Source organism: Pseudomonas sp. Irchel s3a12 (assembly GCF_900187485.1).
In the GTDB taxonomy this organism is placed as follows: Bacteria; Pseudomonadota; Gammaproteobacteria; order Pseudomonadales; family Pseudomonadaceae; genus Aquipseudomonas; species Aquipseudomonas neuropathica.
In genome coordinates this window covers 170,581-228,251 of record NZ_FYDN01000005.1, presented here as the reverse complement: position 1 = coordinate 228,251, position 57,671 = coordinate 170,581, and the positions used below count along the sequence as shown (strand labels likewise).

Sequence of the window (57,671 nt, the reverse complement as noted above, 5' to 3'; positions counted from 1 at the left end):
CCAGCAGATATTCGATAGCGAGTATCTGTGTACAGTTTTCCAGGGCGCGGTGCAGCTTCAGCGCGGCGTTGGTGCCCATGCTCAAGTGGTCTTCCTGCAGGCCCGAGGTAATGTAGTTATCGAGCACCGCCGGTTGCGCCAATTGACGGTTTTCCGCACACAGTGACGCGGCGACGTATTGCACGATCATCATCCCGGAATTAACCCCAGGATTGGCCACCAGAAATGCCGGCAAACCGCTAACGTGCGGGTTCACCAGACGATCGAGGCGACGCTCGGCAATCGAGCCGATTTCGGCCATGGCAATCGCCAGCAAATCCGCCGCCATCGCCACCGATTGCCCGTGTGGGTTGGCTTGCGACATCACCCGGAAATTGTCCGGCGTGCCCAGCAGGAGCGGGTTATCAGTGCAGCCGTTGAGTTCGGCTTCGACCTGTCTGATCGCATGTTCCAATTGATCGCGTGCAGCGCCGTGCACCTGCGGGATCGAACGGATACTCAGCGCATCTTGAGTACGGATGCCCTTGCTCGACGCAATTACTTCACTGCCATCGAGCAACGCACGCAGATTGATGCCGACCTGCTGCATGCCCGGGTGCGGTTTCAGCGCGATGATCTCAGCGTCGAACGCATCGATCTGGCCGCGCTGGGCTTCGAAACTCATTGCGCCGATGACGTCGGCCCATTGCACCAACCGCGTTGCGTCGGCAATCGCCAGACAGCTGAGGCCGGTCATGCACGGCGTGCCGTTGACCAGGCACAAACCGTCCTTCGCACCCAGTTGCACCGGCTTCAAGCCTTCTTCAGCCAATGCCTGTTGCGCCGAGGTGATCTGGCCGCGATAGCTGACATTACCGACGCCGAGCAACGCGATGCCGATGTGCGCCATGTGCGTCAGATAACCCACCGAACCTTGCGACGGCACTTGCGGAGTGATGCCGCGATTGAGCAGCGTCAGCAGGCCTTCGACGACCCGGCGATGGATGCCGGATTTGCCGTGGCTGTAGTTGTGAATCGCCGCGCAGATGATCGCGCGAGTCTGCTCATCGGGCAGCACCGGGCCGACGCCGCAGGCATGGCTAAGCAAGGTGTTGCGCGAGAGCTGGCTGAGTTGCTCGTCTTTGAGCGAGACGTTGGACAAACCGCCCAGACCGGTGTTGACGCCATAGGCGCGCTCGCCGCTGGCGACGATGCGCTGAACGATGCCTTGGGCGTTTTCGATGCGCGCCCAGGTGTCGCTGGACAGTTCCAGAGGCGCGCCGTGACGGGCGACGGCGACCACGTCCTGCCAACGCAGGGGGCTGCCGGTGATAACGATTTTTTCAGCCTGGGACATCTAAAAAACCTCTTGAACAAGATCGTTCCCACGCTCTGCGTGGGAATGCCGCCTGGGACGCTCCGCGTCCCGACTTCTGCTCTGTGCAGGGTGACGCGGAGCGTCACGGGATGCATTCCCACGCAGAGCGTGGGAACGAGCGTCAGACCACCGCCGCCCGCCGCTGCACAAACCGGTCAACGTACTCATCCGCCGGCGAATGCAGAATCTCGCGTGGCGTGCCGACCTGAATCAGCCGGCCATCCTTGAGAATCGCGATGCGGTTGCCGATACGCACCGCCTCATCGAGGTCATGGGTGATGAAGACGATGGTCTTGTGCAGGGTCTTTTGCAGCTCCAGCAACTGGTCCTGCATCTCCGCGCGAATAAGTGGATCCAGCGCACTGAACGCTTCGTCCATCAGGATGATGTCGGTGTCCGCCGCCAAGGCGCGGGCCAGGCCGACACGCTGACGCATGCCGCCGGAGAGCTGGTGCGGGTATTTGTTTTCGTAGCCTTTGAGGCCCACGGTGTTGATCCAGTGCAGCGCGCGTTCCGAGCACATCTGCTTGCTCTCGCCACGCACTTTCAGGCCGTAGGCGACGTTGTCGAGCACGCTCTTGTGCGGCAGCAGGCCGAAGCTCTGGAACACCATGCTGATCTTGTGCCGGCGAAATTCGCGCAGGGCGTCCATGTCGTATTGCAGGATGTCCACACCGTCGACGAGGATCGCGCCGCTGGTCGGGTCGATCAGGCGGTTGAAGTGACGCACCAGCGTCGACTTGCCCGAGCCGGACAGGCCCATGATCACGAAGATCTCGCCGGTGCCGATGCTCAGCGACAGGTCGTTAACGCCGACTACGCAACCGGTTTCGTTCAGCACCTGATCCTTGGTCTTGCCCTGGCCGACCATGGCCAGCGCTTCTTTGGCGCGGTTGCCGAAAATCTTGAAGACGTTTTTGACTTCGATCTTGCTCACGGTTGCGTTGCTCATTTGCTCACCTCATGCCGTGGCCGACCGTACGCCTGAGTAATGCGGTCGATGACCACTGCGAGAATCACGATCGCCAGACCGGCTTCGAGGCCGCGTCCAACGTTGAGAGTCTGAATCCCCACCAGCACATCTTCACCCAGACCTCGGGCACCGATCATCGAAGCGATCACTACCATCGACAGGGCCATCATGGTGGTCTGGTTGATCCCGGCCATGATGCTTGGCAGGGCCAGCGGCAATTGCACGCCGAACAGTTGCTGCCAGCGGTTGGCGCCGAACGCGTTGATCGCTTCCATCACTTCGCCGTCGACCTGGCGAATACCCAGATCAGTCAGGCGAATCAGCGGCGGCGCGGCGTAGATCACCGTGGCGAAAATCGCCGGGACCTTGCCCAGACCGAACAGCATCAGCACCGGGATCAGATACACGAAGCTGGGCATGGTCTGCATGATGTCGAGCAGCGGCATCAGCACCGAACGCAGGCGATTGCTGCGCGCCGAGAGAATCCCCAGCGGGATGCCGATCAGCACCGAAATGATCGTCGCGACCATCATCAGCGCCAGCGTCTGCATGAGCTTGTCCCACAGGCCAACGGCGCCGACGAGGAACAGCAGACCGACGATGACCGCCGTGGTCACCACTTTGCGCGTGGCGTGCCAGGCGACGACACCGACGATCGCCAGCATCAACCACCACGGCGCCGCACGCAGCAGGCCTTCGAGGTTGACGATGGCCCAGAGCAGGGTGTCGGAGATGTGGCGGAACACATCACCGTAGTTGGTGACCAGTGAATCGACCCAACCGTTGACCCAGTCGGCGATGGAAAAGGTAAAGCTTTCGGGAAACATAAGCGGCTCTCAATCAGAAATCTCAATCAAGCGATTACGGCATATCTCCCGGCCAGCCTCACGGTTGACCGGGAGGTATCGACCTACAGCGCCGCGTCGATTTTCTTGGCTGCGTCTGCACTGACCCACGCATGCCAGACCTCAGGATGTTCCTTGAGGAAGATTTTCGCCAGTTTTGGCGACTCGATACGTTCCTTGGCCATGCGGCCCAGGTTCTGGTTCAGAAGGTCGATCGGCAGGTTGACCTTTTCCAGCACGGCGACCAGTTCCGGGGCCTCGTCGTGGAAGGTTTTCGACAGGCCGACCTTGATGCTTACGGTCTTGTCGACGCCCGGTTTTTCTTCCAGTTTCACCGCGTCGATCTGGCCCATCAGCGGGGTTGGCGACCAGTAGTAGAACAGGATCGGCTCGCCGCGCTTGTAGCTCGACAGCACCGCCGCATCCAGCGCCGGGCCTGTGCCCGGGCGGAAGTTGGTGTAGCTGCTTTCGAGGCCATAGCTTTTCAACATTTCGCTGTTATCGAGTTCGCAGGTCCAACCCGCCGGGCAGTTGTAGAAGCGACCCTTGGACGGCTCTTCGGCGTCCTTGAACACGGCAGCGTATTTGCCCAGATCGGCAATGTTTTTCAGGTCCGGGGCTTTCGGCTCAAGCTTGCGCTTGGCGTCGCCTTCAATCACGTAGCGCGGCACGTACCAGCCTTCGACAGCGCCGACAATCGGTGCACCGACACCGACGACCTTGCCGGCCTTCTCGGCCTTGTTCCAGACTTCGCTGCGGCCGACCCACTCTTCGGCGAACACTTGAATATCGTTGCTGCTCAGGGCGTTCTCCATGGTGATGGAGTTGCCCGGGAGGCTGTCGGTCTTGCAGTCGTAACCTTTCTCCAGCACCACTTGCAGCACGTCGGTCAGCAGCATGCCGCTTTCCCAGTTCAGGCCGGCGAATTTCACCGGTTTACCCGATTCGCACCAGCCAGCGGCTTGGGTCGCACCGGCACTGGCCAGCAGGCCCATGGACAGCAGTGTGGTGAGCAGGGTCTTGTTCGATTTCATTGTTTCGACGCTCCTAATCATGAATTGGCTTACGGCAGTCAAGAGGCATCCAGCCCTGTCCACGTCCAATCAGGCCTGCGCCGCAGCGCGACCGGCCCCACTTTTTTCAGGTGGTACAACGCTGTTCTGCTCGACCGGCAGAATCAGTTGATCAGGTACCGCGCTGTGCCATTTTTTTGCGCACACGTAGTAGACGGCAGCCGGCAGCACCAGACCGATGATCCAGGAAATGTCCACATCACCGAGGGCCGCCACCAGCGGGCCGGTGTAGAACTTGGTGGAGATGAACGGCAACTGCACCAGCACACCGAACACATAGACGCTGATGCCGAGCAGGTTCCAGCGGCCATAGCGACCGTTCGGATTGGCCAGCGCCGGCACGTCATAGCGCTCGCGGGTGATGCAGTAGTAATCCACCAGGTTGATCGCGCTCCACGGGGTGAAAAACGCGAGCAGGAACAGGATGAAAGACTTGAACGCACCGAGGAACGAGTGCTGACCAAGCAGTGCAATCAGGGTCGCTGCGCCGACAATCACCAGCACAAACACCAGACGCTGCATGCGCGTAACGGTCAGGTGACCTTTGAAACCACTGATGATGGTCGCGATGCACATGAAGCTGCCGTAGGAGTTCAGCGTCGAGATGGTCACCTTGCCGAACGCGATGCTGAAGTACAGCAGCGCAGCGGTGGCACCGGTGCCGCCCAGACCGACGATGTAAGCCACCTCATGACCGGCGAACTGGCCGTTGGCCGAAGCCGCAGCGAACACACCGAGGATCATCGCCACTTGCGCGCCAACCACTGAACCGGCACCGGCGGCGAAGAAGGTTTTCACCGCCGAGGTGTTGCTCGGCAAGTAACGGGAATAGTCAGCCACGTAGGGGCCGAAAGCGATCTGCCAGGAGGCCGCGAGCGACACCGCGAGCAGGAAGCTGCTCCAGCTGAAATGACGGATTTGCAGGAGTGCGCCGACGTCGGTTTGGCTCATCAAACGCCAGAACAGGAAGACGAAAGCGATCACGCCAATCACGCTGGCAACACGGCCGATCCAGTGGATCACCCGATAACCGAGCACCGTCACCAGCACGATGACGCTGGCAAAAATCAGGATGCCGACGCTGTCACTGACGTTAAACAACTGACCCAACGCTTGACCGGAAAGCACGGTACCCGTCGCGGTGAAACCCAGGTACATCAGGCACACCAGCACGATCGGGATTGCCGCGCCGTAAACGCCAAACTGCACGCGACTGGAGATCATCTGCGGCAGACCCAGTTTCGGCCCTTGCGCAGCGTGCAACGCCATCACCCCGCCGCCGAGCAGTTGGCCGATCAACAGACCGATCAACGACCAGAACACATCACCGCCCAGCACCACGGCCAAGGCCCCGGTGACAATCGCGGTGATTTGCAGATTCGCCCCCATCCACAGGGTGAACTGGCTAAACAGACGACCGTGTCTTTCCGCTTCCGGGATGTAGTCGATCGAACGCTTTTCGATCAACGGTTTGTTGCCTGCACGATCGGTGTTAACAGCCATGATTCAACCTCTGTGGATTGTTCCGGGTTTTGTTCTTTTTTGGCTTTTGCTTTTGTAGGAGTGAGCCTGCTCGCGATTGCGATGGGTCAGTCAGCACATTTGCCGACTGTGCCGGCCTCATCGCGAGCAGGCTCACTCCTACAGGGGTTGTGCGTTTATTTACCGGTAATCATCGGCAGGTTCAGGCCCTGTTCCTTGGCGCAGTCGATGGCGATCTGGTAACCGGCATCGGCGTGACGCATGACACCGGTGGCCGGGTCGTTGTGCAGTACGCGCGCAATACGCTCGGCCGCTTCGTCCGTACCGTCGCAAACAATCACCATGCCCGAGTGTTGCGAGAAGCCCATGCCGACACCGCCGCCGTGGTGCAGGGAAACCCAGGTCGCCCCGCTTGCAGTGTTGAGCAATGCGTTGAGCAGAGGCCAGTCGGACACGGCGTCGGAACCGTCTTGCATCGATTCGGTTTCACGATTCGGGCTTGCGACCGAGCCGGAGTCGAGGTGGTCGCGACCGATCACGATCGGCGCCGACAGCTCACCGCTGCGGACCATTTCGTTGAAGGCCAGACCGAGCTTGGCGCGCAGGCCCAAACCAACCCAGCAGATACGTGCCGGCAGCCCCTGGAAGCTGATGCGCTCGCGGGCCATGTCCAGCCAGTTGTGCAGATGGGCGTCGTCCGGGATCAGCTCTTTGACCTTGGCGTCGGTTTTGTAGATGTCTTGCGGATCACCCGACAGCGCCGCCCAACGGAACGGACCGATGCCACGGCAGAACAGCGGACGGATGTAGGCCGGTACGAAACCCGGGAAATCGAAGGCGTTTTCGACGCCTTCTTCCTGCGCCATCTGACGGATATTGTTGCCGTAGTCGAAGGTCGGGATGCCTTGCTTCTGGAATTCCAGCATGGCTTTGACGTGCACCGCCATCGACTGCTTGGCGGCTTTGATTACGGCGGCCGGTTCGGTCTTGGCGCGAGCGCGGTATTCGTCCCAGGTCCAGCCCGCCGGCAGGTAGCCGTTGAGCGGGTCGTGGGCGCTGGTCTGGTCGGTGACCATGTCCGGGCGTACGCCGCGCTTGACCAGTTCCGGGAGAATTTCTGCGGCGTTACCCAGCAGGGCGATGGAAATCGCTTTACCTTCTTTGGTGTATTTGTCGATGCGCGCCAGGGCGTCGTCGAGGTCTTTGGCCTGCTCGTCGACGTAACGGCTTTTCAGGCGGAAATCGATGCTGACTTGTTGGCATTCGATGTTCAGCGAGCAAGCGCCGGCGAGGGTTGCCGCCAGCGGTTGCGCACCACCCATGCCGCCCAGACCGGCGGTGAGGACCCACTTGCCGGTGAGGTTGTCGTTGTAGTGCTGGCGACCGGCTTCAACGAAGGTTTCGTAGGTGCCTTGAACGATGCCCTGGCTGCCGATGTAGATCCAGCTGCCGGCGGTCATCTGGCCGTACATGGCCAAGCCTTTGGCGTCGAGTTCGTTGAAGTGCTCCCAGCTCGCCCAGTGTGGCACCAGGTTGGAGTTGGCGATCAGGACGCGCGGGGCATTGCTATGAGTCTTGAATACGCCGACCGGCTTGCCGGACTGCACCAGCAGGGTCTCGTCGTCGTTCAGGTTGGTCAGGCTCTCGACGATCTTGTCGTAGCACTCCCAGTTACGCGCGGCGCGACCGATACCACCGTAAACCACTAGCTCTTTGGGGTTCTCGGCGACTTCCGGGTCGAGATTGTTCATCAGCATGCGCAGCGGCGCTTCGGTCAGCCAGCTCTTGGCGGTCAGCTTGTTGCCGCGGGCGGCGCGGATCTCAACGTTGCGAAACTTTGTAGGCTTATTGTCAGTCACGAAAAAGACTCCTCAGCGATCAATTCAAACCAACCCTGGCAGTGGGCAAGCAGCCTGTGCGCTTCGATGCGCGACAAGCGAATCAGTGGACGCTGCGGAGAGTCTCGAGCGACTCATACGCATACGTCTTTACTTGTACATACAAGCATATGCAATCAAGCGGCCAACTTGTTGGAGGAGTGTTCAAGAAAAATCGCGGGCACGGCTGGAGGGCTTCTGAATCAAGGGTTCGGGCGTGGATGAAATTTTTCATGGGGATGATTTAGGGCGACGGGACTTTGTTACGTGAGCGTGGTTTTGCGCCACGCTGGGGCGTTCGGTAACAAGTTGGTGCGTGGGTTGGGAACACCCCAAAAGCAAAAGATCGCAGCCTTCGGCAGCTCCTGGATTGGGATTGATGTAGACCCTGTAGGAGCTGCCGAAGGCTGCGATCTTTTAAGATTTTTGAATCAGCGCGCAGTCAACTCGATCACGCAGCATGCGGCGTTGGTGGAGACTTCGGCCAGCCCACTGTTACCGTCCAGTTGCAGACAATCATGTCGCCCCAACTGCGACGTGCTGTCGCCAACCGCCACTTCCAGCAAATCGCTGACACTGAACACCAGCAACGTTCCCGCCGAACTGAAGAGCCGCTGCTCACCGTCCAGCCACTGCAACCGCGCGCTGTAACGCTGCGGCGCATAGATCAGGTTGAAATCGCGAATCGCACCGCCTAGCAGCGTGCACGACACCTGGCTCTCACCACTGAAAGCAAACGGGTCGAGCGGTAACAGCGGCCGCGTATCGTCGCCGTCAACGCACAAGGTCATGCCGTCACCCTGCAACACGGTGATCACCCGCTGGTAACCGGCGAACGTCGAAAAACCACCCGACTCAGCGATGTCGGCAATCGACAGGCGCCAGCCAAAACCGTCCAGGCCGGCCCCCGCGTCACGGGTGATTTCTTCAGTGCTGCCGCCACCGTTTTTCCACGGCATGCGCGGGTAGCCTTCGGCGCGTAAAACCTTCACTTGAGTCATTTATGAAAGCGTCCTTCCAGACGATGACGGGAACCTGGGTGAATCAGTCGAGCAGCGGTAACCGGCTGGCGCCCCGACCATGTGCGGCGACGAATCAGCAAACACGGCTCACCTTTTTCAATCTGCAGCAACTTGCACTCGGAGGGCTCGGCCAGAATCGCTTCAACCACGTGCTCGCCCTCAGTCAGCGGCGCCACCTGATTGAGATACGCGTAAGGCGTCTGCAGAGTGAAATCCTGCTTGAGGTATTCCGGCGCGACCAGTGCGTTGACGAAACGGTCTTCGATTTGCACCGGAATATCATTTTCGTAATGCACGATCAGCGAGTGGAACACCTTCTGCCCTTCACGCATGTCCAGCGCCAGCGCGCGCTCGGAACCGGCAGCCTCTTCTTCAAGAGTGATGACCTGGCAGGTGTGGCGATGGCCACGGGAGGCGATTTCGTCGGCGATGTTGTGCACTTCGAACAGCGCAGACTGGCTCTTCGGTTCGGCGACAAAGGTGCCGACGCCTTGCATGCGCACCAACAGACCGTCAGCGGTCATCTCGCGTAGCGCGCGGTTGATGGTCATGCGGCTGAAACCGAGTTGATTGACCAGCTCGCTTTCGGACGGCACGCGGTAGTGCGGCGGCCAGTTTCCGCTGTCGATCTGCTGGGTGATCATCTGTTTGACGCGGGCGTACAAGGGCGCCGGACTGTCGCCCATGTTCGCGGCCAACGGGGAGACTGGAGGCGGAGTCGGCACGGTTGATCCCTGTTCATTGGTGAAAGTGGCTAGCTTGCCGGAGTTTACCGGGCAGGCAAACGTCTGTATATGTATATACAAATAACACACGATGGGGTGCTGAACCATGTCCGCCTTCTTTGCCGAACGCGCGCTGCTGCCTAACGGATGGGCCAACAATGTACGTCTTGAGGTCAGCGCCGATGGCCTGCTGACCCAGATTCAGGCCGATTCCACCGCAGACGGCGCCGAACGGCTGAGCGGCCCGCTGTTGCCGGGCATGCCGAATTTGCACTCCCACGCCTTCCAGCGGGCGATGGCGGGTCTGGCTGAAGTGGCCGGCAATCCGAACGACAGTTTCTGGACGTGGCGCGACTTGATGTATCGGCTCGTCGGAAAAATCAGCCCGGATCAGCTCGGCGTGATTGCCCGTCAGCTGTACATCGAAATGCTCAAGGCCGGTTATACCTCCGTCGCTGAATTTCATTACGTGCACCACGACAGCAATGGTCAGCCTTACGCCGATCCGGCTGAACTGGCCTTGCGCATCAGCCAGGCTGCGAGTGAAAGCGGCATCGGTCTGACGCTGTTGCCGGTGCTCTACAGCCACTCTGGTTTCGGCGGCCAGACGCCGAATGACGGCCAACGTCGCTTTATCAACAGCAGCGAAAATTACCTGAACCTGCAATCGCGTTTGCAGCCGTTACTGGCGCAGCAAAAGGCGCAATCGCTGGGCCTTTGCTTTCACTCGTTGCGCGCAGTGACGCCGCAACAGATCAGTGAAGTTTTGGCGGCCAGCGACAAGCAATGCCCGGTGCACATCCACATCGCCGAGCAGCAAAAAGAAGTCGAAGATTGCCTGAGCTGGAGCGGTCGGCGGCCGCTGCAATGGCTGTACGAAAATACCGAAGTCGATCAGCGCTGGTGCCTGGTGCACGCCACTCACGCCAACCCGGAAGAAGTCACGCTGATGGCCAAGAGTCGCGCCATCGCCGGGCTGTGCCTGACCACGGAGGCTAATCTGGGCGACGGGATTTTCCCGGCGGTGGACTTCCTCGCCCAGGGCGGGCGCATGGGCATAGGTTCCGACAGTCATGTGTCGCTTAGCGTGGTGGAAGAATTGCGTTGGCTGGAATACGGCCAGCGTCTGCGCGATCAGCGGCGCAATCGCTTGTATGGCGCGGATCAACCGATGGTCGGGCGCACGCTGTATGACGCGGCGCTGGATGGCGGTGCGCAAGCGTTGGGGCAGCCGATTGGCGCGCTGGAGGTTGGCAAGCGTGCGGACTGGATTGTGCTCGACGGCAGCGATCCGTATCTGGCGACGGCCAATGGCGACGGGATTTTGAATCGCTGGTTGTTTGCCGGCGGCGACCGTCAGGTGCGCGATGTGCTGGTCAATGGTCAGTGGGTAGTGCGTGATGGTCGACATGCTGGCGAAGAAGACAGTGCTAGCGCCTTCACCCAGGTCCTGCGTGACCTCCTCGGCTGACAGCTGATCGTTCCCACGCTCTGCGTGGGAATGCAGCCCGGGACGCTCTGCGTCCCACAAGCGGACGCAGAGCGTCCATTGAGACACTCCCACGCGAAGCGTGGGAGCGATCAGGATGGGTGATTAATTTGAGGTCTTGGCCATCTGCCGATCCGACGCGCGCCAGATCAATCGCGTGGTGTCATAGCCTTGCTGACGTGCCTTGCTCAGCAGCTCTTCACGGACCACCCCGTTGACGGTCGGTGTGCGCGACAGCAACCACATGTACTTGCGACTCGGGTCACCGACGATGGCGGTCTTGTAGTCATCGCTGACGTACAGCACCCAGTATTCGCCTTTCGCCACACCCGGAATCAGACGTGAGAACCAGGTATCGAATTCGACCCAGAGCTTGTCGGTCTTGCCCGGCACCTGTGGATAAGCCGTGCCCTTGGCTTCTTCCCACTGCCAGTCCGGAGTCAGGCAGCGATTGAGCACCGCGACATTGCCGTCAGGCTTGAGGGTGTAATGGGCTTCGGACTGCGCGCAATTGCGCTGGAAATACATCGGCAAGCGCGCCAGTTCATACCAGGTGCCCTGATAACGCTTGAGATTGACGCTGTTGACGGTTTTCGGCGCCAACGGGTCGACGCCGGAAGTGGCGCAGCCGGCCAGTACCAGGCCGGCAAAAAGGATCAGCAATAACCGCTTCATTTTTCTTCTCCGTGGGCGCGAAGCCCCGGTTTACTTCAGGCCTTGGCCGGAAAACATCAGCACTTTGTCACCGGCGTACTGCACGCTGATAAAGCTGTTCTTGTCGCCCCAAGTGCAACTGGACATGCCGAGCGCGCCCGAGCAATCGGTGGGCTTGCCGAGCAGAGTCTCGACTTCGGCCTTGGCCATACCGGCCGAGAGCTTCGAATAGTTTTCCTGATTGACCTTGCTGCATGCGGCCAACAGCACGCAAAACGTCAGAAGGGCGATAGATCGCAGCGACATGGTGTAACTCCTGGAACGAGGGGGGGATGGCATGGTGCCAACCAGAAGCTTAGAAGAGAAAACCCTCATCTGGTTCCGTGGGGGAATGGCTATTTATTAGCCCGCCCGTCTGGCATTTGCCGATAAATCAGCCACTTTGTAACGCTATTGAGCATTTCGTCGCCTTTCGCCAAAGACGCCTAATCTTTGGCGCACCGCGGTCGACATAAAAGCAGCGCAAAGCCCCCGAGTGTGGCAAATTGCCGCCCTTTCTTGACCAGTCCCTTCGCGGTAGTTCATTCGATGACCAGAAACATGAAATTCAGCCACAAGATCTTGTTGGCTGCCGCCCTCGTGGTGGCCATTGCGTTCGCCTGTTTCATTTTCTTCAACGACTATCGACAGCGCGAAGCCTTGAACAGCAGCACCGAAGCCTCGATGCAGGAGCTGGGCAGCCTGACCACCAGCAACATCCAGACCTGGCTGGAAAGCCGCATTCAATTGCTGCAATCGCTGTCGCAGCAAGTCGCCGTCGACGGCAACGCCCCCGCCAACCTGAAACGCATCATCGACCTGCCCGCCTACACCGGCAATTTCCAGCTCAGCTACTTCGGCGGCGCTGACGGCGTGATGTTCTCGGTGCCGGCCGGCAACCGCGCACCGGATTACGATCCACGCGCCCGGGGCTGGTACAAAGCGGCAAACAGCGCGCAACAGACCATCGTCACCGAACCGTACATCGCCGCGTCCTCGGGCAAACTGGTAATCACCGTTGCCACGCCGGTACAGCGCCAAGGGCAGATGCTCGGCGTCGCCGGTGCCGACATCGACCTGACCAGTGTCAGCGCAATCATCAACTCGCTGAACTTCGGTGGCCACGGCCACGCGTTCATCGTCAGTGCTGACGGCAAGATCCTGATCCACCCGGACAGCAAACTGGTGCTCAAAACCCTCTCCGAGGCCTATCCGAATGGTGCGCCGAAAGTCAGCCCGGGCCTGAAAGAAGTCGAGCTCGACGGCAAAACCCAACTGATCTCCTTCACCCACATCAACGGCGTGCCGTCGGCCGACTGGTACGTGGCGCTGGTACTCGATAAAGACACCGCGTTTGCAATGCTCAGCGAATTCCGCACCTCGGCGCTGATCGCCATGGTTATTGCCGTGGTGATCATCATCGCCCTGCTCGGCATGCTCATTCGCGTGCTGATGCAACCGTTGCTGACCATGGGCCGCGCGATGCACGACATCGCCGAAGGTGAAGGCGACCTGACTAAACGTCTGGTAATCCACGGCAACGACGAGTTCGGCGCGCTAGGCACCTCGTTCAACCGTTTCGTCGAGCGCATTCACACCTCGATCCGTGAAGTGTCTTCGGCCACCGGCCAGGTCAACGAAGTCGCCCTGCGCGTAGTCGCGGCGTCGAACTCGTCGATGTACAACTCCGATCAGCAGTCCAGCCGTACCAACAGCGTCGCCGCCGCGATCAACCAACTCGGCGCCGCCGCGCAGGAAATCGCCCAGAACGCCGCCCTCGCCTCGCAGCACTCCAGCGATGCCCGCAGCCTCGCGGTCGACGGTCAGCAGGTTGTGGATAAAACCATCCAGGCCATGCAGCAGTTGTCGGCGAAGATCAGCGATTCGTGCGGCAACATCGAAACCCTGAACAGCAACACGGTGAACATCGGCCAGATTCTCGAAGTGATCACCAGCATTTCCCAGCAGACCAACCTGCTCGCGCTCAACGCCGCGATTGAAGCGGCGCGTGCCGGTGAAGCGGGTCGTGGTTTTGCCGTGGTGGCGGATGAAGTGCGCAACCTCGCGCACCGTACCCAGGATTCGGCGCAGCAAGTGCAAAAGATGATCGAAGAGCTGCAAGTCGGCGCGCGTCAGGCGGTCAGCATCATGACCGAGAGCCAGCGTGAGAGTGAAAGCAGTGTCGGCATCGCCAACCAGGCCGGTGAGCGATTGGGTAGCGTGACTCAGCGTATTGGAGAGATCGACGGGATGAACCAGTCGGTGGCTACCGCGACTGAAGAGCAGACGGCGGTGGTTGAGTCGATCAATGTCGATATCAACGAGATCAACACGCTGAATCAGGAAGGTGTGGAGAACTTGCAGGCGACGTTGCGGGCGTGCTCGGATCTTGAGCAGCAGGCGGCGCGGTTGAAGCAATTGGTGGGTAGTTTCAGGATCTGAAGATCAAGGGCTTTACCCCCTCACCCCAGCCCTCTCCCCCAAGGGGGCGAGGGGGAAAGGGAGCCAATCTTCATGTTGTTCAAACTTGAGTTCGACTCGATATCTCAGGTCGATGTATCAAGCCCAGACACCTCGGTCAGTCCCCTCTCCCTCAGGGAGAGGGCTAGGGTGAGGGTAAGCTCTTAAAATCTAGAGCCAGGCTCAGAAAGAAACACCAACTCCTCAGCCGTAGACTCTCGCCCCAACACCGCATTGCGATGAGGAAACCGGCCAAACCGTGCAATCACCTTTTGATGCCGCTCGGCATAATCCAGATTGTCGGCAAACACCGATCGCTCCCCTTCCGGCTGTTCAGCCACCAACTCAATAAATCTGGAAACCGCTTCGTTCTGCACCGCAAGATTCTCGCAGTGCTCAAACACCAGATAAATGAATACGCGCTGAATCGGTTTCAACTGCCGATCGAAATCCGCAGCAATGCCTTGCGCAACGAGCTTCTGCGCACGCAGATCGCCGGAGAAAGCTTTGGGAGAGTCGCGAAAGATCATTCGCGGCAGTTGGTCGAGCAGTAACACCACCGCCAGCCAACCTTCGGGACGTTGCGTCCACTCGGTCAATTCGCCAGCCAGGGCCTGATCGACAAAGACCCCGAAACGCTCACGCGCTTCGAGGTCTTGGCTGTCTCGCTTACCGAACCACAACTTGCCCTTGTCAGCCGCTATCTCGTCGGGGGATTCGGCATGTCCGAACCACCAATCGAGCAACGGCTGCCAGGGCGCGGTCATGGTTTATTCCTTGTGGTAGGCCGTAGCGCGGGCGACTTCTTCTTTCGAACCGAGGAACACCGCTACGCGCTGGTGCAGGCCTTCCGGCTGAATGTCGAGGATGCGCTGGTGACCGTCAGTGGACGCGCCGCCCGCTTGTTCCACCAGGAACGACATCGGGTTGGCTTCGTACATCAGACGCAGTTTGCCTGGCTTGGATGGCTCGCGGCTGTCGCGCGGGTACATGAACAGACCGCCACGAGTCAGGATGCGGTGTACGTCGGCAACCATCGCCGCGACCCAGCGCATGTTGTAGTTCTTTTTCAGCGGACCTTCTTCACCGGCCAGCAACTCGCCAACGTAACGTTGTACCGGGGCTTCCCAGTGACGCTGGTTGGACATGTTGATCGCAAATTCCTGGGTCGACTCAGGAATGGTGATGTCTTCGTGGGTCAGCACGAAGCTGCCCATTTCGCGGTCGAGGGTGAAACCTTTGACGCCGTCGCCCAAGGTCAGTACCAGCATGGTTTGCGGGCCGTAGATCGCGTAACCGGCGGCAACCTGCTGGGTGCCTGGCTGCAGGAAGGCTTTTTCGTTCAGCGGCTCGTTCTGGCTCAGGTATTCGTTCGGGCAACGCAGTACCGAGAAGATGGTGCCGACCGGGGCGTTGATGTCGATGTTCGACGAGCCGTCCAGTGGGTCGAATACCAGCAGGTACGCGCCTTTCGGGTATTTGCCCGGGATCTGGTAGGCGTTGTCCATTTCTTCGGACGCCATGCCGGCCAGGTGACCGCCCCATTCGTTGGCTTCGAGCAGGATCTCGTTGGAGATCACATCGAGTTTCTTCTGCACTTCGCCTTGGACGTTTTCAGTGCCCATGCTGCCCAGAACACCACCCAGGGCGCCTTTGGACACGGCGTGGCTGATTTCTTTGCAAGCACGCGCGACCACTTCGATCAGGAAACGCAGATCGGCAGGAGTGTTATTGCTGCGGGTCTGCTCAATCAAATAGCGACTCAGGGTAACGCGGGACATGGACGGCTCCGGTGGAATGGGGGGCTAAAAACCCGCGCAGTTTACAGGGAGTCTGAAAACGTAGCGAGCGAAGACGCCCGGTAACGTGCGTTGGGGTGTATTTGCCTGTATGAGACGTGATTGTCGGAGGAGAGTTCAGGTAGCGGGTTTAGCGTAGACGGGTTCGGGACGGGTGGTGGCTAAGTGGAGCGGCAGTTTGAGTATTTTTATTGGCTGGTAGGCCGCTATCGCGAGCAGGCTCACTCCTACAGTTGATCGCATTCCATCTGGAGAAATGCAATCAACTGTAGGAGTGAGCCTGCTCGCGATCGGGTGCGCAGCACCCGCCTTTTCAGGATTTGGCAGGAGGCTTGCGCAATAAACTAAACGCCATTGCCCCCAAAAACACCACACTCAACAACAACACCGCCCACAAGCCGATCTTCTTCCAATTGGTCTCAGCCACCGCCGCCGTAGTCGCCGTTGAAGTCTGCGTCACAACCACCTCACCCTGAACCACAGCCTTACCCAACCCCGCCAACTTCTCCGGTTTGAAATCCGGAATCAGCGTCGCCAGCGGCAAGTTCGCCGTCTTCACCGTCGCATTGCCCACCGCCAAACTAAACGGCCCCTCGCCCCGCGCGAGGAAAACCACCTGCGTCGCCCGCACCGCATATTTCAGACTCGGCGCCTGCTCGCCCAAACCACCGCCGCGCTCATCCACGCTCAGTTTCAACTGCTGCACGGTCTGCCCGTAGAGCGGCAATTCGTTCTGCACCACATCCTGGCCATTCTGGGTCAGGCGGTACAGCAAGCCACTGCTCAGCGTTTGCCACGGCAAGCTGCTTTCACGACGGCCGGCCAGCGTCACCGGCGCCAGGCTGTTCGGCTGTTTCAATTCAACCTGCACGCGCTCAATGTTCAACCCCATCGGCAACTGCCAGGCGTACTCCCCGGCCTTGGAGCTGCTGCCGGCCAATGCCGGCGACCAGACCAATGGCAGCGGCAAATCGCGCGGATCACTGCTTTTCAATTGTGCCGCCGTCAGGATCGGCGCCGAATTCGGCGACTCCCACAGCAACCGCACATAGCGCGCCGATTGCCCCGGCAACGTCACTTCGTGCTGCTCGATGCGCTCATCGGAAAAGGTCAGCCGCGCGACCTGCCCCTCGCCCCACGCTTGCCAGTGTTGCAGATCGTCGCTGGCTTCAATGCTGAAGCGCTGGAAGCCGTCGCGCTCGCTGGTCCAGTCGAGGATCAACTGCTGCAACGGCGCCTTGATCGCGCTGGCATCCAGCAGCCAGCCACGTAGCACCTCTTCACCCACCTCCAACTGACTGGACGGCTGCACCTCGACCAGCGTGCCGTTGGTGGTCGATTGCACACGCACATTCGGCGCGCGTTCGCTGGCGTCGGCGGCGTTGTACAGCGGGAACCATTTCACCTCATGCAACCGGCCGTCGTCGCGGGTCTGCGCTGATTCGCGCGCCAAGGCGTAGGCCTGCGCTTCGCCGGCAGCGTTGAACACCCGCAAGTCACTGAGATCAGTCTGGCGCGCCTGCAATTGCACGCTCAACGGCAATTCGAGGCGATACCACGGGCCGTTGCCGCTCACCGCCAGCGGCACCTGCGTGGCGAAGTCCGCCGGTTTTTCCTGAGCGCCGGCCGCCATCACCACGCCCAACGCCAACCAACCCAGATTTCGCATGCGACTCAAGATGAAACTCCTTCGGTGTCCGGGGCCGGTTTGTCCGCCGCCGGTTCAGCGTCGACGCGCTTGGGCGGCAGTGGCGCGAAATAGCCGACCACCAGCAGCAACACGCCGACACCGATAAACGAGACGATCCGGGCGAGACCGCCACGGTTGCTCAATTCGACAAAAATCAGTTTGGCCACCACCAACGCAATCAGCGCCGCGCCAATCAGCCACACTTCGCGACGATGGCGCAGATGGCCGCCGATCATCAGGCCCAGCGCCATCAACGTCCAGACGATGGACAATCCGGCCTGCACCAGCATTGAGGCGAGCAACGTATCCAGCTCGAACGGGATGCCGGCCCAATGGTGCGCCGCGCGGGTGACCAACGCGGTGCAGAAGGCGAACAGCGAAACCCCGGCGACCAGTTGCGTCGCGTAATCGGCGTAGTCCTGGCGAATCGACAACTGCGAAACCGCGCTGCGCGACCAGACGTAAACACCGAACAATGCGAACAACAAACCCAGCTCCAATGGATTGAGCAGCGGCACGTATGGCAGCGGCTCGGCGTTGCCATCGCTGACACCATTCGCCAGCCAGAACCACGCCAGCATCAACACTGCCAACGGCGCGGCGGCATACAAGCGATATTCGCTAGGGAATGCCGCCACGGGCCACGGCCAACTGCGCGGTGCCGCCGCCAGCAGCAGATACAGGCTCGGAAGAATCGCCCAGCCCAGCCAACGCCAAGCGTTGTATTGCTCGGACAACAGCAGCAGACCGTAGCGCAACTCCAGCGCCAGAACACCAATCAGCAGCCAGCAGCCGAGCACATGCGCCGCGCTCAAGGCGCGCGCCGGCAACATCGGCGCCAAACGTCGCAAGCTGAAGAAATGCACGGCGAACACTGCTGCCCACGCCAGCCAACCGAAATCGGCCGCCGGGTGATAACGCGAATGCCAGGCAGCGAGCAACACCAGACCCGCCGCCGGAATCAGCAAGGTGCAGAGCAAGCCCAGCGCCGGCCATTTCAACCGCAGCGCCAGCACCGCCCACAGCGCCACACTGATCGCCACGACCAATAGCAACAACGTGCCTTGCAGATTCGGCGGAGCAAACCGCAGTACTTCACTGACCCACGCCAGCGTCCACCAACCAGCGCCCCACACCAGCAGCACTTCGGACAAACGCTGCAGACTCAGCGCATCGAATGCTGAAGCGTGATTGCCCAGTTGCAGGCGCCAGGCACCGATCATCGCAGCCAAGCCTAGTACCAGCGGTGTCCAGAATCCGCCATGGGCCAACGGTTTCAGGCCTTCGCTGGACAGTGGCCCAAGCAACTCGGGGCCGGCCAGCAAAAACGCCGCGCCACCAATCAACTGCAACAGCAGACCAAAGACAAAACTTACGCGCTGCTTGAGGTACAGGCTCAGCCAGATGATCAGCAAACCACTCGCGGCCCACACCGCACTCGCCGTTTGCCATGGCAGCACGAACAGCACCGCCAGATTGATCAGCACCAAACCGGCCAGCAGCACCACCGACAGCCCCCGCAACAGACGCACATCGCCACGCACCATTTCATCGCGAGCCGCCAACAGCATGCCGGCGATCAACGCCAGCCCGATCAACGACGCGCTGAGCAACCCGCTCCAGCCGGCGCTGAACACCGCCGCCGAATCCTCGCCCGCGCCTTGCAGACGCAACAGGAACAACGCACCGCCAAGCAACTGCACGGCAAACGCGCTGAACAGGAACGTGCGCGATTGAATGCGCAGACCGACCAACAGAGTTGCCAACCCGGCCAGCGCCCAACTAATCGCCGTGGCTTGAACGAAGAAGAACAGCGGCGCCAGCAGATAGAGGAAGGTCAGGCCCAGACACGCCAACACCGGCAAGCCTTGACGCTCCCAAGGTGATGCCTGTTCCGGCGAGGCCTTGCGCAATTGATAGAAACTGAACAGCAACGCAATGCCGAGCATCAGCGCACCCAGCGGAGCACCGTCAAGCAGACTGCTCTCGCCGACGCGCAACTGACTGAGAAACGCCAACGCCGACCCCAGTTGCAGCAGCAAGGCAAACGCCCGAGCGAACGGTCGATGCTGACGCAGACCGAGCCAGAAAATCCCCGCGCCTTCCACTGCCCATGCCGCCGAGGTCCAGCGCGCATCCAGCCCCAGCGGAATGGCCAGACTGGCGAAAATCACCCCGAGCGCCAGACAGGTTTCACCCAGCAGCACCGCGCGCCCGCCCAGCAACACCTTGGCCAGTGTCATGTAGATCATGCCCAGCGCCAGTGCACTGAATGCTGCTGCAAATTCCAGATGCTGCACCAGCGCAAACTGCAAACCAAAGCCAATGATCGGCGGTCCGAACAGCATCGTGCCGTCGACGTAATCGCCCTTGCGCGCCGACCAGTGCAGCAACGCTTCGCGATCGCCATCCGTAGGTGCATCGGGCATGTCGAGCAATTTGCGGCGGGCGAACAGCAGGCCGATGGCGAGGTACATCAGGAAGAACAGGATCAGGAACGGCTCGGTGCTCCACAACAGTTCCGGCGCATACGAACGAAGGCCCCAGGCGAAGCCGATGCCAAAGGTGCCGACGAAACCAATCAGGTTGAGCAGACGCCAGGCTTTGAACCAGGCGATGGCAAGAATGCCGGCGTTGAGTAGTGCGAAATAGCTGAACAGCGCGACGTGGTTGCCGGCGCCGGTCGAGGTCAGGATCGGCGCCGCGAAACCGCCCAATGCCGCCGCTGCGGCTAGCCCTAAAGCATCTTGAGTGATGGCGAGAATCGCCGAGAAAACGGTGACCGCCACCAGCAGGCCGAGCGCGGCCGATGGATCAAGCAACGGATGCAGACGCATCGCCGCAAACACCGTCAAATACAGCACCGCGATCCCGGTGCCTTGCAGCATCAACGCGTAATTGCTGTTGCGCCGCCGCAGCCACCAGCCCAGCGCGAGCAGGCCCAACGCGGCCGCCGCAACACCGGCGTAACGCAACTCGATCGGCACGACCATGCCTTCGGTGGCGTAGCGCAGCAGGAATGCGAGACCGAAGAACAGCAACACCACACCGACCCGCAGCACGGTGTTGCCGCCAAACAACCAATTGCGCGCGGCGCTGATACCGCGCTCGACAAGGTTCGGGCCACGGGGTTCGGCAGGCTCTTGCGGTTCGGACGTAACGGCGTCGAGGCGCCAGACATCAGCGGGCAGCGGTTGACTGATTTCGCTGGCGACGGCGGACAGCGGTTCCAGTTCGGGCGGCAGCTCCCAGACCAGTTCAGGTGCTGGAGCTGCTTCTACGACTGTGACTGGTTCAGCAACAGGTTCGGGACCCGGTGGCGGCGCGGCACGAACCGGGGCACCTTCGAGCAGAAACAGGCGCTGTTCGACGCCCTGCAAAGCGATCTTCGCCAGCTCAAGTTGACGCTGCTGCTCCATAGCCTGCGAGCCTAGCCGCGCGATGCGGATCGTCTGCCCGATCACCAGCCCCAGCAACGCGCCCAATAGCGCATCACTGAACGACTCGTCGAGCAGCCAGCCGAGCACCAGCCCGATCAACATGAACATCCATTGCATGGTCGATATCCCTAAGCGCGAAGGCTAATCCGGGAAGATTAGCGCAGCCTGACCCAAAAAGATCGCAGCCTGCGGAAGCTCCTACAGGGTTATGTGAACACCTCTGTAGGAGCTGCCGCAGGCTGCGATCTTTTCCGGCGCGCGATTATATCGAGCCGAGTGGAAAGTTACTCCAACGCTTTCCAGATATCCGTGGCGTACTCGCGAATCGTCCGGTCAGACGAGAACCAGCCCATCCGCGCCGTGTTGAGCACTGCTGAGCGCCACCAGTTGTTGGAGTCGTGCCAGTGCGCCTCAACGCGTTTCTGCGCTTCCCAGTAGGAGTCGAAGTCGGCGCAGACCAGGAAGCGGTCGTAATCCACCAGCGAATCGATCAGCCCGGTATAGCGCGAGGTGTCGTCCGGCGAGAACACCCCGCTGCGAATCGCTTGCAGCACATCGTTCAAACGATGGGATGCAGCGATGTCTGGCACTGCGCTGAACTCATGATTCTGTTTACGCGCTTCCACCTGCTGCGCGCTGAGACCGAAGATAAACATGTGCTCGGCCCCGATGCGTTCGCACATTTCCACGTTGGCGCCGTCCAGTGTGCCAATGGTCAGCGCGCCGTTGAGGCCGAACTTCATGTTACTGGTGCCTGATGCTTCGAAGCCGGCAGTGGAAATCTGCTCGGACAAGTCCGCCGCCGGAATGATGCTTTCCGCCAGGCTGACGTTGTAGTTGGGCAGGAACACCACTTTCAGCAGGCCGCGCACGGTCGGGTCGTTGTTCACCACCCGCGCGATGTCGTTGGTCAGCTTGATGATCAGTTTGGCCTGGTGATAACTCGCCGCCGCTTTACCGGCGAAGATTTTCACCCGTGGCACCCAATCGACTTCCGGTTCGGCGCGGATCGCCTGATACAGCGCCACGGTGTGCATCAGGTTGAGCAACTGACGTTTATATTCGTGGATGCGTTTGACCTGTACATCGAACATCGCCGCCGGGTTGACCGCGATACCCAGCCGTTCGTGAATCAGATAGGCCAGCGCTTTTTTGCTGTGCAGCCGTTGTTCGGCAAAAGCTTTGCGGAACGCGGTTTTTTCGGCGAACGGCTCGAGATCGAGCAGACGCTCTTCGGGGTTATCCAATAGATCCGGGCCGAGCGCGTCGACCAGCATCGAAGTCAGTTCGGAGTTGGCCTGATACAACCAGCGGCGGAAGGTAATGCCGTTGGTTTTGTTGTTGATCCGCTCCGGATAGAGCTTGTGCAGTTCGGCAAACACGGTTTTGCGCATCAGTTGCGTATGCAGTCCGGACACGCCGTTGACGCTGTGCGAACCGAGGAACGCGAGGTTACCCATGCGCACACGGCGACCGTTGTCTTCTTCGATCAGCGACACCGCGCGCAGCACGTCGAAATCGTGAATGCCTTTGGCGCGCAGCGAGTCGATATGCTGGGCATTGATCAGATAAATGATCTGCATATGTCGCGGCAGCATGCGTTCCATCAAGCCCACCGGCCAGGTTTCCAGCGCTTCCGGCAGCAACGTGTGGTTGGTATACGACAGCGTGTCGACGGTGACTTGCCACGCCGCATCCCAAGCCACGTCGTAGACGTCGACCAGTTGGCGCATCAGTTCGGCGACGGCAATCGAAGGGTGTGTATCGTTGAGCTGGATCGCCGCGTGATCGCCAAGGGTCAGCACCGAGGTGTGCATGTTGCGATGGCGGCGCAGCAGATCCTGCAAGGAAGCAGCGACGAAGAAGTATTCCTGACGCAAGCGCAGCTCCTGCCCCGCTTCGGTGCTGTCCGCCGGGTAGAGCACGCGGGAGATACTTTCGGCCCGGGCCACTTCGGCGACGGCGCCCAAGTGGTCACCGGCGTTGAAGCGCTCCAGGTGCAAATCTTCCATGGCGCGCGCACGCCACAGGCGCAGTGTATTGACGCTCGCCCCGCGCCAGCCAACGACCGGCGTGTCATAAGCGATCGCGCGGACAGTTTCTGCCGGCGACCAGACTTGTTTGGACTTGCCGGAGATGTCGGTGACGGTTTCGACGCTGCCGCCGAAGCCGATGGAGTAGACGACCTCTGGCCGCTCGAACTCCCACGGGTTGCCGAAATCCAGCCAGTGCTCGGTCTGTTCCTGCTGCCAGCCGTCGACGATGGCCTGGCGGAACAAGCCGTGTTCATATCGAATGCCATAACCGTGGCCGGCGATGCCGAGGGTCGACATGCTTTCCATGAAGCACGCGGCCAGACGACCGAGGCCGCCGTTACCGAGCGCTGCATCAGGTTCCAGCAAACGGATACGCTCCAGGTCGACACCGAGTTCAGTCAGCGCTTCACGGGCGACGTCGAGCAAGCCAAGGTTGCTCAGACTGTCGTAGAGCAAGCGGCCGATGAGGAACTCCAGCGAGAGGTAATACACCCGTTTCTGACCTTTGCGGTAGATCTGCCGGGTGTGGTCCATCCAGTGCTCGACCATGTGATCACGCGCAGCCAAAGCGATGGCTTCGAACCAGTCATGGTCGAAGGCGTGGTCGGGGTCTTTGCCCACCGCGTAGGTGAGCTTGGTCAGGACGGCGTCGCGGAATGCGGCCACCTCTGCTTCGCGAACTAGTGGTTCTTGAGTCATCAATAGGACCTCGAGCGAGCGGGAATTGTCTGAGCCTAGACGGTCTGACCGACGGTCGCGGCGCTGGTTCGGCAGTTTTTCCTGAGACGGTGCGATGGCCCGGCATTACCCTGGCGGATGGGCTAATGAATGCAGGGGCCGTGCCGAATTTTCCGGCAAAGTGCCTGCATGGAGAAAAAATCTGGCGAAAGGTTGTTCAAAAATCCACCAGTCCCGGTATGATCGCGCGCCCTGATGCACACACGCCTGGTAACTCCCGATGATGAAGCCCAACCTGATTGCCGCCGCCGAGATCGATCGTCTCGATACGTGGGCGAAATATTCGGCCCCGATGTGCGGCTCCTGCATGTCCAGCTGCTGCACGCTGCCGGTCGAAGTAAAGATCAAGGATCTGGTGCGCATCGGCGTAGTTGATGAGTTCGAACTGGGCGATCCGCCGAAGAACATCGCCAAGCGTTTGCAAAAGGAAGGCCTGGTCGAGCGCTTCAATCAGAAGTCGGGGATCTTCACCCTGCAGCGCATGAGCAACAACGATTGCTACTACCTGGATCGTAAGAGCCGCTTGTGCACCATTTATGACAAGCGCCCGGACACGTGCCGCAATCACCCGAAGATCGGACCGCGTCCTGGGTATTGCGCTTATAAGCCGAAGGAAGTTGAGCGCGTGCAGAATTTCCGCGCGATCGAGCGCTTCTGAACGACGCTGAGTTCTTCGGTAGCCGTTAAACCCCAGCCCCTCACCCCAGCCCTCTCCCGAGGGAGAGGGAGCCGATCTCTGTCGCTTCCAAACCTGAGGTCGACTCGATTACTCAGGTCGATGCAAAGCCAAAGAACAACTCGGTCAGTCCCCTCTCCCTCTGGGAGAGGGCTAGGGTGAGGGGCTCTTGATCTTCAAGACCCAACCTGCGTTTCCCCCAGACAAACAAAAACGCCCCCGGTCTCGCGACCGGGGGCGTTTTTTTAAGCTCGGGCTAAATTACGCCTTGGCTTTCTTGGCAGCGCGGGTACGCTCGCTTTCGTCCAGGATCTTCTTGCGAAGACGGATGGACTTAGGAGTAACTTCGCACAGCTCGTCTTCCTGGATGTATTCCAGAGCCTGTTCCAGAGTGAAGCGAACAGGTGGTACCAGAGCGATGGTTTCGTCTTTACCCGAAGCACGCATGTTGTCGAGCTTCTTGCCTTTGGTCGGGTTTACACCCAGGTCGTTGTCGCGGCTGTTCTGACCAACGATTTGACCGTTGTAGATCTCCTGGCCGTGTTCTACGAACAGCTTGCCACGAGCCTGCAGGGTTTCCAGCGAGTAGGTCAGTGCCTTGCCGGTTTCAACCGAAACCAGAACGCCGTTCTGACGGCCGGACATGTGGCCCGACTTGACGGTGTCGTAGCGATCGAAGATCGAGGTCAGGATGCCAGCACCGTTGGTCAGGGTCAGGAACTGGTTACGGAAACCGATCAGACCGCGAGCAGGGATGTTGTATTCCAGACGAACACGGCCCTTGCCATCAGGAACCATGTTGCTCAGGTCGCCTTTACGCAGACCCATCTCTTCCATGACCTTGCCCTGAGCTTCTTCAGGGATGTCGATGGTCACGTTTTCGAACGGTTCTTGTTTAACGCCGTTCACTTCACGAATGATTACTTCAGGACGGCCCAGGGCCAGTTCGAAGCCTTCGCGACGCATGGTTTCGATCAGTACCGAGAGGTGCAGCTCACCACGGCCGGAAACCTTGAACTTGTCAGCGGTATCGCCTTCTTCAACGCGCAGTGCAACGTTGTACAGCAGCTCTTTGTCCAGACGGTCCTTGATGTTGCGGGACGTCACGAACTTGCCTTCTTTACCGCAGAATGGCGAGTCGTTTACCTGGAAGGTCATCGAAACGGTTGGCTCGTCAACGGTCAGAGGCTTCATCGCCTCGACAGTGTCCGGGTGGCACAGGGTGTCGGAGATGAACAGCGAGTCCATGCCGCTGATGCAAACGATATCGCCTGCTGCAGCTTCTTCAACGTCAACGCGGTGCAGACCGTGGTGACCCATCAGTTTCAGGATACGGCCGTTGCGACGCTTGCCGTCGGCACCGATCGCCACAACCGGAGTGTTCGGCTTGACGCGGCCACGAGCGATACGGCCAACGCCGATAACACCCAGGAAGCTGTTGTAGTCCAGAGCGGAGATCTGCATCTGGAACGCGCCGTCACGGTCAACAGCCGGAGGCGGAACGTGGTCGACTACCGCTTGGTACAGCGGGGTCATGTCTTCCGCCATGGCGGTGTGATCCAGACCGGCAATGCCGTTCAGGGCCGAAGCGTAAACAACCTGGAAGTCCAGTTGTTCTTCGGTCGCACCGAGGTTGTCGAACAGGTCGAAGATCTGGTCCAGAACCCAGTCCGGACGTGCGCCTGGACGGTCAACCTTGTTGATCACCACGATTGGACGCAGGCCGGCTTCGAAAGCCTTCTTGGTCACGAAACGGGTTTGCGGCATAGGGCCGTCTTGAGCGTCAACCAGCAGCAGAACGGAGTCAACCATCGACATTACACGTTCAACTTCACCGCCGAAGTCGGCGTGGCCCGGGGTGTCCACGATGTTGATGTGGTAGCCGTTCCAGTTGATGGCGGTGTTTTTCGCCAGAATGGTAATACCGCGCTCTTTTTCCTGGTCGTTGGAGTCCATCACGCGCTCGTCGTTGAGCTCGTTGCGCTCCAGGGTGCCGGATTGACGCAGGAGTTTGTCTACCAGGGTGGTTTTACCATGGTCAACGTGGGCAATGATGGCGATGTTGCGTAGATTTTCGATCACTTGTGTATCTCGATCAGAGGATTCGGTTTGCTGACAAGTCTTGGCAGCGATTAGCAGTAGTGTCCGGCATGGCCGTTACAGCTTGACGGCGGTGTCGGGGGGCCGGTGACGCAGGCCACAGGCAAACAGCCCCGGGCACTTAGCTCGGTCGATAAACGCGCACATTGGCATGCCCCTCACTGAGCAAATGGTGAGCATGCAGGCGACTCATCACGCCTTTGTCGCAATACAGCAGGTACTGGCGAGTCGGATCCAGCTCCTTGAAACGAGCGTTCACTGCGTAGAACGGCATCGTCTGTACTTCTACGCCAGCGAGTTCCAGCGGCTCATCCTCGGCGGCATCCGGGTGACGGATGTCGATCACGATCTGACCGGCCAGTGCTTCGCTGACTTCTTCAATCTGTACGTCCTGGCCCAATTCGTCGATCACCCGATCGATCGGCACCAGTTTGGCGTTTTCGAGCGCACGCTCGAGCACCGCCATGTCGAATTCTTTCTCTTCGTGCTCAACGCGACCGCGTTTGGCGGCCGTCTTCGGATTGACCGAAATGACCCCACAGTACTCCGGCATGTGCCGGGCGAAATCGGCGGTGCCAATCTCGTTGGCCGTGTCGATGATGTCCTGTTTGTGCGCCACGATCAGCGGACGCAGGACCAGTTTGTCGGTCACGCAGTCGATCACCGACAGATTCGGCAGGGTCTGGCTCGACACCTGGGAGATCGCCTCGCCGGTAACCAGCGCTTCGATGTGCAGGCGATCGGCGATGTTGGAAGCCGCGCGCAACATCATACGCTTCAATACGACGCCCATATGACTGTTATCGACTTTGCCGAGAATTTCGCCCAACACTTCTTCGAACGGAACACTGACAAATAGCACGCGTTGCGAGCTGCCGTACTTCTTCCAGATGAAATGCGCGACTTCCATCACGCCCAATTCATGGGCACGACCGCCCAGATTGAAGAAGCAGAAGTGCGTCATCAGGCCGCGACGAATGATCTGGTACGCCGCAACGGTTGAGTCAAAGCCGCCGGACATCAATACCAGCGTCTGCTCCAACGCACCGAGCGGGTAACCGCCGATGCCGTTGTGCTGGCTGTGGATAACAAATAACCGTTTGTCGCGAACTTCGATGCGGACTTCGATTTCCGGCGCTTTCAGGTCAATACCGGCAGCACCACACTCACGGCGCAGCTTGCTGCCGACGTATTTTTCGACGTCCATCGAGCTGAAGGTGTGCTTGCCCGCGCGCTTGCAGCGCACCGAAAAAATCTTCCCGGCCAGTGCATCGCCATAGTGCTGTTTGCACTTCTCGGTGATGTCGTCGAAGTCGCCCAGCGGGTACTCGTCGATCTGCAGAAAGTGCGCGATGCCCGGCATGCAGGTCAGGCGCTCACCCATCTCTTTCAAGGCTTTGGGGTCGGTAACGCGGGTTTCCAACTCGAGATTGTCCCACACACCGTTCACCACCACGGCCGGGTCCAGGTCACGGAGCACGGTGCGGATGTTCTTGGCCAACTGGCGGATGAACTTCGTCCGGACAGGTCGGCTTTTGATGGTGATCTCGGGGAAGACTTTTACGATTAGTTTCATGAAAACAGCGCGCGAACGGCCAGCCGAAAAAGGGGGGCGCGGATTATAGCGGAAATTGCTCAAGGTTTAACCAGTTAATGTGCAGAAGGTTTTGCACGCACCAAAACAGGTCATTTCTGACTTAAGACGCTACATTAGAGGGCGAGATTTTCCGCAATCAGGTGCTTTGCACCTTTATAAGCGTGAATTTGGGGCAAAAAACCCATGCTGGGGCACTGGCATGCAATTTGCTCCCTTGTGAGGCAGGTTGCCTTGGCAGAGTATTCGCGCCGGCATCACCCAAATTCAAGGGCATCCACTACCAAGCCCGAAGCCACCCGGAGGACATATGTCGAAGACGGTTCAACTCATCAAAGATCATGACGTCAAGTGGATTGATCTGCGCTTCACGGACACCAAAGGCACTCAGCACCACGTGACCATGCCGGCTCGCGATGCGCTGGATGAAGACTTCTTCGAAGTCGGCAAGATGTTCGACGGTTCCTCCATTGCTGGCTGGAAAGGCATCGAAGCCTCCGACATGATCCTGATGCCGGTTGACGAAACTGCCGTTCTCGACCCGTTCACCGAAGACGCCACCCTGATCCTGGTGTGCGACATCATCGAACCTTCGAGCATGCAAGGCTACGACCGCGACCCACGTGCGATCGCCAAGCGTGCCGAAGAACACCTGAAAGCCACCGGTATCGGTGACACCGTGTTCGCTGGTCCAGAGCCAGAATTCTTCATCTTTGACTCGGTGAAATTCAAGTCGGACATCTCCGGCTCGATGTTCAAGATCTACTCCGAGCAAGGTTCGTGGATGTCCGACCAGGACATCGAAGGTGGCAACAAAGGTCACCGTCCAGGCGTCAAAGGCGGCTACTTCCCGGTTCCGCCGTTCGACCACGACCACGAAATCCGTACCTCCATGTGCAACGCACTGGAAGAAATGGGCCTGACCGTCGAAGTTCACCACCACGAAGTGGCAACTGCCGGCCAGAACGAAATCGGCGTCAAGTTCAACACCCTGGTGAAGAAAGCCGACGAAACCCAAACCCTGAAGTACGTTGTGCACAACGTTGCTGATGCATACGGCCGCACCGCGACCTTCATGCCGAAGCCACTGTACGGCGACAACGGTTCGGGCATGCACGTACACATGTCGATCTGGAAAGACGGCAAGAACACCTTCGCCGGTGAAGGCTATGCCGGCCTGTCCGATACCGCTCTGTACTTCATCGGCGGCATTATCAAACACGGTAAGGCCCTGAACGGCTTCACCAACCCGGCGACCAACTCCTACAAGCGTCTGGTACCAGGCTTCGAAGCTCCGGTAATGCTGGCCTACTCGGCTCGCAACCGTTCCGCTTCGATCCGTATTCCTTACGTGTCGAGCCCGAAAGCCCGCCGTATCGAAGCACGCTTCCCGGATCCGGCTGCCAACCCGTACCTGGCCTTCGCAGCTCTGCTGATGGCCGGTCTGGACGGTATCCAGAACAAGATCCACCCAGGCGACGCAGCTGACAAAAACCTGTACGACCTGCCGCCTGAAGAGGCGAAAGAGATTCCACAAGTTTGCGGCAGCCTGAAAGAAGCCCTGGAAGAGCTGGACAAGGGCCGCGCGTTCCTGACCAAGGGCGGCGTGTTCTCCGACGACTTCATCGACGCTTACATCGCGCTGAAATCGGAAGAAGAAATCAAGGTTCGCACCTTCGTACACCCACTGGAATATGAGCTGTACTACAGCTGCTGATCCGGTAGCGCTGCGTTACGTGGCGTGAGTGAAAGAGGCCTCCTTCGGGAGGCCTTTTTTATTGCCCGCGATTTATGGCGTCACGCAGGTCCCTGCTCGCGAAAGCGTCGTATCCGTCACCATCACTGTCAATGACGCACCGCATTCGCGAGCAGGCTCGCTCCCACAAGGGATTTGTGGTGTCTGAATGATCTCTGGATGTTTGCCGGGTTGGGCCAACCGCCGCGTCTGGCCTATGCTGCACCCCATCGCTTTCAATCCCGGTCGATTTCATGGGTCGCACCTTTCTCTACATTCTGCTGCTGATCGCCCTGCCCGCCGCCGCGCAGATCTACAAGTACACCGACGCCAACGGCAACACGGTCTACAGCGATCACTCGCCCGATGGTGTGCAGGCGCAGCCGGTGGAGTTGCCGCCGCTTAACAGGGTCGAGCCGCAAACACCGAGCACACCGCCTGCATCCAGCACCGAAACCCGTGAGCCTGCGCGCAACGCCTACGACATTCTTGAACTCGCTGGTCTACCCACCGAAGAGGCCCTGCGCGCCAATAACGGTACGTTCACCGTCCAAGTGCTGATCAAGCCGCGTCTGCAACCGCCGCATCAGTTAAGGCTGGTATTGGACGATGAGCCTTACGGCCAGCCGAGCAACGTGCCGATCCTACAATTGGTGAACGTTGATCGCGGCGAACATCGTCTAGCGGTGCAGGTGATTGACGGGCAGACGGTCATCCAGCAGAGCGCGCCAGTCCCTCTCAGCGTACAGCGGGTGCACAAGCCATGATTCGTGCGTGGCTGATCGCGGTGCTGGCGCTGCTCACGCTACAAGCATCGGCTGAGGTGTTCACTTATATCGATGCCCAAGGTAATCGCATCTACACCGACCAGCCGCGTGGCAATGCCAAGCGCGTACCGATCGCGACCAGCAATCGCATGTCCGCAAACCCCACCGTCGCCGTGCCGATCACGACTGCAAAAAAAACCCCAGAGCAACCGCCCTTCCACTACGACATGCTGCGCATTCTGGTACCTGAACCCGATGCAACGATTCGCAGCAGCGCCGGCGAAATCATCGTCAGCGTCACCAGCGAACCGGGCCTGCAAAAAGGTCATCGTTATCGACTGCTGCTGGATGGCCAAGCCACCGGCGAACCGGGGCTGAGCCCGGTCTTCCCGCTAAACAACATCGATCGTGGCAGCCACAATCTTTCGGTGGAAATCCTCGATGCCGAAGGGCGCACGGTGGAACGCACTGCCAACCAGCCCTTCCACATGCTACGCATATCCCTCGCACAGAAACGCCAGGTCAAGCCGTGCACCACCGACGATTACGGCATCCGTCCGGAATGCCCCTTGAAAGACAAACCGCCCGAGCCGAAAAACCCCTTTCTGCGTTTCTTCTAACGCCATTCACCTTTGCGCACTATATTGGTGCGCAAGACTGCACCGTACCCATATCTCAACCCATTTTGGTTCGAAAGTACCCGCGAGTGCTGGCCGACTGCCACGCAAAAGAGCGTCAAACGCCTGTTTCATGGGTTGAACGCTTCTTTTCGGAGCCTTGGTTTGGTTTTTGCATTTTCCCGATACCGACGCTTGTTACTTGCGCACGCTCCGCCCCCAAAAGAGGCTCTGATGACTATTAGCGACGCAATCCACCGTTTGCTGCTCGACAACCTGACCACCGCCACCATCCTGCTCGACGCCGAATTGCGCCTTGAGTACATGAACCCGGCGGCGGAGATGCTCCTCGCCATCAGCGGGCAGCGCAGCCATGGACAGTTCATCAGCGAGCTGTTCACCGAATCCACCGAGGCGCTCAATTCCCTGCGCCAGGCAGTGGAGCAGGCGCATCCGTTCACCAAGCGCGAGGCGATGCTTACCGCCCTCACTGGCCAGACGTTGACCGTGGATTACGCGGTGACGCCAATCCTCAGCAATGGCGCGACCATGCTCCTGCTGGAGGTCCATCCGCGTGACCGCTTGCTGCGGATCACCAAGGAGGAGGCGCAGCTGTCCAAGCAGGAAACCAGCAAGATGTTGGTACGCGGCCTCGCTCACGAGATCAAGAATCCGCTCGGTGGCATCCGCGGCGCCGCGCAATTGCTGGCCCGCGAACTGCCGGAAGAAAGTCTGCGCGATTACACCAACGTGATCATTGAAGAAGCCGACCGCCTGCGCAATCTGGTCGACCGCATGCTCGGCTCGAACAAACTGCCATCGCTGGCGATGTGCAACGTTCATGAAGTGCTGGAGCGCGTCTGCCAACTGGTCGAAGCGGAAAGCCAGGGCTGCATCACCTTGGTGCGTGATTACGACCCAAGCATCCCCGACGTGCTGATCGACCGCGAACAAATGATTCAGGCGGTGTTGAACATCGTACGCAACGCGATGCAAGCGATCAGCAGCCAGAACGAATTGCGCCTTGGCCGCATCAGCCTGCGTACCCGGACCATGCGCCAGTTCACCATCGGCCACGTCCGCCATCGTCTGGTGACCAAGATCGAAATCATCGACAACGGCCCGGGGATCCCGGCGGAACTTCAGGAAACCATTTTCTTTCCCATGGTCAGCGGACGCCCGGACGGTACCGGACTCGGCCTGGCCATTACCCAGAACATCATCAGCCAGCACCAGGGCCTGATCGAGTGTGACAGCCATCCAGGCCACACCACCTTCTCGATCTTTTTGCCACTGGAACAAGGAGCCACATCGACATGAGCCGTAGTGAAACTGTGTGGATCGTCGATGACGACCGTTCTATCCGTTGGGTTCTGGAAAAGGCCTTGCAGCAGGAAGGCATGACCACCCAGAGTTTCGACAGCGCCGATGGCGTGATGAGTCGCCTGGCCCGTCAGCAGCCAGACGTGATCATTTCCGACATTCGCATGCCCGGTGCCAGCGGTCTGGATTTGTTGGCGCGGATTCGCGAGCAGCACCCACGGTTGCCGGTCATTATCATGACCGCTCACTCCGATCTGGACAGCGCTGTCGCCTCGTATCAGGGCGGCGCGTTCGAGTACCTGCCGAAGCCGTTCGACGTCGATGAGGCGGTCTCGCTGGTCAAACGTGCAAACCAGCACGCACAAGAACAGCAAGGCCTGGAAGTGGTGCCGGCACTGACGCGCACCCCGGAAATCATCGGCGAAGCGCCGGCGATGCAGGAAGTGTTTCGCGCCATCGGCCGCTTGAGCCACTCCAACATCACCGTGTTGATCAACGGCGAATCCGGTACCGGTAAAGAACTGGTGGCCCACGCCCTGCACCGCCACAGTCCGCGCGCGGCCTCGCCATTCATTGCGCTGAACATGGCGGCGATCCCCAAGGATCTGATGGAATCCGAGCTGTTCGGCCATGAGAAAGGTGCGTTCACCGGCGCGGCAAACCTGCGTCGCGGCCGCTTTGAACAGGCTGACGGCGGCACGCTGTTCCTCGATGAAATCGGTGATATGCCGGCCGACACCCAAACCCGTTTGCTACGGGTTCTGGCCGATGGCGAGTTCTATCGTGTGGGCGGCCACGTGCCAGTCAAAGTCGATGTGCGCATCATCGCCGCGACGCACCAGAATCTGGAAACCCTGGTGCACGCCGGCAAGTTCCGCGAGGACTTGTTCCACCGCCTCAACGTAATCCGTATCCACATCCCGCGCCTCTCCGATCGTCGTGAGGACATCCCGACCCTGGCCAAGCACTTCCTCAGCCGCGCGGCGCAAGAGCTGGCGGTGGAACCGAAGCTGCTGAAGAGCGAGACCGAGGAATACCTGAAGAACCTGCCGTGGGGCGGCAACGTACGTCAGCTGGAGAATACGTGCCGCTGGATCACGGTGATGGCGTCCGGGCGCGAAGTGCACATCAGCGACCTGCCGCCAGAACTGCTGAACCTGCCGCAGGACTCGGCGCCAGTGACCAATTGGGAGCAAGCACTGCGTCAGTGGGCCGATCAGGCCTTGGCGCGTGGCCAGTCGAGCCTGCTCGACAGCGCGGTACCGGCGTTCGAGCGGATCATGATCGAGACGGCTTTGAAGCACACCGCCGGGCGTCGTCGCGATGCCGCCGTTTTGCTGGGTTGGGGGCGCAATACCCTGACGCGCAAGATCAAGGAATTGGGGATGAAGGTCGATGGCGGGGATGATGATGAGGGGGATGAGGGTTAACGCTTGAGAATTGTTGTGTGCTCAGGATCCATCCCCCTCACCCCAGCCCTCTCCCCCAAGGGGTAGAGGGGGAAGGGAGCCGATTTATGTGATGTTCAAAATCTGAGTTCGGCTCGGTATTTCAGGTCGGTTTATTTTGACCGGGCAACTCGCTAAGTCCCCTCTCCCTCTGGGAGAGGGCTAGGGTGAGGGGCAGCCGTGCACCGCATCAATGCACAATGACCCGCGATCGCGCACAGCCGCATCTGCATCCTTCATTCTGAAAACACCGACAAAACCATTATCCAAGTACACAAAAGCCCCGAGTTCCGGGGCTTTCGTATTTCTGATCAGCTTTTTTGTTTCAGCAAATGAAAACCTGGCACGCCCCCTGCATTACCTCTTACAGGTGATTCGATTCACCACCCGTTTCGGGGACCTTGGTACAGGCAGGCCGGGGATTCCCCTCTTTACACCGGGCTCATACCGCAACGCGACGAGCCCACCCTTTTGGGATCCTTGGTACAGGCAGGCCGGGGGTTCCCTCTTTACACCGGACCGACGCTAGCAGCGAAGTCCATCCTTTTGGGACCCCTGATACAGGCAGGTCAGGGATTCCCGCTTTTATTACTCGCGGAGATGGATTTCCAGCCGCCAGCGGTCATCGACCTCACTGCCGACCCAATCGCCCTGCAGCGGCCGCGCCGCCAGCACCGTTAGCAACAACCCTCCGTCACTCGCTCGCGTCCGCCAGTTCACATCTTTGCCATTGAGCTTGAGCTGGCCCTTCTGCGCCGGGCCCTCAGCCTGAAACAGCAGCGCCACCGTGCCATCGATGATTTCGCCGTGCAGCTTGGGCTCGTTGTTGAACCACACCACCAACCCTTGATCCGTCACCTCGACCTGCTGCAACACCGTCGGATCCGGCGTGGTCAGGCGGCCGATCATCAAGCCGATCATCAAGCCGACAATTGCCAGCGAACCGATGACTCGCGGCAATAGTTTCGAACGGTTGTCCACAGGCGGCGTAGAATGCCGCTCATCTTTACCTTCGGAGCCGTGCATGTTTCACGTCATCCTTTTTCAACCAGAAATTCCGCCGAATACCGGCAACGTTATCAGGCTGTGCGCCAACAGCGGCTGCCACCTGCATTTGATCGAACCGCTGGGCTTCGAGATGGACGACAAGCGCCTGCGCCGTGCCGGTCTCGATTACCACGAATATGCCACGCTGCAACGTCACGCGGACCTGGCCAGTTGCCTGGAAAGCCTGGGCAACCCAAGACTGTTTGCGTTCACCACCAAGGGTTCGCGACCGTTTCATGATGCCGCGTTTGTTCCTGGCGATGCGTTCATCTTCGGCCCGGAAAGCCGTGGCCTGCCGCCGGAAGTGCTCGACGCGCTGCCGCCGGAACAGCGCCTGCGCCTGCCGATGCGCGAAGGCTGCCGCAGCCTGAACCTGTCCAACACCGTGGCGGTGGCCGTGTACGAAGCCTGGCGCCAGAACGACTTCAAGTAACACCACACCTGATCGTTCCCACGCTCTGCGTGGGAATGCAGCCCGTGACGCTCCGCGTCACTGGACGCGGAGCGTCCCCAGAGGCATTCCCACGCGGAGCGTAGGAACGATCAGCCAAGAAAAAAGCGCCTGTTACGGCGCTTTTTTCTTTGTAGCCCAGACCGTCTTACTGAACGGTTGGCGTCTCGCCGCTTTCCTGCATGCGCTGCAGCTCTTGCGCGTACAGAGCATCGAAGTTCACCGGGGCCAGCATCAGGGCCGGGAACGAACCACGGGTCACCAGGCTGTCCAAGGTTTCGCGCGCGTACGGGAACAGGATGTTCGGGCAGAACGCACCCAGGGTGTGGCTCATCGAAGCCGCGTCCAGGTTCTTGATCAGGAAGATACCGGCCTGTTGCACTTCAGCGATGAAGGCGACTTCTTCACCGTTTTTCACGGTGACGGACAGGGTCAGCACGACTTCGTAAAAATCACCTTCCAGCGCTTTCTGACGAGTGTTCAGATCCAGAGCGACCGCCGGATCCCACTGCTGGCGGAAGATCGCCGGGCTTTTCGGGGCTTCGAAGGACAGGTCGCGTACGTAGATGCGCTGCAAGGAGAATTGCGGTGCGGTTTCTTCTTCGCTGGCTGCAGTGTTCTGTTGGTCAGTCATCTCAGATCCTTATCGATCTTGGGTCTTTTAGGGAGTGCTGTACGTGGGTGCAGCCGTTCAGGCCTTGAGCAGCGCGTCGAGCTTGCCGGCGCGCTCCAGGGCATACAAATCGTCACAACCGCCGATGTGCTTGCTGCCGATCCAGATCTGCGGCACGGACGTACGTCCGGCTTTCTGGGTCATTTCAGCGCGCACTTGCGGCTTGCCATCGACCTTGATCTCTTTGAAGGCCACGCCTTTGTTCTCGAGCAGGTATTTGGCTCGCGAGCAATAAGGGCAGTAATCGCTGGAGTAGACGATGACTTCGCTCATATCACTTCACCAACGGCAGGTTGTCGCCTTTCCAGCTGGAAATACCGCCGGACAGCTTGGCGGCGGTGAAGCCGGATTTCATCAGCTCGCGGGCGTGGGTGCCAGCGGTCTGGCCCAGCGCGTCGACCAGAATGATGGTCTTGGCCTTGTGTTTTTCCAGCTCGCCGATACGCGCAGCCAGTTTGTCCTGGGGAATGTTCACCGCGCCAACGATGTGGCCGGAAGCAAAATCCTTGGCCGGACGGATGTCCACCACCACGCCTGCGTCTTTGTTGACCAACGCGGTCAGTTCGCCGGTGCTCAGGCTTTTACCGCCGCCCTGCATCGTGTGCGCCAGCAGCAGAGCCAGCAGTACGACGAAGATACCGACAAGAATGTAGTGGTTAGTGGCAAATTCAATCAGGTGAGCAACCATCGAAGGAGGTTCCAGGGCGTTAAAATGTCGGCCAGTATACACAGCCACTATGGTCGGCCAAACCCCGTCCGGCGGTGACGCGGTCGGAACTTAGCTTTAAACTCCAACTCCCTTTTCCATCGCCCTCTTCTTTATTAGCCACGAGTGGATTCCATGACTACCACGCCTAAACCTTTGGTCCTGATGATTCTCGACGGCTTCGGTCACAGCGACAGCCCCGAATCCAACGCCGTTTTTGCGGCGAAGAAGCCTGTTCTGGATCGCCTGTGGGCCACCGTGCCCAACGGCTTGATTTCGGGCAGCGGCATGGACGTCGGCCTGCCGGACGGCCAGATGGGCAACTCCGAAGTCGGCCACATGAACCTTGGCGCCGGCCGCGTGGTGTATCAGGACTTTACCCGCGTGACCAAAGCGATCCGCGACGGCGAGTTCTTCGAGAACCCGACCATCTGCGCCGCTGTGGACAAAGCCGTGGCCGCCGGCAAAGCCGTGCACTTCATGGGCCTGCTCTCCGATGGCGGCGTGCACAGCCACCAGGATCACCTGATCGCCATGGCCGAACTGGCCTTCAAGCGCGGCGCCGAAAAAATCTACCTGCACGCTTTCCTTGACGGCCGCGACACCCCACCGAAAAGCGCTGCGTCGTCCATCGAACTACTCGATGCGACCTTCCAGGCACTGGGCAAGGGCCGTATCGCCAGCATCATCGGCCGCTACTTCGCCATGGACCGTGACAACCGCTGGGACCGTGTGGCTCAGGCCTACAACCTGATCGTCGACGGCAACAGCGAATTCCACGCCGCCACTGCGCAGGAAGGTCTGGAGGCTGCTTACGCTCGCGGCGAGAGCGACGAATTCGTCAAAGCCACGACCATCGGTGAGCCGGTGAAAGTCGAAGACGGCGACGCCGTGGTGTTCATGAACTTCCGCGCCGACCGCGCCCGCGAGCTGACTCGCGTGTTCGTCGAAGACGACTTCAAGGATTTCGAACGCGCGCGCCAGCCGAAACTGGCCGGTTTTGTGATGTTGACCCAATACGCAGCGAGCATCCCTGCACCCTCGGCGTTCGCCCCGGGCAGCCTGGAAAACGTCCTTGGCGACTATCTGGCGAAAAACGGCAAAACCCAGCTGCGCATCGCTGAAACCGAAAAATACGCCCACGTGACCTTCTTCTTCTCCGGCGGTCGTGAAGAACCGTTCCCGGGCGAAGAGCGCATCCTGATCCCGTCGCCGAAAGTCGCCACCTACGACTTGCAGCCGGAAATGAGCGCACCGGAAGTCACCGACCGTATCGTCGAAGCCATCGAAAACCAGCGCTATGACGTGATCGTGGTCAACTACGCCAACGGCGACATGGTTGGTCATAGCGGTGTGTTCGACGCGGCCGTGAAGGCTGTGGAATGCCTTGATACCTGCGTCGGGCGCATTGTCGAAGCGCTGGAGAAGGTTGGCGGCGAAGCGCTGATCACCGCTGACCACGGCAACGTCGAGCAAATGGCCGATGAATCCACCGGCCAGGCGCACACCGCGCACACCACCGAGCCGGTACCGTTCATTTATGTCGGCAAGCGCGACCTCAAGGTCCGTGAAGGCGGCGTGCTGGCGGACGTGGCACCAACCATGCTGAAGCTGCTGGGCCTGGAAAAACCGGCGGAAATGACCGGCACGTCTATCCTGGTGTAATCCGTCCGATCAACCACCACAAAACCCTGTGGGAGCTGGCTTGCCAGCGATAGCAATCTGACAGCCAACATCTATGTTGAATGTGCAGACGCCATCGCTGGCAAGCCAGCTCCCACAGTGGTTTATGGAGTTTTCGAAATGGAATTCGGTGTATTGCTTGGTCCAGTTATCACACAGCCCCAATTGGGCGTTTTTTTTGCAGCCTCGGGCGGGCATACTAGGCCGTCCATTACCCTGGTGCCGCCCGCCTCTATGCTCCGCGTCCTGATCGCCCTCGCTCTGACCTGCCTGCTCCAACCGGCTTTCGCTGACGAGCGCACGCAAACCCAACAACAGTTGGACGCCACGCGTCAGGACATTGCCGAGCTGAAAAAGCTGCTGAGCAAAGTCCAGGAAGAAAAGTCCGGCGTGCAGAAAGAGCTCAAGGGCACTGAAACCGAGCTGGGCAAGCTGCAGAAGCAGGTCGACGCGCTGCAGAAAGAACTGCAGAAAAGCGAATCCGAGCTGCAGCGACTCGATGCAGAGAAAAAAAAACTCCAGAGCGCGCGCACTGAACAGCAGCGACTGATCGCCATTCAGGCCCGCGCGGCCTATCAGAACGGTCGGCAGGAATACCTCAAGCTGCTGCTCAACCAGCAGAATCCCGAGAAATTCGCCCGCACTCTCACCTATTACGATTACCTGAGCCAGGCCCGCCTGGAACAGCTGAAGAACTTCAACGAAACCCTGCGCCAACTGGCCAATGTCGAAAAAGACATTGCCGCCCAACAGGCGCAATTGCTGGTACAGAAAAGCAGCCTCGATACCCAGCGCGACGAACTGGAAAATGTCCGCAAGGAACGCCAGCAAGTGCTCGCCAAGCTTAACGATGACGTGAAGGCCCGCGACCAGAAACTCGCCGCTCGCGAGCAAGATCAGGCAGACCTGTCTAAAGTCCTTAAAACCATTGAAGAAACCCTGGCCCGCCAGGCCCGTGAGGCAGAAGAAGCGCGGCAGAAAGCGCTGATCGCCCAGCAGGAAGCGGAAAAAAAGCGATTGCGTGAGGCGCAGGCTGAAAACAGTGACGCCCCACGAAAACCCGCCAGATCCACTCCCGGCGCGCTGGTCTCCAGCAGCGGCGAAACCTTCGGTGGCCCTTTTGCTGCAACCCGGGGAAAACTTCCGTGGCCGGTTGATGGTCGATTGTTGGCACGCTTCGGCGAATCCCGTGGCGACGACGCCCGCACCAAGTGGGACGGCGTAATGATCAGCGCCTCCGCCGGCAGCCAGGTGCATGCCGTACACGGTGGTCGCGTGGTGTTCGCCGACTGGCTGCGCGGCGCCGGGCTGCTGGTGATCCTCGATCACGGCAACGGTTTTCTGAGTCTTTACGGTCACAACCAGACACTGCTCAAGTCGGCCGGTGACGTGGTTAAAGCCGGTGAGTCCATCTCCACTGTCGGTAACAGTGGCGGCCAGGACACATCAGCGCTGTATTTCGCAATTCGTCAGCAGGGTCACCCGAGTGATCCAGCACAATGGTGCCGCGCGCAAGGATAAGCGTGCCGCCTAATTCAGGAGTTCGTTCGACATGCTGCATTTGTCCCGCCTTACCTCGCTGGCCCTGACGATCGCCCTGGTGATCGGCGCGCCTCTGGCGTTCGCCGCTCAACCGGCCCCGGCCGTCGCTCCGGCAGGCACTGCCGCGACTTCCAAGGCTCCGTTGCCGCTGGAAGAATTGCGCACCTTTGCCGAGGTCATGGACCGGATCAAAGCCGCTTACGTCGAGCCGGTGGACGACAAGACCCTGCTGGAAAACGCGATCAAGGGCATGCTCAGCAACCTTGATCCGCACTCTGCGTACCTCGGCCCTGAAGATTTCACCGAACTGCAGGAAAGCACCAGCGGTGAGTTCGGTGGTCTGGGCATCGAAGTCGGCGCCGAAGACGGTTTCATCAAAGTTGTCTCGCCAATCGATGACACCCCGGCGTCGAAGGCCGGCATTCAGGCCGGCGACTTCATCGTCAAGATCAACGGCCAGCCGACGCGCGGCCAGACCATGACCGAAGCCGTCGACAAAATGCGCGGCAAGATCGGCCAGAAAATCACCCTGACCCTGGTACGCGACGGCGGCACGCCGTTCGACGTGACCCTCGCCCGCGCGGTGATTCAGGTGAAGAGCGTCAAGGCGCAGCTGCTGGAAACCGGTTATGCGTACATCCGCATCACCCAGTTCCAGGTCAAGACCGGCGAAGAGGTTTCCAAGGCTCTGGCCAAGCTGCGCAAGGACAACGGCAAGAAGCTCAACGGCATCATTCTCGACCTGCGTAACAACCCGGGCGGCGTGTTGCAGGCAGCAGTGGAAGTGGTCGACCACTTCATCACCAAAGGCCTGATCGTCTACACCAAAGGCCGAATCGCCAATTCCGAACTGCGTTTCTCGGCCACCGGCAAAGACGAAAGCGAAGCCGTGCCGATGGTCGTGCTGATCAACGGTGGCAGTGCCTCGGCTTCGGAAATCGTCGCCGGCGCCCTGCAGGATCAGAAACGTGCGGTGGTCATGGGCACCACCAGTTTTGGCAAGGGCTCGGTGCAAACCGTGCTGCCGCTGAACAATGACCGCGCGCTGAAAATTACCACCGCGCTGTACTTCACGCCGAATGGCCGCTCGATTCAGGCACAGGGCATCGTGCCGGACATCGAAGTGCGCAAAGCCAAGATCACCAACGAGGCCGATGGCGATTACTTCAAAGAAGCCGACCTGCAAGGTCACCTGGGCAACGGCAACGGCGGCGCAGACAAGCCGACAGGTTCCGGCGGCAAGGCCAAGGCGATGCCGCAGGATGACGATTACCAATTGGCCCAGGCTCTGAGCCTGCTCAAAGGGCTGAGCATCACGTCCGGCCGTTGAGGATGTCTTTGCGTCTCCTCTTCGTCCTGTTGTGCTGTCTGGCGGGTGCGGCTCATGCAGAGCCCGCCAGCCCAAAGCCACACAAAGCCTATCTGACACTGACCATCGACGACCTGGGGCAGAACCTGCCCCGGGATCGCCGCGTGCTGGCCATGCCCGGCCCGGTGACCACGGCGATCATGCCGGACACCCCGCACGCCACCGAGTTTGCCCGCGAAGCCCATCGCGCCGGCAAGATCGTTATCCTGCACATGCCCATGGACCCAGCCACCGGTCCCTATGCATGGCACCCTGAACTGCCCATCGAAGAGCTGGAAAAACGCCTCAACGCCGCGTTCAAAATGGTCCCCTACACTGCCGGCATCAATAACCACATGGGCAGCCGCATGACTGCGCAACCGGTGGCGATGGCCTGGTTGATGGGCGAACTGCAGCGTCGGCACAAGTTCTTCGTCGACAGCCGCACCAGCGCCCAGACCGTGGCGGCGCAGCAGGCGCAGAAGATCGATCTGGCCAGTGTCTCGCGGGACGTGTTTCTTGATGACGAGCGCACTGAGGCAGCGATCTACACGCAGTTGCAGACCGCGATCAGCCTGGCGCGCAAGCAGGGTTCGGCGGTGATGATCGGCCATCCCTATCCGCAGACACTGGCAGTGCTGGAGCGCGAACTGCCGAAGTTGAAGAGCCAGGGAATCGACTGGATCGATATCAAACAGATGATCAGCGTGCGCAGCAATCGCGCCATGGCCAGTCATGGTAAAGACGGGGTTTATCGGTAATACCCTGTGACGCTAGCACATACATAGTTACCACCCGGAAACCGTCCCCATTCCCGATAGTGCGACCTGCAACAGGTCGCGACGCCCTCGCGTCGCTTTCAACTATCAGGAATCATCATGACTATTGAAGACAACACCGCAGCGCATCCCATACCCATGGAACCGATCATGCAGGACAATCTGCTGATCAACTTCACCACGGAGTTTCACCGGGTCTGGAGCACTAACGGCTCAAAAGCCAAACCCGCCACATTCTGGCGCCCCACCCCTGCTCCGGATGCATTGCCGGGCTACTTTCCGCTGGGCGACGTGCTCTTTCCCGGCGACGCCAATATCAATGGCGAAATGGTCGCAGCAGTAGTCTGCGAGAAAGATATGGAAGGGTCCTTAAGCACTAAAGGAAAGGCACTGGCCCGCCCTGCCGATTTTGAACTGGTCTGGAAAGAAACCGGAGCGCCCAGTGTCACTCGCATGTCGATCTGGCGACCTCTGGCACCCGTCGGTTACGTCGCTCTGGGGCTCGTGTGCTCCAACGATCACTGCAAACCTTCGTTGAACTCGGTGCGCTGCGTCAGGCTCGACCTGGTCATAGCGGCGAACGTCGGTGATCTGATCTGGAATGACAAGGGCAGCGGTGCCAAGCTCAGTTTCAGCGCTTTTGGCATCGAACCTTCGACTGCCGCCGCAGGCGACATCCATTTTGCGCCCGGCACCTTCGTGGGCATCCAGGGCTACAGCAAGCCGGCAGCACCTTCGACGGCGTATGGCTTGCGCATGCAAATCCCGCTGCAAGTCAGCGCATCGCCGCAAATTCCGACCCTCACCGGATACACGAAGCCCGTAGTGAACGAACCCGCCACCGTCACCCAGATTGCCCACCTGCCTTGGTTCGCAGTGCGAGATCATGCTCATCCCGGCGAACAGTTTCGCAATTCGCCTTACTACGAACTGAAGAGAACTGACGAATATGTGCTCATTGGCCACGAGCGCAATGAATCGGACAAGTATCGGGCCGTTAAATGGACAGCACCACGTCTGCAGAACGCGGTGACAATGCGTATGTTCCATAGTTTTACCGCCATGGAAATCGTCAAAGCCTGGCCGACCGTGCCTCTCAGCGATATCCGCATGACAAAATTCTCGGCCTGCCTGCCAAAAAGTTTGACCCGCACTGAAACGTCTTCCAACGGTTGGAACGAGCTACGACCTCAAGTGGTGATTGCCATGGCGCCGAAGCAAACATCCGTCGCGGTTTATCAGATGCAAAGCCATTACGAGTTGGTACGGGAAGACGGTACTCAAGTGGCGGTCGACTTTGGTTATACCGATGATTCAAGCGTTCTGCTGACGCAATATCCGCCGGAGTTCGTCGAGCTCGCCAGCGCGTGTCCGCCGCTGACGACAGACACCCCGACAATATCTGGCACCGATGGCGCCAACGCTAAAGAGCAGCCATCATCGGGCCCGGATGTCGTTATAGATACCGCCCCATGATTTCGTCCACCACGCCTTCTTTGCGCAACTGATCCAGCGCAGCCTGAAGCTTGGCGACCACTTCGTCGGAGACGTCCTTGTTCAGCGCCAGATACAGTTCTGCACTGTTGAAACGCAGCACGGTCTTGAGACCGGTGACACCGTCCTGCCGCGCCAGATAACGCCCGGCAGGATCACCGGTGGCCCACAGGTCGATCTGACCATTGACCAGTTTCTTCGCGTTGTCCTGATCGCGCAGCACGACTATCGGCTTCAGACCTTGTTTGGTCAGTGTCTCGGCAATCGCATCACCCTTGTAGGCACCGATTTTGTACTGGCGCGCATCATTGAGGGTTTCGAGGGTGATCTTGCTGTCAGCCTTGGCCAGCATGATCCAGTCATCCGGACCGATCGGGCCGACCCATTTGAAGAGCTTTTCGCGGTCCGGCAGACGCGCCATCACGAAGGCGCCATAACCGGGATTTTCCAGAGCCAGTTTGTAGACGCGCTCCCAAGGAAAGCGCAGGGTCAGGCTGTAAGTGATGCCGGCACGCTGGAACACTTCGCGCACGATGTCGGTGGCGATGCCATTGATGTTCTCGCCTTGGGCGAAGTTCTTGCCGTTTTTCGCCATGTTATACGGCGGGAAATTTTCGGTAAGGAGCACCAGATCGGTGTCGGGACTGTTTTCGGCGCGGGCAGTGTTGATGAGCAACATCGATGCACTGGCGAGAACAAGAAGCAGGCGTTTGATCATGTCGGGCTACCGGAATCCATGGCGTGCCCAAGAGTGCCTTGGGTGCGCCATGCTGTCCACTGGCCTGTATGGTTTTCGATCCTGACCCGATTAAAAAGCATCAGCACGTGCTGACGTATCAAAAAAACAGCATGCGAAAGAACAGTTCTCAGCCGAATCAGAGATTTCTGCGACCTTCACCGACCTCACATGTTTGACTTGCAGACAACAGCACTCACAACTAGTCACATTAGCCAGCACATACCGAACAGCACAACGAATTACACTCACCAGCGAAATACAGTTACTCCATTAATTCCTGAAATACGGTCAAGGATTGATCATGACTAATAAAGCCCGAATATTTTTTGCGTGCTCAGCAATAGCACTCACACTTCCATTGATCTCCTGTGCAGGCACCACAGCCGAAGCGCCGGAAGCAATTCTGCTAAGTAACGCGGGTGGCGACTTTAATCACTGGAACGGCATTGGCAAAATTTTCAAAGACGATAGACCTTATTGCAGCGCATTCCTGCTAGACACTCGCGAAACAGGCAAAGAAGCAAACGGGCCAGCTTACGTAATGACCAATGCGCACTGCACTTCCATCAGAGTCGGCACAATCGCTGACATTGCTTATCAAGGTCAGATACAGTTCAATTTTTTCCATGACACACTCGCGGACGCCAAGCGTTATGACATCGACAAGGTCAATTGGGCCAGTTTCGCCAGTACTGATATCGCTATATTGCAGTTAGGCACCTCACTGGACAGCCTGCTGAAAGACGGAATAACCCCACTCAAGCTCGCGGCGGCAGCACCACGCAACGTCAGTCAGGTGAACCTGGTAAGCGCGCCAGCCACTGCAGCCGGCTTGAGGCTTTCCACCTGCACACAAGAGCCGACCCACACAACCCTGATCAAGTATTTGAACATTCACACCGACTACCAAAAGCAGAACTGCAAAGGAATTGAGCCTGGCTCATCGGGCGCTCCGGTGATCGATGCTGAAACGGGACAAGTGACCGGCATATTATCCGGCACTACTTACGGTATTCCTTCGGATGACTTGTGTTTCTGGCATGGTCTGTGTGGAGATAAAAATACACAATCTCTATTGCCGCATCAGGCTAGCCAAAGTTTTCCTGTCGACTATCTGACTGCTTGTTTCGTTAATGGAACATTCCGTCTCGACACAGAAAACTGCGCACTCACTCCCAACTCAAACTTTCAGTTCAGATTAAACTCAAGAGCCATTACAGACATCGGACTGCACAAAACACCCAACAACACTAACCAGTCAGCGCCAAAATGGGATATCAATTTTTCCATGAGTACCGAGTTCTATCGCTTCAAGACTGTTCGTGATGCACAGGCTTGTTATTCACCTGACCACTACAGCGACCGAATCAGTACAACCAACGCAAAAGTGCAATCAGAAATTGGCCGAGAACCCGGACTGCATTATTTATGTTTGATTGGCGTGAACTCAATCGATCAACAAGCCGATAGCCGACTTCTTGGAAACGCCCAAATCCTGGCAGCAAGAGTCGTAACTCCCGTTCCGATGCAATTACCCGCGCCGACACTCACCATTGAGCCAGACGGCGATTATCTTTTTATAAAGTACCGCGAAGAGGCGGATCGCAATCTCTGGACCCGGATATACACGGGCCCGACAGAAGAAACCAATTGCTCCGAGATCAATCCTGAGCACTACAGCAAAGTCGACGACGGGTTTTACACCCCCGTTCAGGCGCTGCCATTGACGCTATGCAGTTACACGATGGATCGAAACCTGAGTGTTTCAGAGGTTCGGACTGATCAGCTTTACCCTACGCAATCCCGGATAGCAGAATGAGCCATGTGGCGGGTCTCGCTCGACGCGAAGTCCGCCACAGCACCGATGGCCATCTAACGCATCACGATCCCGCGATGCGCCATATAGGCCTTGGCTTCCTGCACGGTGTATTCGCCGAAGTGGAAAATACTCGCTGCCAATACGGCGCTGGCATGGCCCTCGAGAATGCCGTCAGCCAAGTGCTGCAGATTGCCGACGCCGCCGGAAGCGATCACCGGGATGCCCAGCGCATCGCTGATCGCGCGGGTCACGCCGAGGTCGAAACCGTTTTTCATGCCGTCCTGATCCATGCTGGTCAGCAGGATCTCACCGGCACCGAGGCCTTCCATTTTCTTCGCCCACTCGACCGCGTCGAGGCCGGTTGGCTTGCGCCCGCCGTGGGTGAAGATTTCCCAGCGCGGGGTTTCGCCCGAGCCGGAGACTTTCTTCGCGTCGATGGCGACAACGATGCACTGCGAGCCGAAATGCTGCGCCGCTTCACCGACGAACTCCGGGTTGAACACGGCAGCGGTGTTGATCGACACCTTGTCCGCGCCGGCATTCAGCAGATTACGGATGTCCTGCACGGTACGCACGCCACCGCCGACGGTCAGCGGGATAAACACCTGGCTGGCCATGCGCTCGACAGTATGCAGCGTGGTGTCGCGACCATCGACGCTGGCGGTGATGTCGAGAAAGGTAATCTCGTCGGCACCCTGCTCGTCATAACGACGGGCGATTTCCACCGGGTCACCGGCGTCACGAATGTTTTCGAACTTCACACCTTTGACGACCCGGCCGTTGTCCACGTCCAGGCAAGGGATGATGCGTTTGGCCAGCGCCATGGTCAGTCCTCAGCCTTGGTACGAATCGCAGAAAGCTTGCGCTTCGGCGACGTCGAGGGTGCCTTCGTAAATCGCCCGGCCGGTGATGGCGCCGATGATGCCTGGTGCTTTGGCGTCGAGCAGCGACTTGATGTCACCCAGATTGTGGATGCCGCCGGAAGCGATCACCGGGATCTTGGTAGCAGCGGCCAGCGCAGCGGTGAACGGCACGTTGCAACCCTGCATCATGCCGTCTTTGGCGATGTCGGTATAAACGATCGAGGAGACGCCGTCGGCTTCAAACTGCTTGGCCAGATCGATGACCTGCACGGTGCTGATTTCAGCCCAGCCATCGGTGGCGACGAAACCGTCTTTGGCATCCAGACCGACGATGATCTTGCCCGGGAACGCGCGGCAGGCCTCAGCGACGAAGGCCGGATCTTTAACGGCTTTGGTACCGATGATCACGTAGCTGACGCCAGCCTTGACGTAGTGTTCGATGGTTTCCAGCGAACGAATGCCGCCACCGATCTGGATCGGCAATGTCGGATAGCGCTTGGCAATCGCAGTCACCACTTCGCCGTTGACTGGCTGGCCTTCGAACGCGCCATTCAGATCGACCAGATGCAGACGGCGGCAACCGCCCTCCACCCACTTGGCAGCCATGCTCACCGGGTCATCGGAGAACACTGTGGAATCTTCCATGCGGCCCTGGCGCAGACGTACGCAGGCACCGTCTTTAAGATCGATAGCGGGAATAATCAGCATCTGGCAAACCTTCAAATTTGAATGTTCAGCTTGGCTCGGAAATCAGTTTTTCTCGAGCGCCCACAGGTCGCTTTCGATGCTTTCAAACCGCTCTTTGAGGTGGGTCTGCACATCGAAAATCGCCCTGTTGTAATAGTGCGGAGCAATTTCGCGGGTAAATAACTCAAGAATTTCCGCCGCTTCGAACGACCCCAGGTCCAATTCGAAACGGTCTTCCATGAACCGCTGAATCTTGCGATTGGCCTCGTTCTCCTGTTCGGGAGTAAGGGTCAGGATCGGCGGTTTGGATTTCTTGGCAGCCATTTACCAGCGACCATCCCATGCGGCGAAGTTCTGCAGTAATTGCAGGCCATGGGTATGGCTCTTCTCCGGGTGGAACTGCACGGCGAAGCGCGAGCCGTCGGCCAGCGCTGCAGCGAAGTCGACGCCATAGTGACCGCCACCGACCACCTGCCGCGCGTTGGCGGCGGCGATGTAGTAGCTGTGCACGAAGTAAAAACGCGCCATGTCCGGAATGTCGTGCCACAACGGGTGGCTGACCTTCTGCTTCACCTCGTTCCAGCCCATGTGCGGGACTTTCAGGTGCTCGCCGTCTTCATGCAGGTCTTTGCCGAAGAACTTCACCGCGCCCGGGAACAGGCCGATGCAGTCGACGCCGTCGTTCTCTTCACTGGTGTCGAGCAACGCTTGCATGCCGACACAGATACCGAGGAACGGACGATCCTGGCTGACTTCACGCACCAGTGAATCGAAGCCGAGGCGACGGATCTCCGCCATGCAGTCGCGAATTGCGCCAACACCGGGGAACACCACGCGGTCAGCTTCGCGAATCACGGCGGCATCGCTGGTGATCAGCACTTTACCGGCGCCGACGTGCTCGAGGGCCTTGGCCACCGAGTGCAGGTTGCCCATGCCGTAATCGATAACTGCAACCGTCTGCATTACAGAACGCCTTTGGTCGATGGCATTTGCCCGGCCATGCGCTCATCCAGCTCGACAGCCATGCGCAGCGCGCGGCCGAAAGCCTTGAACACGGTTTCGATCTGGTGGTGGGTGTTGGTGCCACGCAGGTTGTCGATGTGCAGACTGACCAGCGCGTGGTTGACGAAGCCCTGGAAGAATTCCTGGAACAGGTCAACGTCGAAGCCGCCCACGGTGGCGCGGGTGTACGGCACGTGCATCTGCAGGCCCGGGCGACCGGAGAAATCGATCACCACACGCGACAGCGCTTCGTCGAGCGGTACATAGGCATGACCATAGCGACGGATGCCTTTTTTATCGCCGATGGCTTTGGCAAACGCCTGGCCGAGGGTGATACCGACATCTTCCACCGTATGGTGGTCGTCGATATGCAGATCGCCCTTGCATTCAATATCCAGGTCGATCAACCCGTGACGGGCGATCTGATCCAGCATGTGCTCAAGAAAAGGAACACCGATATCGAATCGGGCCTTTCCGGTGCCATCAAGGTTGATCGAGGCTTTGATCTGGGTTTCCAGAGTGTCGCGCTCGACAGACGCCTTACGTTCGGCCATCACCAGCTCCGCAAAATCATTGGGCGAAAAAGGCAGCCATTATAGGCACGCGAGGCGCAAACAGAAACACGAGAGGTGAGATGGCTGACGGATAGAATGCCCGGCTGTCGCGGGTAGACATGTCCATACAAGCCATAAAGGGCAATGATCGCTCCCACGCTCTGCGTGGGAGTGCAGCCCCGGACGCTCTGCGTCCGCTTCGAATGTGACGCAGAGCGCCACGGGAGGCATTCCCACGCAGAGCGTGGGAACGATCAGGTAGAAACGAACTTAGTGAAACAGTACCGCCGTCTTCTGCAGGGTCACCCACACCCCCCACGCCAACGGAATACCCACCACCAGCCACGCAGCGATCGCCAGCGGCTTGCTGCCCGGGGCGGCTTTCCACTCCAGAACCGTGCTGGCATCAGCACCTTTGTCGTGGCCCAGCGCCTGTTCGGCAGCCAGCTCAGCGTCGGTCATGAAGTATTTGTCAGCCACCGGACGCACCAGCAGGTTGCACAGGAAGCCCAGCACCAGCAGGCCTGCGAGGATGTACAGGGTGATGTCGTAAGCGGCAGCGCGCTCAACGCCGATGCTCAACTGATACTCACGCAGGTAGTTCACCAGCACCGGACCGAGCACGCCGGCCGCAGCCCAAGCGGTCAGCAAACGACCGTGGATCGCACCGACCATCTGCGTACCGAACAGGTCGGCCAGATACGCCGGCACCGTGGCAAAACCGCCGCCATACATCGACAGAATGATGCAGAACGCCGCCACGAACAGCGCAACGTTGCCCAAATGGCCCATGTTCGGGATCAGCGCGTACAGGGCAAAACCCAGGGCGAAGAACACGAAGTAGGTGTTTTTGCGGCCCAGGTAGTCCGAGAACGAAGCCCAGAAGAAGCGGCCACCGATGTTGAACAGGCTAAGCAGACCGGTGAAACCGGCAGCAATCGCAGCGATCGAGGCCAGTTGCCCGGCGTCGAGCTGACCAAACGGCACATCGACACCCAGCAGTTTGCCGCCGAACACTTCCTGCAGCAGTGGCGAAGCCATGCCGAGGATGCCGATGCCGGCAGACACGTTCAGACACAGCACCAGCCAGACCAGACGGAATTGCGGGGTTTTCCACGCCACATTCACGTGCACGTGACGGTGGGTGATCATCGAGTTCGAGGCTTTCTTCGCCGGAGCGGTCCAGCCTTCAGGTTTCCAGCCGGTTGGCGGGACACGGTAAGCCAGAGCACCACCGATCATGAACACGAAGTAGATCGCGGCCATGGCGACGAAGCTCTGCCAGACGCCGACACCGGTTGGCGAAGCGAAGTGGCTCATCAGCGCGGTTGCCAGCGGTGCACCGACCATCGCGCCGCCACCGAAGCCCATGATTGCCATGCCGGTAGCCATGCCGCGCTTATCCGGGAACCACTTGATCAGGGTCGAGACTGGCGAGATATAGCCCAGGCCCAGACCGATACCGCCGATCACGCCAGAGCCGAGCCACATCAGCCAGATCTGGTGGGTATAAATACCCAACGCGGAGATCAGCAGACCGCCGCACCAGCACAGTGCCGATACCACACCGGCCTTGCGTGGCCCCGCGTGTTCCAGCCAGCCACCCCAGATCGCTGCCGAGCAGCCGAGGAAGATGAAGAACAGCGTGTAGATCCAGCCGAGCATCGAGATCGGCCAATCACATTGCGACGAGAACACTTGTGCGATGAAGCTCATGTCCGGTGCGCAAGCCACCGGAGCAGTCACGCCCAGCGCCTTAGACAGCGGCAACCAGAACACCGAGAAGCCGTAGGCCATGCCGATGCACAGGTGAATGGCCAGAGCGGCCGGTGGGACTAGCCAACGGTTGAAACCGGGCTTGGCGATGATGCGTTCCTTGGATAGGAACGCGGGCTGATCGGCTTTGAGGCCGTCCGCCGTGATGCTCGTGCTCATTGTGTATCCCCCAATTATTAGTATGGTTCGCCAGCCACTGTTCACCCCCGGCCTTTATGCACGCAGGCATGACCGTTTTTTTGGGTGAAGCTCCTTGAAGGCGCGACGTTAAGTCGCAGAAGGACGGACGAACGGGCGAAGGTTACCATTTGCACGTGACAGAAAAACCAAACTGATATCACCTTTTTTCTGTCGTCTGATCTCGTATCACTCAGGAAAACGCCATGCCAATCGTCGTACAAGCGCTGAACGCCGCCAATTATCAGGACCAGGAGGATTTGCGGAAGATTTATCGCGACGCGCCGGACTGGCTGTTTGCGCCGTTTTCCGGTGAAAACAATCTGATCGACCGCACTCTCGCCGAGGGAAGTTTTATTGCCGGGCGTTTCAACGACCGCTTGCTCGGTGCCGCGCGCCTGCAGAGGCACCACGACGTTTGGTACTTGTCCCATTTATGCGTACGAAAAGTTACCCGTCGCCGTGGGGTTGCTGAACGGCTGGTGAACCAAGCGCAGAAAATGGCGTCGCAAGCGGGGGCTGAACTGCGTCTGCTGGCGCCTGCCGGGCATCCTGAAGCCTTGGCAATTGCAGCGAAGTTACACCTCCCGCTGGAGGTACTGGCAACATGACGCCACACCGAACCGGGCAATTGCAGCGCTATACTCCCCGGCTAAATTACGAATTCGACTAACTACAAGGACTCGCCCATGAAAGCGTTCGGCAAAATCCTGGGTCTGGTACTTCTCGGATTGTTGCTGATCATTGTGGCGGCAGGTTTTGCCCTGACCCACCTCTTCGATCCCAACGATTACAAAGACGAGATTCGCCAGATAGCCCGCGACAAGGCCCACATCGAGCTGACGCTCAATGGCGACATCGGCTGGAGCCTGTTCCCGTGGCTCGGCCTGGAACTGCACGAGGCCAGCGTTGCCACCCTGATCAATCCGACTGAACCGTATGCCGATTTGCAGATGCTCGGCCTGTCCGTGCGCGTGCTACCGCTGTTGCGCCGCGAAGTGCAAATGAGCGATGTCCGCGTTGAAGGACTGAACCTGCGCCTGAAACGCGACAAAAACGGCCACGGCAACTGGGAAGACATCGGCAAGGTGCCGACAGCCGCCGCACCTGCCGGCAGCCCGGCACCTGCCAGCGCATCCAGTTCAGAAGCGCCTGCCCAACCGGAAAAACCGCCACAGCCGATCCGCCTCGACATCGACAGCCTGACCGTCAACAACGCCCGCGTTGAATACAACGACGAGCTGACCGGCAAGCAATTCAGCGCCGAGAGCATCCAGTTGAGCACCGGCCCGGTACACGACTCGACGAATATTCCGGTGAAAGCCACGGCATTCCTCGGCACCAACCAGCCGGTCCTGCGCGTGCGTACCGAGCTCACTGGCGAGCTGCGCATCGAGCGCGCGCTGCAGCGCTACAGGTTCGAAGATATGAAGCTTTCCGGTGAATTGGCCGGCGATCCGTTGCAAGGCAAGACCATGACCTTCGCAGCTCAGGGCCAGTTATCGCTGGACAAAGCGGCGAACGTCGCCGAGTGGACCGGCATCAAGATCTCCGCCAACCAGTTGCGCGCGCTGGGTGAACTGAAAGCCAACGACCTCGACAAGACTCCGCAGATCTCTGGCGGCCTCTCCATCGCCCAGTTCGATCTGGCGAAATTCGTCGACAGCATCGGCCAGAAACTCCCGCCCATGGCCGAAGGCAGCCTGAGCAAAGTCGAACTGGTCAGCCGCGTGGCCGCCACGCCAACCAGCATTGCCTTCGACAATATCAATCTGAAACTCGACGACAGCAGCTTCAGCGGCCGCATCGCCGTCGAAGACTTCGCCAAACAATCGCTGCGGGCAATTCTCAAGGCCGATACGTTCAACGCTGACCGCTACCTGCCGCCGAAATCGGCACAAGCCAACAGCGCCACGCAAGTGCGTCAGGCCGAAGTCGCCAGCACCGAAGCCGATGCCATGGCCGGTGCCGGCTCCACGCCGCTGCCGGACAAACCGAGCAAAACCGCCTGGAGCACCGAGCGCCTGCTACCGGTTGAGCGCCTGGCCAAACTCGACGTCGACGCCGACCTGACTTTTGGCCAACTGACCCTCGACAAGTTGCCGATCCAGAACGCCGCACTGAAAGCCACCGGCCAAAGCGGCTTGCTGACCCTGACCAACCTGAGCGGCGAACTGTACAACGGCGGTTTCGCCGCCAATGGCACCCTCGATGTACGCCCGAGCGCGCCTGTGCTGAACCTGCAGACCAAGCTCAATCGCGTGCCTATAGAAAAAATCCTCGAAAGCCAAGGCAAGAACCCGCCGGTCAAAGGTCTGGTGACCCTCACCAGCAATATCACTGGCAGCGGCAACAGCCAGCAGGCGCTGATCGATACGCTTAACGGCAACGCCAGTTTCGTGATTAACAACGGCGTGCTGCTCAACGCCAATCTTGAACAGCAACTGTGCAAAGGCATCGCCACGCTTAACCGCAAAACCCTCAGCGGCGAACCACGCGGTAAAGACACGCCATTCCAGGAACTCAAGGGCAACCTGACTTTCCGCAATGGCATTGCCAGCAACCCGGACCTGAAAGTGCGCATCCCCGGCATGACCGTCAACGGTGACGGCGACATCGACTTGCGCGTGCTCGGCATGGACTATCGCGTCGGCATCATCGTCGAGGGTGACACCAGCGCCATACCGGATCCTGCGTGCCAGGTAGGCGAGAAATTCGTCGGTGTCGAATGGCCGCTGCGCTGCCGTGGTCCGCTGGAGCTGGGCGCCAAGGCCTGCCGCGTCGACAACGATCGCCTCGGTCAGGTCGCGACCAAACTGGCCGGCGACAAGCTCAGTGAAAAAATCGACGAAAAACTCGGTGACAAGGTCAGCCCGGAATTGAAAAACGCATTGAAGGGGCTGTTCAAGCGATGAGAGCGGAGCAATTTTCCACGGCGGTGCTGGATTGGTTCGACCGCCACGGCCGCCACGATCTGCCTTGGCAGCAGAACATCAACCCGTATCGGGTGTGGGTGTCGGAGATCATGTTGCAGCAGACCCAGGTCAGCACCGTGCTCAATTACTTCGACCGTTTCATGGCCGCGCTGCCGACGGTCGAAGCGCTGGCAGAAGCCCCCGAAGACGAAGTGCTGCACCTGTGGACCGGGCTGGGTTACTACACCCGCGCGCGCAATTTGCAGAAGACCGCGAAGATCGTCGTCAGCCAATACGCTGGCGAGTTTCCGCGTGACGTTGAAAAGCTTACGGATCTACCAGGCATTGGTCTGTCCACTGCCGGCGCCATCGCGAGCATCAGCATGGGCCTGCGCGCGCCGATCCTCGACGGCAACGTCAAACGCGTGCTGGCGCGCTTTACCGCGCAAGAGGGCTACCCCGGCGAACCGAAGGTCGCCAAACAACTGTGGGCCACCGCTGAACGCTTTACGCCGCACGATCGGGTCAACGCCTACACCCAGGCGATGATGGATCTCGGCGCCACGCTGTGCACGCGTAGCAAACCGAGCTGCCTGCTGTGTCCGCTGGAACGTGGCTGCGAAGCGCACATGCTCGGCCTCGAAACCCGCTACCCGATTCCCAAGCCGCGCAAAACCATTCCGCAGAAGCGCACGCTGATGCCGATGCTGGCCAACGACGACGGCGCGATTCTGCTTTACCGTCGCCCCTCAAGCGGTTTGTGGGGCGGTCTGTGGAGCCTGCCGGAGCTCGACGACCTCGATGACCTGCAACATCTCGCCGATCAGCACTCGCTGACCATGGGCGAGCAGCAGGCCCTGCCGAACCTTGTTCACACGTTCAGCCATTTCCAGCTGTCCATCGAACCCTGGCTGGTTCAGGTGCAGGAGGCCGCCCATCACGTGGCCGAGGCCGACTGGCTCTGGTATAACCTCGCCACCCCGCCGCGCCTGGGCCTCGCCGCCCCGGTCAAAACCTTGCTCGAACGCGCGGCCGCCGTCTTGAATGCAGGAGAGTCGCCATGACCCGCACCGTAATGTGCCGCAAGTACAAAGAAGAATTGCCCGCGCTGGACCGCGCCCCTTTCCCGGGCGCCAAAGGTCAGGATATTTTTGACCACGTCTCGGCCAAGGCCTGGGCTGACTGGCAGAAACACCAAACCCTGCTGATCAACGAAAAGCGTCTGAACATGATGAACGCCGAAGACCGCAAATATCTTCAGGGCGAAATGGACAAGTACTTCTCCGGCGAGGAATACGCCAAGGCCGAAGGCTACGTTCCGCCTGCTGAGTAAACCCTGCAAAATCGGGGGCCGGATCGTAAGCGACGGAATTAATTTAAGAAATTTTAAAAAAGTCGTTGACGTAAATCCGAAAAACCCTTTTAATGCGCCCCGTTGCCCAGATAGCTCAGTCGGTAGAGCAGGGGATTGAAAATCCCCGTGTCGGCGGTTCGATTCCGTCTCTGGGCACCAAATACCGAAAACCCTGAATCGCAAGATTCAGGGTTTTTTTATGCCTGCGATTTGATCACGCCTATCTGTCCGCCCCGCAACGCCCTCCTCTCGATACACCTCAAACCCGCCTGTACTGAAAAATACCCAAAATCTGTATCTCTCCCCATGTAGGAAAATTCGCCAGTATTCCTCCAAGCCTTGGCGAGCCAACGACTGGCTCTACTTTGCGCCCCGCAACACTCTGGGCCCCTGAAGCCCTCAGAGCGCAAAACCTGATTTTTTGAATAGATCGGCGTCCACCGCAAGGTCACTTCCTGTCCAGCTAAAAAATCTAAAAACAAACCCAACAGGCGAACTGCATTTACTGCTTTTCAAACATTCCAGGATGAATGCTGGCGCCCCTGTGCGCCCGGCAAAAGAGCGAAACGGACGACGTATGATCAAGCAACTTATCAATGAAGACAGTTATGTGCAGATTGGCGATCTGTGCAGCGCAACGATTCAGCTGAAAATCGAAGGACTGAATCCTGCCGGATCGATCAAGCTCAAAACCGCACATGCCCTGATCACGGATCTGGAAAACCAGGGCCGGATTCACCATAAGACCCGCCTGGTCGAGTCTTCCTCGGGGAATCTGGGGGTCGCGCTGGCCATGGTTTGCGCCGCCAAGGGTTACAAGTTTGTCTGTGTGATCGACCCGAACATTTCTGCGCCGAACAGAAAACTCATGCAGGCACTGGGTGCCGAAATGATCATGGTCGATCAGCGTGACGAAAACGGCGGCTACCTGAATTCGCGTATCCGTTTGATCGAGCAACTGGTCGCAGAGAACTCCGACTACATCTGGCTCAATCAGTACAAAAACCCGACTAACCCCCTCGCTCACTATCAAGCTACCGCGAAGTCCATCGCCCATAAATTTCCACACGTGGACTACTTGTTCGTCGGCGCCGGTACCACCGGTACTTTGATGGGCTGCAAGAACTACTTCGCCGAACACCATCCGCACACCAAAGTGATTGCCGTCGATACGGTCGGCTCGGTGACCTTCGGTCTGCCGGGCGGTACGCGGCATATCCCAGGGCTGGGTACCAGCCGTCTGCCAGAGATCTTCGAGCCGTCGGGGATTCACGACTTCGTATCGATCGCCGAGGAACAGACGATCAAGGTCTGCCGCTGGCTCGCGCAACGCTACGGCCTGCTTTTTGGTGGCTCCACCGGCACTGTCCTGGCGGGCATCCAGCAATGGGCGCCGCACATCCGTCCTGACGATGTCGTCGTGGCGATCTCCCCCGACATGGGTGAGCGCTACCTCGAAACCATCTACTCCGATGACTGGGTCACCCAGCGGATCGGCGCAAGCGCTTTGCAATCACTCTTCCCAGAAATCGCTCTGGCACTCTCGGCGTAATCCCCATGACCACACAGAACCCGATTCAACCGTTCCATGTCATCCCAGGCGCCGTCGTCAAGGACATCCTCAACGGGCTGCGTCACGCAACCATCGACATGGTCGCCCAGACCTACCTGACCCACGAGCGCGGCGAAACCGTTAACCCGGATAGCTACTTCCTGCGTTTTCCGGCGCAACCGGCGAACCGGATCATTGCCTTGCCGGCGGCGATCGTCGACAGCGAGGGCGATCAGTCCGTCTCCGGGATCAAGTGGATTGCCAGCTATCCAGACAACATCAAGTCGGGCATCCCGCGTGCTTCGGCGGTGCTGATCCTCAACGATCCTGACACCGGCTATCCCTATGCGCTGCTTGAAGGCGCGCTGATCAGTGCCGTGCGCACCGCAGCGTCGGCGGTGCTCGGTGCCTGGTGGCTGAATGGCCAGAGCAAGAGCGCACAGAAACTCTCGATCATTGGCGGCGGGGTGATTTCGCGGAACATCCTTGAGACGTTCATCGCCGATGACTGGTCGCTCGACAGCGTGGGCATTCACGACCTCAACGCAGAG

Annotated in this window: 49 protein-coding genes, 1 tRNA gene and 1 pseudogene (2 of these 51 only partly in view); 23 read left to right on the top strand and 28 right to left on the bottom strand. The window is 59.3% G+C overall.

Annotated features, from left to right (window positions below):
- From hutH to hutC, 8 genes are all read right to left on the bottom strand, one after another.
- A protein-coding gene (gene hutH, locus CKW14_RS10900; protein WP_095047185.1) for a histidine ammonia-lyase crosses the window boundary here: on the bottom strand, positions 1-1,336 show its 5' portion. Its footprint begins 188 nt before the window's first position; only the first 1,336 of its 1,524 coding nucleotides appear in the window; it begins with the start codon at positions 1,334-1,336; its stop codon lies beyond the left edge, outside the window.
- Positions 1,337-1,478: 142 nt separating this feature from the next.
- A complete protein-coding gene (locus CKW14_RS10895; protein ID WP_095047184.1) occupies positions 1,479-2,309 on the bottom strand; it encodes a glycine betaine/L-proline ABC transporter ATP-binding protein in 831 nt (276 codons plus the stop codon).
- Complete coding sequence (locus CKW14_RS10890; protein ID WP_007949591.1) at positions 2,306-3,157, bottom strand: proline/glycine betaine ABC transporter permease; 852 nt, start codon at positions 3,155-3,157, stop codon at positions 2,306-2,308. The genes CKW14_RS10895 and CKW14_RS10890 overlap by 4 nt, the downstream gene beginning before the upstream one ends.
- An 83-nt stretch (positions 3,158-3,240) precedes the next feature.
- A complete protein-coding gene (locus tag CKW14_RS10885) occupies positions 3,241-4,209 on the bottom strand; it encodes an ABC transporter substrate-binding protein (RefSeq protein ID WP_095047183.1) in 969 nt (322 codons plus the stop codon).
- Positions 4,210-4,278: 69 nt separating this feature from the next.
- Positions 4,279-5,751, bottom strand: coding sequence for a cytosine permease (locus tag CKW14_RS10880; protein WP_095047182.1), 1,473 nt, complete (start codon positions 5,749-5,751; stop codon positions 4,279-4,281).
- A 155-nt stretch (positions 5,752-5,906) separates the two neighbouring features.
- Positions 5,907-7,589 (bottom strand): urocanate hydratase, encoded by a 1,683-nt coding sequence (hutU, locus tag CKW14_RS10875; protein ID WP_095047181.1) that lies wholly within the window; start codon positions 7,587-7,589, stop codon positions 5,907-5,909.
- 449 nt (positions 7,590-8,038) lie between these two features.
- Positions 8,039-8,608 (bottom strand): HutD family protein, encoded by a 570-nt coding sequence (locus CKW14_RS10870; RefSeq protein ID WP_095047180.1) that lies wholly within the window; start codon positions 8,606-8,608, stop codon positions 8,039-8,041.
- Positions 8,605-9,315, bottom strand: coding sequence for a histidine utilization repressor (gene hutC, locus CKW14_RS10865; protein WP_163013658.1), 711 nt, complete (start codon positions 9,313-9,315; stop codon positions 8,605-8,607). Before hutC ends, CKW14_RS10870 begins: the two co-directional genes overlap by 4 nt.
- A gap of 145 nt (positions 9,316-9,460) precedes the next feature.
- On the opposite strand from hutC, the gene CKW14_RS10860 reads away from it, so the two are divergent.
- Positions 9,461-10,825 (top strand): formimidoylglutamate deiminase, encoded by a 1,365-nt coding sequence (locus CKW14_RS10860; protein WP_095047179.1) that lies wholly within the window; start codon positions 9,461-9,463, stop codon positions 10,823-10,825.
- 123 nt (positions 10,826-10,948) lie between these two features.
- Here the strand turns inward: CKW14_RS10860 and CKW14_RS10855 are convergent, their stop codons facing one another.
- Positions 10,949-11,518: a lipocalin family protein gene (locus CKW14_RS10855; protein ID WP_093430049.1), complete on the bottom strand. Its 570-nt coding sequence runs from the start codon at positions 11,516-11,518 to the stop codon at positions 10,949-10,951.
- A 30-nt stretch (positions 11,519-11,548) separates the two neighbouring features.
- Complete coding sequence (locus CKW14_RS10850; RefSeq protein WP_003220802.1) at positions 11,549-11,803, bottom strand: hypothetical protein; 255 nt, start codon at positions 11,801-11,803, stop codon at positions 11,549-11,551.
- A gap of 282 nt (positions 11,804-12,085) precedes the next feature.
- Here CKW14_RS10850 and CKW14_RS30425 point away from each other — a divergent pair.
- Positions 12,086-13,120 (top strand): annotated as a pseudogene (locus CKW14_RS30425) (cache domain-containing protein); the annotation flags it as partial.
- Positions 13,121-13,213: 93 nt separating this feature from the next.
- Positions 13,214-13,978: a methyl-accepting chemotaxis protein gene (locus CKW14_RS30420; protein WP_371748298.1), complete on the top strand. Its 765-nt coding sequence runs from the start codon at positions 13,214-13,216 to the stop codon at positions 13,976-13,978.
- A gap of 182 nt (positions 13,979-14,160) precedes the next feature.
- On the opposite strand, the gene CKW14_RS10840 is transcribed toward CKW14_RS30420, so the two are convergent.
- The 5 genes from CKW14_RS10840 to CKW14_RS10820 form a co-directional block, all read right to left on the bottom strand.
- Positions 14,161-14,763: a DUF924 family protein gene (locus tag CKW14_RS10840; protein ID WP_095047177.1), complete on the bottom strand. Its 603-nt coding sequence runs from the start codon at positions 14,761-14,763 to the stop codon at positions 14,161-14,163.
- 3 nt (positions 14,764-14,766) lie between these two features.
- Complete coding sequence (locus tag CKW14_RS10835) at positions 14,767-15,777, bottom strand: class 1 fructose-bisphosphatase (protein WP_007909265.1); 1,011 nt, start codon at positions 15,775-15,777, stop codon at positions 14,767-14,769.
- Positions 15,778-16,108: 331 nt separating this feature from the next.
- On the bottom strand, positions 16,109-17,473 hold the full coding sequence (locus CKW14_RS10830; RefSeq protein WP_095047176.1) for a DUF3999 domain-containing protein: 1,365 nt from the start codon (positions 17,471-17,473) through the stop codon (positions 16,109-16,111).
- Complete coding sequence (locus CKW14_RS10825; protein ID WP_095047175.1) at positions 17,470-21,042, bottom strand: DUF2339 domain-containing protein; 3,573 nt, start codon at positions 21,040-21,042, stop codon at positions 17,470-17,472. Before CKW14_RS10825 ends, CKW14_RS10830 begins: the two co-directional genes overlap by 4 nt.
- Before the next feature lie 167 nt (positions 21,043-21,209).
- Positions 21,210-23,660, bottom strand: a complete 2,451-nt coding sequence (locus tag CKW14_RS10820; RefSeq protein WP_095047174.1) for a glycogen/starch/alpha-glucan phosphorylase — start codon at positions 23,658-23,660, stop codon at positions 21,210-21,212.
- A gap of 259 nt (positions 23,661-23,919) precedes the next feature.
- On the opposite strand from CKW14_RS10820, the gene CKW14_RS10815 reads away from it, so the two are divergent.
- Entirely contained in the window at positions 23,920-24,357 is a 438-nt protein-coding gene (locus tag CKW14_RS10815; RefSeq protein ID WP_093430042.1) for a YkgJ family cysteine cluster protein, read from the top strand.
- Positions 24,358-24,636: 279 nt separating this feature from the next.
- Here the strand turns inward: CKW14_RS10815 and typA are convergent, their stop codons facing one another.
- Both typA and thiI read right to left on the bottom strand, forming a co-directional pair.
- Complete coding sequence (gene typA / locus CKW14_RS10810) at positions 24,637-26,457, bottom strand: translational GTPase TypA (RefSeq protein ID WP_095047173.1); 1,821 nt, start codon at positions 26,455-26,457, stop codon at positions 24,637-24,639.
- A 139-nt stretch (positions 26,458-26,596) separates the two neighbouring features.
- Positions 26,597-28,051, bottom strand: coding sequence for a tRNA uracil 4-sulfurtransferase ThiI (gene thiI, locus CKW14_RS10805; protein ID WP_095047172.1), 1,455 nt, complete (start codon positions 28,049-28,051; stop codon positions 26,597-26,599).
- Positions 28,052-28,379: 328 nt separating this feature from the next.
- Between thiI and glnA the strand changes: the two genes are divergently transcribed.
- The 5 genes from glnA (at position 28,380) to ntrC (ending at position 33,941) form a co-directional block, all read left to right on the top strand.
- On the top strand, positions 28,380-29,786 hold the full coding sequence (gene glnA / locus CKW14_RS10795; protein ID WP_007909254.1) for a type I glutamate--ammonia ligase: 1,407 nt from the start codon (positions 28,380-28,382) through the stop codon (positions 29,784-29,786).
- 272 nt (positions 29,787-30,058) lie between these two features.
- Positions 30,059-30,571 carry a DUF4124 domain-containing protein gene (locus CKW14_RS10790; protein WP_095125304.1) on the top strand — a complete coding sequence of 171 codons (513 nt, stop codon included), beginning with the start codon at positions 30,059-30,061 and terminating at the stop codon, positions 30,569-30,571.
- Positions 30,568-31,191 (top strand): DUF4124 domain-containing protein, encoded by a 624-nt coding sequence (locus tag CKW14_RS10785; protein ID WP_095125303.1) that lies wholly within the window; start codon positions 30,568-30,570, stop codon positions 31,189-31,191. Before CKW14_RS10790 ends, CKW14_RS10785 begins: the two co-directional genes overlap by 4 nt.
- A gap of 231 nt (positions 31,192-31,422) precedes the next feature.
- Positions 31,423-32,508 (top strand): nitrogen regulation protein NR(II), encoded by a 1,086-nt coding sequence (gene glnL / locus CKW14_RS10780; RefSeq protein WP_095047169.1) that lies wholly within the window; start codon positions 31,423-31,425, stop codon positions 32,506-32,508.
- Positions 32,505-33,941 carry a nitrogen regulation protein NR(I) gene (ntrC, locus tag CKW14_RS10775; protein WP_007909238.1) on the top strand — a complete coding sequence of 479 codons (1,437 nt, stop codon included), beginning with the start codon at positions 32,505-32,507 and terminating at the stop codon, positions 33,939-33,941. The genes glnL and ntrC overlap by 4 nt, the downstream gene beginning before the upstream one ends.
- 606 nt (positions 33,942-34,547) lie before the next feature.
- Here ntrC and CKW14_RS10770 read toward each other — a convergent pair.
- Entirely contained in the window at positions 34,548-34,985 is a 438-nt protein-coding gene (locus tag CKW14_RS10770; protein ID WP_095047168.1) for a hypothetical protein, read from the bottom strand.
- Here CKW14_RS10770 and CKW14_RS10765 point away from each other — a divergent pair.
- Positions 34,984-35,439: a tRNA (cytidine(34)-2'-O)-methyltransferase gene (locus CKW14_RS10765; protein WP_007909235.1), complete on the top strand. Its 456-nt coding sequence runs from the start codon at positions 34,984-34,986 to the stop codon at positions 35,437-35,439. The two genes, CKW14_RS10770 and CKW14_RS10765, sit on opposite strands and share 2 nt — an antisense overlap.
- Positions 35,440-35,605: 166 nt before the next feature.
- Here CKW14_RS10765 and secB read toward each other — a convergent pair whose 3' ends face one another.
- From secB to CKW14_RS10750, 3 genes are read right to left on the bottom strand one after another with little or no spacing between them, the layout of a single operon-like run.
- Entirely contained in the window at positions 35,606-36,091 is a 486-nt protein-coding gene (gene secB / locus CKW14_RS10760) for a protein-export chaperone SecB (protein ID WP_007909233.1), read from the bottom strand.
- Between the two features lie 57 nt (positions 36,092-36,148).
- The gene (gene grxC, locus CKW14_RS10755) at positions 36,149-36,403 is read right to left on the bottom strand and encodes a glutaredoxin 3 (protein ID WP_038359971.1); all 255 of its coding nucleotides are present in this window, start codon (positions 36,401-36,403) and stop codon (positions 36,149-36,151) included.
- A 1-nt stretch (position 36,404) separates the two neighbouring features.
- On the bottom strand, positions 36,405-36,818 hold the full coding sequence (locus CKW14_RS10750; protein WP_095125302.1) for a rhodanese-like domain-containing protein: 414 nt from the start codon (positions 36,816-36,818) through the stop codon (positions 36,405-36,407).
- 153 nt (positions 36,819-36,971) lie between these two features.
- Here CKW14_RS10750 and gpmI point away from each other — a divergent pair, with 153 nt between their 5' ends.
- The 5 genes from gpmI to CKW14_RS10725 all read left to right on the top strand — a co-directional run bounded on the left by gpmI (position 36,972) and on the right by CKW14_RS10725 (position 43,664).
- Positions 36,972-38,501 carry a 2,3-bisphosphoglycerate-independent phosphoglycerate mutase gene (gene gpmI, locus CKW14_RS10745; RefSeq protein ID WP_095047167.1) on the top strand — a complete coding sequence of 510 codons (1,530 nt, stop codon included), beginning with the start codon at positions 36,972-36,974 and terminating at the stop codon, positions 38,499-38,501.
- Between the two features lie 252 nt (positions 38,502-38,753).
- The gene (locus CKW14_RS10740; RefSeq protein ID WP_095047166.1) at positions 38,754-40,040 is read left to right on the top strand and encodes a murein hydrolase activator EnvC; all 1,287 of its coding nucleotides are present in this window, start codon (positions 38,754-38,756) and stop codon (positions 40,038-40,040) included.
- 31 nt (positions 40,041-40,071) lie between these two features.
- Entirely contained in the window at positions 40,072-41,391 is a 1,320-nt protein-coding gene (locus tag CKW14_RS10735; RefSeq protein WP_095047165.1) for a S41 family peptidase, read from the top strand.
- Positions 41,392-41,393: 2 nt separating this feature from the next.
- Positions 41,394-42,170, top strand: a complete 777-nt coding sequence (locus CKW14_RS10730) for a divergent polysaccharide deacetylase family protein (protein ID WP_095125301.1) — start codon at positions 41,394-41,396, stop codon at positions 42,168-42,170.
- A 117-nt stretch (positions 42,171-42,287) separates the two neighbouring features.
- Positions 42,288-43,664, top strand: coding sequence for a Vps62-related protein (locus tag CKW14_RS10725; RefSeq protein ID WP_095125300.1), 1,377 nt, complete (start codon positions 42,288-42,290; stop codon positions 43,662-43,664).
- Here CKW14_RS10725 and CKW14_RS10720 read toward each other — a convergent pair.
- On the bottom strand, positions 43,645-44,400 hold the full coding sequence (locus CKW14_RS10720; RefSeq protein WP_095047162.1) for an ABC transporter substrate-binding protein: 756 nt from the start codon (positions 44,398-44,400) through the stop codon (positions 43,645-43,647). The genes CKW14_RS10725 and CKW14_RS10720 overlap by 20 nt on opposite strands.
- Positions 44,401-44,722: 322 nt before the next feature.
- Between CKW14_RS10720 and CKW14_RS10715 the strand changes: the two genes are divergently transcribed.
- On the top strand, positions 44,723-46,240 hold the full coding sequence (locus tag CKW14_RS10715) for a serine protease (protein ID WP_095047161.1): 1,518 nt from the start codon (positions 44,723-44,725) through the stop codon (positions 46,238-46,240).
- 53 nt (positions 46,241-46,293) lie between these two features.
- On the opposite strand, the gene hisF is transcribed toward CKW14_RS10715, so the two are convergent.
- The 6 genes from hisF to CKW14_RS10685 form a co-directional block, all read right to left on the bottom strand.
- A complete protein-coding gene (gene hisF / locus CKW14_RS10710; RefSeq protein ID WP_095125299.1) occupies positions 46,294-47,064 on the bottom strand; it encodes an imidazole glycerol phosphate synthase subunit HisF in 771 nt (256 codons plus the stop codon).
- Between the two features lie 9 nt (positions 47,065-47,073).
- The gene (gene hisA, locus CKW14_RS10705) at positions 47,074-47,811 is read right to left on the bottom strand and encodes a 1-(5-phosphoribosyl)-5-[(5-phosphoribosylamino)methylideneamino]imidazole-4-carboxamide isomerase (protein ID WP_003220753.1); all 738 of its coding nucleotides are present in this window, start codon (positions 47,809-47,811) and stop codon (positions 47,074-47,076) included.
- A gap of 42 nt (positions 47,812-47,853) precedes the next feature.
- Positions 47,854-48,114, bottom strand: coding sequence for a DUF2164 domain-containing protein (locus tag CKW14_RS10700; RefSeq protein ID WP_003220751.1), 261 nt, complete (start codon positions 48,112-48,114; stop codon positions 47,854-47,856).
- Positions 48,115-48,753, bottom strand: a complete 639-nt coding sequence (gene hisH / locus CKW14_RS10695; protein WP_007909206.1) for an imidazole glycerol phosphate synthase subunit HisH — start codon at positions 48,751-48,753, stop codon at positions 48,115-48,117.
- Complete coding sequence (gene hisB, locus CKW14_RS10690) at positions 48,753-49,346, bottom strand: imidazoleglycerol-phosphate dehydratase HisB (protein ID WP_007909204.1); 594 nt, start codon at positions 49,344-49,346, stop codon at positions 48,753-48,755. The genes hisH and hisB overlap by 1 nt, the downstream gene beginning before the upstream one ends.
- Before the next feature lie 270 nt (positions 49,347-49,616).
- Positions 49,617-51,281 carry an OFA family MFS transporter gene (locus CKW14_RS10685; RefSeq protein ID WP_095047160.1) on the bottom strand — a complete coding sequence of 555 codons (1,665 nt, stop codon included), beginning with the start codon at positions 51,279-51,281 and terminating at the stop codon, positions 49,617-49,619.
- 224 nt (positions 51,282-51,505) lie between these two features.
- Between CKW14_RS10685 and CKW14_RS10680 the strand changes: the two genes are divergently transcribed.
- The 7 genes from CKW14_RS10680 to sbnB form a co-directional block, all read left to right on the top strand.
- On the top strand, positions 51,506-51,910 hold the full coding sequence (locus CKW14_RS10680; RefSeq protein WP_093430030.1) for an acetyl-CoA sensor PanZ family protein: 405 nt from the start codon (positions 51,506-51,508) through the stop codon (positions 51,908-51,910).
- A 78-nt stretch (positions 51,911-51,988) separates the two neighbouring features.
- Complete coding sequence (locus CKW14_RS10675; protein WP_095125298.1) at positions 51,989-54,214, top strand: AsmA family protein; 2,226 nt, start codon at positions 51,989-51,991, stop codon at positions 54,212-54,214.
- Entirely contained in the window at positions 54,211-55,278 is a 1,068-nt protein-coding gene (mutY, locus tag CKW14_RS10670) for an A/G-specific adenine glycosylase (protein ID WP_095047158.1), read from the top strand. The genes CKW14_RS10675 and mutY overlap by 4 nt, the downstream gene beginning before the upstream one ends.
- Complete coding sequence (locus tag CKW14_RS10665; RefSeq protein ID WP_016986336.1) at positions 55,275-55,547, top strand: oxidative damage protection protein; 273 nt, start codon at positions 55,275-55,277, stop codon at positions 55,545-55,547. The genes mutY and CKW14_RS10665 overlap by 4 nt, the downstream gene beginning before the upstream one ends.
- A 104-nt stretch (positions 55,548-55,651) precedes the next feature.
- A tRNA-Phe gene (locus tag CKW14_RS10660) sits at positions 55,652-55,727 on the top strand.
- A 418-nt stretch (positions 55,728-56,145) separates the two neighbouring features.
- Positions 56,146-57,120: a 2,3-diaminopropionate biosynthesis protein SbnA gene (gene sbnA / locus CKW14_RS30415; protein WP_367617439.1), complete on the top strand. Its 975-nt coding sequence runs from the start codon at positions 56,146-56,148 to the stop codon at positions 57,118-57,120.
- Between the two features lie 5 nt (positions 57,121-57,125).
- On the top strand, positions 57,126-57,671 hold the 5' portion of the coding sequence (gene sbnB, locus CKW14_RS30410) for a 2,3-diaminopropionate biosynthesis protein SbnB (RefSeq protein WP_371857739.1). It continues 486 nt past the right edge of the window; only the first 546 of its 1,032 coding nucleotides appear in the window; the start codon lies at positions 57,126-57,128; the stop codon falls past the right edge of the window.

Excerpts from the sequence above, each read along its gene's own strand:
- CKW14_RS10895 (WP_095047184.1), bottom strand. The coding sequence starts at position 2,309 with ATGAGCAACGCAACCGTGAGCAAGATCGAAGTCAAAAACGTCTTCAAG.
- CKW14_RS10715 (WP_095047161.1), top strand. The coding sequence starts at position 44,723 with ATGACTAATAAAGCCCGAATATTTTTTGCGTGCTCAGCAATAGCACTC.
- CKW14_RS10825 (WP_095047175.1), bottom strand. The coding sequence starts at position 21,042 with ATGCAATGGATGTTCATGTTGATCGGGCTGGTGCTCGGCTGGCTGCTC.
- CKW14_RS10730 (WP_095125301.1), top strand. The coding sequence starts at position 41,394 with ATGTCTTTGCGTCTCCTCTTCGTCCTGTTGTGCTGTCTGGCGGGTGCG.
- secB (WP_007909233.1), bottom strand. The coding sequence starts at position 36,091 with ATGACTGACCAACAGAACACTGCAGCCAGCGAAGAAGAAACCGCACCG.
- CKW14_RS10790 (WP_095125304.1), top strand. The coding sequence starts at position 30,059 with ATGGGTCGCACCTTTCTCTACATTCTGCTGCTGATCGCCCTGCCCGCC.
- gpmI (WP_095047167.1), top strand. The coding sequence starts at position 36,972 with ATGACTACCACGCCTAAACCTTTGGTCCTGATGATTCTCGACGGCTTC.
- grxC (WP_038359971.1), bottom strand. The coding sequence starts at position 36,403 with ATGAGCGAAGTCATCGTCTACTCCAGCGATTACTGCCCTTATTGCTCG.
- CKW14_RS10685 (WP_095047160.1), bottom strand. The coding sequence starts at position 51,281 with ATGAGCACGAGCATCACGGCGGACGGCCTCAAAGCCGATCAGCCCGCG.
- CKW14_RS10675 (WP_095125298.1), top strand. The coding sequence starts at position 51,989 with ATGAAAGCGTTCGGCAAAATCCTGGGTCTGGTACTTCTCGGATTGTTG.
- hisA (WP_003220753.1), bottom strand. The coding sequence starts at position 47,811 with ATGCTGATTATTCCCGCTATCGATCTTAAAGACGGTGCCTGCGTACGT.
- CKW14_RS10890 (WP_007949591.1), bottom strand. The coding sequence starts at position 3,157 with ATGTTTCCCGAAAGCTTTACCTTTTCCATCGCCGACTGGGTCAACGGT.
- CKW14_RS10665 (WP_016986336.1), top strand. The coding sequence starts at position 55,275 with ATGACCCGCACCGTAATGTGCCGCAAGTACAAAGAAGAATTGCCCGCG.
- mutY (WP_095047158.1), top strand. The coding sequence starts at position 54,211 with ATGAGAGCGGAGCAATTTTCCACGGCGGTGCTGGATTGGTTCGACCGC.
- hisF (WP_095125299.1), bottom strand. The coding sequence starts at position 47,064 with ATGGCGCTGGCCAAACGCATCATCCCTTGCCTGGACGTGGACAACGGC.
- CKW14_RS10725 (WP_095125300.1), top strand. The coding sequence starts at position 42,288 with ATGACTATTGAAGACAACACCGCAGCGCATCCCATACCCATGGAACCG.
- CKW14_RS10850 (WP_003220802.1), bottom strand. The coding sequence starts at position 11,803 with ATGTCGCTGCGATCTATCGCCCTTCTGACGTTTTGCGTGCTGTTGGCC.
- CKW14_RS10750 (WP_095125302.1), bottom strand. The coding sequence starts at position 36,818 with ATGGTTGCTCACCTGATTGAATTTGCCACTAACCACTACATTCTTGTC.
- CKW14_RS10785 (WP_095125303.1), top strand. The coding sequence starts at position 30,568 with ATGATTCGTGCGTGGCTGATCGCGGTGCTGGCGCTGCTCACGCTACAA.
- CKW14_RS10855 (WP_093430049.1), bottom strand. The coding sequence starts at position 11,518 with ATGAAGCGGTTATTGCTGATCCTTTTTGCCGGCCTGGTACTGGCCGGC.
- CKW14_RS10765 (WP_007909235.1), top strand. The coding sequence starts at position 34,984 with ATGTTTCACGTCATCCTTTTTCAACCAGAAATTCCGCCGAATACCGGC.
- CKW14_RS10870 (WP_095047180.1), bottom strand. The coding sequence starts at position 8,608 with ATGACTCAAGTGAAGGTTTTACGCGCCGAAGGCTACCCGCGCATGCCG.
- hisH (WP_007909206.1), bottom strand. The coding sequence starts at position 48,753 with ATGCAGACGGTTGCAGTTATCGATTACGGCATGGGCAACCTGCACTCG.
- glnA (WP_007909254.1), top strand. The coding sequence starts at position 28,380 with ATGTCGAAGACGGTTCAACTCATCAAAGATCATGACGTCAAGTGGATT.
- sbnA (WP_367617439.1), top strand. The coding sequence starts at position 56,146 with ATGATCAAGCAACTTATCAATGAAGACAGTTATGTGCAGATTGGCGAT.
- CKW14_RS10820 (WP_095047174.1), bottom strand. The coding sequence starts at position 23,660 with ATGACTCAAGAACCACTAGTTCGCGAAGCAGAGGTGGCCGCATTCCGC.
- CKW14_RS10735 (WP_095047165.1), top strand. The coding sequence starts at position 40,072 with ATGCTGCATTTGTCCCGCCTTACCTCGCTGGCCCTGACGATCGCCCTG.
- CKW14_RS10885 (WP_095047183.1), bottom strand. The coding sequence starts at position 4,209 with ATGAAATCGAACAAGACCCTGCTCACCACACTGCTGTCCATGGGCCTG.
- CKW14_RS30420 (WP_371748298.1), top strand. The coding sequence starts at position 13,214 with ATGTACAACTCCGATCAGCAGTCCAGCCGTACCAACAGCGTCGCCGCC.
- glnL (WP_095047169.1), top strand. The coding sequence starts at position 31,423 with ATGACTATTAGCGACGCAATCCACCGTTTGCTGCTCGACAACCTGACC.
- CKW14_RS10700 (WP_003220751.1), bottom strand. The coding sequence starts at position 48,114 with ATGGCTGCCAAGAAATCCAAACCGCCGATCCTGACCCTTACTCCCGAA.
- CKW14_RS10770 (WP_095047168.1), bottom strand. The coding sequence starts at position 34,985 with ATGCACGGCTCCGAAGGTAAAGATGAGCGGCATTCTACGCCGCCTGTG.
- thiI (WP_095047172.1), bottom strand. The coding sequence starts at position 28,051 with ATGAAACTAATCGTAAAAGTCTTCCCCGAGATCACCATCAAAAGCCGA.
- CKW14_RS10880 (WP_095047182.1), bottom strand. The coding sequence starts at position 5,751 with ATGGCTGTTAACACCGATCGTGCAGGCAACAAACCGTTGATCGAAAAG.
- hisB (WP_007909204.1), bottom strand. The coding sequence starts at position 49,346 with ATGGCCGAACGTAAGGCGTCTGTCGAGCGCGACACTCTGGAAACCCAG.
- CKW14_RS10815 (WP_093430042.1), top strand. The coding sequence starts at position 23,920 with ATGATGAAGCCCAACCTGATTGCCGCCGCCGAGATCGATCGTCTCGAT.
- hutC (WP_163013658.1), bottom strand. The coding sequence starts at position 9,315 with ATGGGCGACAGTCCGGCGCCCTTGTACGCCCGCGTCAAACAGATGATC.
- ntrC (WP_007909238.1), top strand. The coding sequence starts at position 32,505 with ATGAGCCGTAGTGAAACTGTGTGGATCGTCGATGACGACCGTTCTATC.
- CKW14_RS10860 (WP_095047179.1), top strand. The coding sequence starts at position 9,461 with ATGTCCGCCTTCTTTGCCGAACGCGCGCTGCTGCCTAACGGATGGGCC.
- CKW14_RS10720 (WP_095047162.1), bottom strand. The coding sequence starts at position 44,400 with ATGATCAAACGCCTGCTTCTTGTTCTCGCCAGTGCATCGATGTTGCTC.
- CKW14_RS10840 (WP_095047177.1), bottom strand. The coding sequence starts at position 14,763 with ATGACCGCGCCCTGGCAGCCGTTGCTCGATTGGTGGTTCGGACATGCC.
- CKW14_RS10835 (WP_007909265.1), bottom strand. The coding sequence starts at position 15,777 with ATGTCCCGCGTTACCCTGAGTCGCTATTTGATTGAGCAGACCCGCAGC.
- CKW14_RS10680 (WP_093430030.1), top strand. The coding sequence starts at position 51,506 with ATGCCAATCGTCGTACAAGCGCTGAACGCCGCCAATTATCAGGACCAG.
- CKW14_RS10740 (WP_095047166.1), top strand. The coding sequence starts at position 38,754 with ATGCTCCGCGTCCTGATCGCCCTCGCTCTGACCTGCCTGCTCCAACCG.